Annotated in this window: 30 protein-coding genes, 3 tRNA genes and 1 pseudogene; 19 read left to right on the top strand and 15 right to left on the bottom strand. The window is 42.9% G+C overall.

The annotated features are described in order from the left end of the window. A partial coding sequence (locus tag Q0081_RS15580; RefSeq protein ID WP_298355070.1) for a DEAD/DEAH box helicase family protein occupies positions 1-2145 on the top strand: 2145 nt, incomplete at its 5' end. 169 nt (positions 2146-2314) lie between these two features. Here the strand turns inward: Q0081_RS15580 and Q0081_RS15575 are convergent. The 4 genes from Q0081_RS15575 to Q0081_RS15560 all read right to left on the bottom strand — a co-directional run bounded on the left by Q0081_RS15575 (position 2315) and on the right by Q0081_RS15560 (position 5792). Continuing rightward, positions 2315-2388 (bottom strand) — tRNA-Ala (locus tag Q0081_RS15575). A 271-nt stretch (positions 2389-2659) separates the two neighbouring features. Next, positions 2660-4042 carry a leucine-rich repeat domain-containing protein gene (locus Q0081_RS15570; RefSeq protein ID WP_298355068.1) on the bottom strand — a complete coding sequence of 461 codons (1383 nt, stop codon included), beginning with the start codon at positions 4040-4042 and terminating at the stop codon, positions 2660-2662. 157 nt (positions 4043-4199) lie between these two features. Next, a complete protein-coding gene (locus Q0081_RS15565) occupies positions 4200-5213 on the bottom strand; it encodes a sugar kinase (protein ID WP_298355066.1) in 1014 nt (337 codons plus the stop codon). A gap of 21 nt (positions 5214-5234) precedes the next feature. Next, positions 5235-5792: a hypothetical protein gene (locus Q0081_RS15560; protein ID WP_298355063.1), complete on the bottom strand. Its 558-nt coding sequence runs from the start codon at positions 5790-5792 to the stop codon at positions 5235-5237. Positions 5793-6230: 438 nt separating this feature from the next. Here Q0081_RS15560 and Q0081_RS15555 point away from each other — a divergent pair, with 438 nt between their 5' ends. From Q0081_RS15555 to Q0081_RS15510, 10 genes are all read left to right on the top strand, one after another. Continuing rightward, positions 6231-6869 (top strand): peroxiredoxin, encoded by a 639-nt coding sequence (locus Q0081_RS15555; RefSeq protein WP_298355060.1) that lies wholly within the window; start codon positions 6231-6233, stop codon positions 6867-6869. Positions 6870-7023: 154 nt separating this feature from the next. Next, positions 7024-7776 carry an SDR family NAD(P)-dependent oxidoreductase gene (locus tag Q0081_RS15550; protein WP_298355058.1) on the top strand — a complete coding sequence of 251 codons (753 nt, stop codon included), beginning with the start codon at positions 7024-7026 and terminating at the stop codon, positions 7774-7776. Positions 7777-7848: 72 nt separating this feature from the next. After that, positions 7849-7923, top strand: a tRNA-Val gene (locus tag Q0081_RS15545). A 154-nt stretch (positions 7924-8077) separates the two neighbouring features. Continuing rightward, a tRNA-Val gene (locus Q0081_RS15540) sits at positions 8078-8152 on the top strand. A gap of 201 nt (positions 8153-8353) precedes the next feature. After that, positions 8354-8944 carry an RNA polymerase sigma factor gene (locus Q0081_RS15535; protein ID WP_298355056.1) on the top strand — a complete coding sequence of 197 codons (591 nt, stop codon included), beginning with the start codon at positions 8354-8356 and terminating at the stop codon, positions 8942-8944. Positions 8945-9080: 136 nt separating this feature from the next. Beyond that, positions 9081-10175 carry a FecR family protein gene (locus Q0081_RS15530; RefSeq protein WP_298355054.1) on the top strand — a complete coding sequence of 365 codons (1095 nt, stop codon included), beginning with the start codon at positions 9081-9083 and terminating at the stop codon, positions 10173-10175. A gap of 183 nt (positions 10176-10358) precedes the next feature. Then, positions 10359-13793 carry a TonB-dependent receptor gene (locus tag Q0081_RS15525; RefSeq protein ID WP_298355052.1) on the top strand — a complete coding sequence of 1145 codons (3435 nt, stop codon included), beginning with the start codon at positions 10359-10361 and terminating at the stop codon, positions 13791-13793. A gap of 12 nt (positions 13794-13805) precedes the next feature. After that, positions 13806-15647, top strand: a complete 1842-nt coding sequence (locus Q0081_RS15520; RefSeq protein ID WP_298355050.1) for a RagB/SusD family nutrient uptake outer membrane protein — start codon at positions 13806-13808, stop codon at positions 15645-15647. A gap of 62 nt (positions 15648-15709) precedes the next feature. Beyond that, positions 15710-16093, top strand: coding sequence for a hypothetical protein (locus Q0081_RS15515; RefSeq protein ID WP_298355048.1), 384 nt, complete (start codon positions 15710-15712; stop codon positions 16091-16093). Positions 16094-16114: 21 nt separating this feature from the next. Continuing rightward, entirely contained in the window at positions 16115-17098 is a 984-nt protein-coding gene (locus Q0081_RS15510; RefSeq protein ID WP_298355046.1) for a DUF4466 family protein, read from the top strand. A 66-nt stretch (positions 17099-17164) separates the two neighbouring features. Here Q0081_RS15510 and Q0081_RS15505 read toward each other — a convergent pair whose 3' ends face one another. After that, on the bottom strand, positions 17165-18691 hold the full coding sequence (locus Q0081_RS15505; RefSeq protein ID WP_298355044.1) for a glycoside hydrolase: 1527 nt from the start codon (positions 18689-18691) through the stop codon (positions 17165-17167). Positions 18692-19000: 309 nt separating this feature from the next. Between Q0081_RS15505 and Q0081_RS15500 the strand changes: the two genes are divergently transcribed. Next, a complete protein-coding gene (locus tag Q0081_RS15500; protein WP_298355042.1) occupies positions 19001-21325 on the top strand; it encodes an RND family transporter in 2325 nt (774 codons plus the stop codon). 55 nt (positions 21326-21380) lie between these two features. Here Q0081_RS15500 and Q0081_RS15495 read toward each other — a convergent pair whose 3' ends face one another. Then, on the bottom strand, positions 21381-22784 hold the full coding sequence (locus tag Q0081_RS15495; RefSeq protein ID WP_298355040.1) for a M24 family metallopeptidase: 1404 nt from the start codon (positions 22782-22784) through the stop codon (positions 21381-21383). A gap of 105 nt (positions 22785-22889) precedes the next feature. Between Q0081_RS15495 and Q0081_RS15490 the strand changes: the two genes are divergently transcribed. Further along, the gene (locus Q0081_RS15490) at positions 22890-23444 is read left to right on the top strand and encodes a GNAT family N-acetyltransferase (protein WP_298355038.1); all 555 of its coding nucleotides are present in this window, start codon (positions 22890-22892) and stop codon (positions 23442-23444) included. Here Q0081_RS15490 and Q0081_RS15485 read toward each other — a convergent pair. Next, positions 23441-24364 carry a sugar phosphate isomerase/epimerase gene (locus Q0081_RS15485; RefSeq protein WP_298355036.1) on the bottom strand — a complete coding sequence of 308 codons (924 nt, stop codon included), beginning with the start codon at positions 24362-24364 and terminating at the stop codon, positions 23441-23443. The genes Q0081_RS15490 and Q0081_RS15485 overlap by 4 nt on opposite strands. Before the next feature lie 188 nt (positions 24365-24552). Here Q0081_RS15485 and Q0081_RS15480 point away from each other — a divergent pair, with 188 nt between their 5' ends. The 3 genes from Q0081_RS15480 to Q0081_RS15470 all read left to right on the top strand — a co-directional run bounded on the left by Q0081_RS15480 (position 24553) and on the right by Q0081_RS15470 (position 28925). Beyond that, positions 24553-27384 carry a TonB-dependent receptor domain-containing protein gene (locus tag Q0081_RS15480; protein WP_298355034.1) on the top strand — a complete coding sequence of 944 codons (2832 nt, stop codon included), beginning with the start codon at positions 24553-24555 and terminating at the stop codon, positions 27382-27384. Positions 27385-27461: 77 nt separating this feature from the next. After that, positions 27462-28358, top strand: a complete 897-nt coding sequence (locus tag Q0081_RS15475) for an NAD(P)-dependent oxidoreductase (protein WP_298355032.1) — start codon at positions 27462-27464, stop codon at positions 28356-28358. Positions 28359-28373: 15 nt separating this feature from the next. Then, complete coding sequence (locus Q0081_RS15470) at positions 28374-28925, top strand: PepSY domain-containing protein (RefSeq protein ID WP_298355030.1); 552 nt, start codon at positions 28374-28376, stop codon at positions 28923-28925. 70 nt (positions 28926-28995) lie between these two features. On the opposite strand, the gene Q0081_RS15465 is transcribed toward Q0081_RS15470, so the two are convergent. From Q0081_RS15465 to Q0081_RS15440, 6 genes are all read right to left on the bottom strand, one after another. Next, the gene (locus Q0081_RS15465) at positions 28996-30447 is read right to left on the bottom strand and encodes an MBOAT family protein (RefSeq protein ID WP_298355028.1); all 1452 of its coding nucleotides are present in this window, start codon (positions 30445-30447) and stop codon (positions 28996-28998) included. A gap of 10 nt (positions 30448-30457) precedes the next feature. Next, complete coding sequence (locus Q0081_RS15460) at positions 30458-31480, bottom strand: glycosyltransferase family 2 protein (RefSeq protein ID WP_298355026.1); 1023 nt, start codon at positions 31478-31480, stop codon at positions 30458-30460. A gap of 52 nt (positions 31481-31532) precedes the next feature. Then, positions 31533-33251, bottom strand: coding sequence for a hypothetical protein (locus Q0081_RS15455; RefSeq protein ID WP_298355024.1), 1719 nt, complete (start codon positions 33249-33251; stop codon positions 31533-31535). Positions 33252-33275: 24 nt separating this feature from the next. Continuing rightward, the gene (locus Q0081_RS15450; RefSeq protein ID WP_298355022.1) at positions 33276-34904 is read right to left on the bottom strand and encodes a hypothetical protein; all 1629 of its coding nucleotides are present in this window, start codon (positions 34902-34904) and stop codon (positions 33276-33278) included. Beyond that, positions 34904-36325, bottom strand: a complete 1422-nt coding sequence (locus Q0081_RS15445) for a DUF6056 family protein (protein ID WP_298355020.1) — start codon at positions 36323-36325, stop codon at positions 34904-34906. The genes Q0081_RS15450 and Q0081_RS15445 overlap by 1 nt, the downstream gene beginning before the upstream one ends. A 171-nt stretch (positions 36326-36496) precedes the next feature. After that, positions 36497-37453: a glycosyltransferase family 2 protein gene (locus Q0081_RS15440; protein ID WP_298355018.1), complete on the bottom strand. Its 957-nt coding sequence runs from the start codon at positions 37451-37453 to the stop codon at positions 36497-36499. A 252-nt stretch (positions 37454-37705) separates the two neighbouring features. Here Q0081_RS15440 and Q0081_RS15435 point away from each other — a divergent pair, with 252 nt between their 5' ends. The 3 genes from Q0081_RS15435 to Q0081_RS15425 all read left to right on the top strand — a co-directional run bounded on the left by Q0081_RS15435 (position 37706) and on the right by Q0081_RS15425 (position 40853). Further along, positions 37706-38650 (top strand): 3-oxoacyl-ACP synthase III family protein, encoded by a 945-nt coding sequence (locus Q0081_RS15435; protein WP_298355015.1) that lies wholly within the window; start codon positions 37706-37708, stop codon positions 38648-38650. Between the two features lie 27 nt (positions 38651-38677). After that, positions 38678-39583, top strand: coding sequence for a LysR family transcriptional regulator (locus Q0081_RS15430; protein WP_298355013.1), 906 nt, complete (start codon positions 38678-38680; stop codon positions 39581-39583). A gap of 67 nt (positions 39584-39650) precedes the next feature. Then, positions 39651-40853 carry a threonine synthase gene (locus tag Q0081_RS15425; protein ID WP_298355011.1) on the top strand — a complete coding sequence of 401 codons (1203 nt, stop codon included), beginning with the start codon at positions 39651-39653 and terminating at the stop codon, positions 40851-40853. Positions 40854-40935: 82 nt separating this feature from the next. Here Q0081_RS15425 and Q0081_RS15420 read toward each other — a convergent pair. Together Q0081_RS15420 and Q0081_RS15415 are read right to left on the bottom strand one after the other, a co-directional pair. Beyond that, positions 40936-41466: pseudogene (locus Q0081_RS15420) on the bottom strand (transposase); the annotation flags it as partial. A gap of 95 nt (positions 41467-41561) precedes the next feature. Continuing rightward, positions 41562-42101: an IS630 family transposase gene (locus Q0081_RS15415; RefSeq protein WP_298355009.1), complete on the bottom strand. Its 540-nt coding sequence runs from the start codon at positions 42099-42101 to the stop codon at positions 41562-41564. Between the last annotated feature and the right edge of the window lie 352 nt (positions 42102-42453).

Raw genomic sequence — 42453 nt, 5'->3', positions numbered from 1 at the left:
TTCCACCAACGTAGAGCCGTAGAAAATCTACTTTTAGCCGTTCGTAATGAAGGCGTAGGCGGTAAATACTTGATTCAACATTCAGCAGGTTCGGGTAAATCAAATACAATTTCTTGGTTGGCACACCGTCTTTCAGATTTTTATCAAAACCCCGACGATGCCAAAGCATTATATAACAGCGTGCTTGTAGTAACAGATAGAAAGGTCTTAGATAAACAAATCCAAGACAATATTCGTCAGTTTGAACAAGTACCTGGCACAGTTGCGTATATAGACGATAACAAGACAAGTAAAGACCTAAAAGATGCCATTGAGCAAGGCAAAAGAATTATCATCACAACGCTTCAAAAATTCCCAGTCATATCTGATGTAATTGCCCAAAATAAAGATAAAACTTATGCCGTAATCATTGACGAGGCTCACAGCTCACAAGCAGGAGAATCGGCAAGACATTTACGGAAAGCACTGTCGCTCGAAGAAGCAGAAACCGCCGACGGAGACGTAAAATCACTGGATGAGATAATAGCCGATGAAATAAAAGCCAAAGGCGACCAAAAAAATATTTCTTTCTTTGCTTTTACGGCAACACCAAAAGAAAAAACTGTTCAACTTTTCGGTACAATCCGTAACGGACAAAAAGAAGCTTTTGACCTATATACAATGGAGCAAGCCATCAAAGAGGGCTTCATCAAAGACGTACTAAAAAACTACATGAGTTGGAAACGCTACTATAAACTCATTAAACGCACAGAAATAAACGACAAAGAATACGAAAAGAAAAAAACAGTAAGAGTCCTTTCATCCTACGTTGACCTCCAAGACCACGCCATCGAGAAGAAAGCCCGAATAATGATAGAACATTTTGTATCACAAACGCAAAATGAGATTCAAGGCAAAGCACGAGCCATGCTCGTAACTCGTTCGAGGCTTCACGCAGTAAGATTCAAGCGTAAGTTTGATGATATTATGCGAGAAATGAAGCTACCTTATGGTGCTTTGGTTGCTTTTAGCGGTACTGTTACAGATGCTGAAACCAACGAAGACTACACCAAAGAAAACATGAATAATTTGGGTGGTAAAGTTGATGTTCCCGATGCTCTTAAACTTCCACAGTTCCGAATCTTGATAGTAGCCAATATGTATCAAACAGGTTTTGATGAACCTTTGCTGCATACCATGTTTGTCGATAAAAAACTGGGGGGAACAAGTACCGTTCAAACCCTAAGCCGCCTGAATCGTACTACACAAGGCAAGGATAGCACAATGGTTCTTGACTTTGTAAATGACCCCGAAAAAGTACAACAAGACTTTCAAATGTACTACGGAAGTAATTATATGGAACTCGACGACCAAACCGACCCTAATAGTTTATATGATGTACAGCAGCGAGTTGAGGCATTTAATCTCATTTATCAGAATGATTTAGAAGCCTATGCTCAACTATTTTTTGTAAAGGGCGATAATAAAGAAAAGCTCCAACCCATTCTGAATGAAGTTGTAAAAAGATACAACACTCAACTTGACGACGAACAAAAAATAGAGTTTAAAGCCAACATCAAGACATTCGTTCGGCTTTATCGTTTCCTATCACAAATTATTACTTTTACGGATGTTGAGTTAGAAAAATACTACGTATTTCTATCGGAGTTATTTAAGAAATTACCAGCCGCAGCCAATACCTTACCGAAAGAAGTTTTAGAGGAAATAGATTTAGATAGTTATAAACTCCAACATCAATTTACCACAGATTTAGCCCTTGAAAGCAGCGACAATGCGATGAAAGGTATGACCGCTGGCGGGGCTGGACAAACTGACGAAGACGAATTTGAGTGGCTGACTCAAATCATTAAAGTATTGAATGAAACCTACGGCTTAGATTTAAAAGAAGAAGACAAAGTAGCCTTTGAACAGATAAAAACGAATATCTATGCAAATATGGAATTGATGAGTTTCTTCAACGACAAAAACAGCAAAGATAATATACAGGATAAATTTAACGAAGAGATTGACAATGAGCTATTAAATTTCATTAATACGAAATTAGAGCTTTATAATAAATTATCAGAAGATAAAGTCAATCTCATGTTCAAACGCCTTTGGTTTAATGATATTTATGATAGTAAAGTTAGAGGGATAGTAAAATAAATAAATGATTCTGCAAGGTTGAGGAAATGTTGTTAAGTAATCAATTGCATTTGAAGATAGCCAAATTCAGCATAAATAATAACTTAAGCGATGCTCAAACAAATCTAAAATGTTTGAGCAAAAACAAAAAAGAGTTACGGTTTTGGTCGTAACTCTTTGATAATCAGGGTGGAGAAGATGGGATTCGAACCCACGACCTCTTGCATGCCATGCAAGCGCTCTAGCCAGCTGAGCTACATCCCCGTAAAAAAGAACAACACTTTGAAGTATATAGAAGCTGGAAATCGAATCGAACCTTCGAACCGCCACGACCTCTTGTATGCCATCGGTGCGACGATTCGCCAAGCGCTCTAACCAGCTGAGCTACATCCCCATTATGTTAAGTTTGCAAGCACTCTTTCCATCCAGAACGGTGGTCCGATGAGCTACATCCCCATGACCGATAATCGTTTTATCGGGCTGCAAAGATGTAAGTATGTTTTGGTTTTTGCAAATACTCCTCAAAAAAAATACCTCAATACGAAACATCCGTCTTGTTTTGCTCCAACGACTCCAGCACAGGCTTAGAACGACTGAGTAGCGAAGCATCCTCGGAAAAAGGATTTTTACGCAGGTATAATTTTTTAAGTTGTCGCAGTTGCACTATTTGGGCAGGAACTTCACTCAAATTATTGTCGCTGATGTCTATTTCTTCCACAACTCGTAATGAGCCTATTTGCTTAGGCAAGGTGCTGAATTGGTTATTGTTGAGTGCTAAAATTCGTAAACTCCGAAGTTTACCAACGCTGCCCGGCAGGGTAGACAATTTATTATGATGTGCATATAGGGAATGTAAACGCTTCAGCCGCCCAAGCGTTGTCGGTATCTGAATCAGTTGATTGTTTGAAAGGGCTAATTGTTGTAATCGCCTCATGCGTCCGAGATTACGGGGAAGTGTGCTAAGCTCGTTATAATACAAATCCAGTACTTCCAATCGCTTTAACTTAGAAATTCCTTTTGGAAGATTTTTTAGGTCGCAGGAATAGAGATTGAGGTCCTGTAATCGGCGCAACCCTTTGAAACTGTTTTCATTGAGTTGGGTTAATTTATTGTAACCCAACCATAAGCTTGTCAATTTTTTACAATTGCGAATGGCTTGAGGCACGTCCGGAAAACGATTTCCTTGAACATTCAGAACTTTTAACGTTTTATTTAGGGGAAAATGCAAACTTGTGTCGGTCAATTGATTGGCATTGAGCCATATATGTCGCAATTTAGGAAGTCGGGTTAAGTCTATAGCAGCACTTTTGAGTTCGTTGCCACTAAGATTCAGTTCCTGCATTTCAGTAAATCGGTAAATTACATCAGGTACAGATTTCATTTCCAATTGGTTTAAAGCAACTACTTTAACTGTATCAGGGCGGGTAGTAGCAATAGCATCTTCCAGTGTAATGATAGTGCTGTCTCCTTTAGGAATACTTCTAACAACTCCTAAAACCATAAAGTGGGAGGAAACCCGGGGAGAATCAGGATTGTTTTCAAGTGGGTAATTGTTAAGCAATACCCGCAATGAATCAATAAACCGTACTTCCAGTTCTTTATTGGCTTTGCCTTGGATCTCATAAAGCATATACTCAAATGTTCCCGCTTGATTTTGGTAAAGTGAATAAGCCATACGAGGTTGTTGAGGTCGATTGCCAAAAATCTTTCGTGAAAGTTCAAACTGTTTTTTACTTAACATTTCCCAGCTTTTTGAACCTTCCCTTCTTCCCTTTGACGCTCCCTTAGGGCGGTAAATACTATCTAATTTTCGTTGAGAGAGTCCCTGCTCAGAGGCCTCTGCAAATGTTAAAATTTTAACTTGTGCCTGTGCTGTTTGTATTCCCAAAACAAGAAGAATAAAGAGTAAAGGTTTCATAGCTTAGTAAGGTTGTTTTCTAATTAACTACAAACTAAGTTTAATGGTATGTAAATCAAAACTTTTTATAAAAAAAACTTATATATACTATTAGAAGGCAGTAAAGAGGAGTGAGTTAGAGAAGAGGTAGGGGCAGGGTGACCTCCGCCCACTTTGGTTATCGTGATAATTTTCCTGAAGTATCTCCGGTGGCCAATCGTTCTACTTCTTCGACGCTTACTAAGTTGAAATCACCTTCGACTGTATGTTTAAGTGCAGCGGCGGCGGTACCAAATTCCAAGGCGTGCTGAACACTTTGCTCGAAGTAATCATAACCGTACAGAAAGCCAGCAATAAAGGCGTCTCCGCTGCCAATGCGGTCTACAATATGGTGTAGGTCATGGTTGGCAGTTTTGTAATATTGGTGACCGTCCCAAGCTTTGCCTCTCAGTTGGTTACGAGAAGCACTGATTGACTCCCGTTTGGTGTCCAGTATGAGTTTGATGTTTGGAAACCGCTGCATCACTTGCTTCATGGTAGATACCCATTTGTTTTTTTCTTCGGGCAAAGGATGAATATCAAACAAATCGTTAGCGTTGCTGTTTCCGCATACAATAAGGTCACAATGTTCGACCAACTCAGGCATAATCTCCCGTGGTGTTTTGCCCCATCCCCAAAGCCCTTTTCGGTAATTGACATCAGCAGAAACTTTTACTCCCAATTTTCGAGCGGTCTGCACAGCTTTTAAACAGGCCGCAGCGGCGCTTTCCGAAAGCGCTGGCGTAATCCCTGTAAAATGAAACCAATCAGTTCCCTGAAGAATACGTTCCCAGTCAAATTCGTCAGCATCAAGGGTGCAAAAAGAGTCATTGAGGCGGTCGTAAATTACTTGGCTCGCACGAGCTGTGGCCCCATTTTCAACAAAGTAAATGCCTAATCTGTCTCCACCGAAATGAATTTCTGAAGTGGTGAGGCCATATTTGCGTAAATACATGACAGCGGCTCGCCCCATATCATTGTCCGGAAAACGGGTAACATGAACGGCTTCTACGCCCCATTGGGCTGTTGCTATACTGACGTTGGCTTCGCCTCCTGCATAGGTAATATCGAAGCTGTGGGCCTGACCAAAACGTGCAAAAGCCGGCGGCGACAAGCGCATCATGATTTGTCCGAAAGTAACAATTTTTTTCATATCCTTTTAAAGACGTTTCGTCTAAGGTTTTCCCCGTTGTTCTTTCCGTTTTTTTAATGACTTTTTAGCCCATTGGTAAGAATCAGTAAAGATTTCACTTTCCATTGTAAATCCAAGGCTATAATAAGCACCGTTGTAATTGGTAGGCAAGTTTTGCTGATACAATGCATAACGGTAGCCTCCCTGTATACTGAATCCGACCCAACGAGTGGCTTTCCATTTTAAGTAAGCACCTATTTGTGCAGGCATAAAAAAATCGTTACGACGCCAAATCATCAGGTCATTCAGGAGTTTGTTATCAGTACTTTGGGTAGCGCCAATACCTAACTCAACGGGGATACTGAATCGCCACCTCCGATTGTCAATGAGGTTGGGTCGGTACATTAAACTAAAAAAATACAAATCCGTTTTGGTGTAGTAATTTATATTGATAACCTTGGAAGCGTCTTTGCGAAGGTCGAGCAGACGAAGGAAAGAATTGAATGTAAGCCAGTAATAACCGATGTTCAGTTCGTGGCGACCCCTGCCAAATTTGATGCCAGTATTGACTCCCCAAATATTAACTAATTTTTTATCCACAAATGAGCTTCTGGCGTCCCAATCAATTGTGTACGTAAGTTTCGGGCGGATTTTAATACTGTCTTTTTGTGACGAAAATAGTTTAGAAAAAAAAACAATATGCGGCTTTAATTGAGGTTTTGTGCTATCTTTAATAACAACAGAAAGCGTATCAGCGCTGTAGACAGAGATGCTTGTCAGAATAAAAATGGGTAATAATACTCTTTGAAATAAGGCTTTGAAGTACATTTTGGGAAAATCTCCGTAAAATTCATCATAAAAACGCTTTACACGGTAAGTTTAGTTTGAAAAGTGGAAAACTTGGAACAAAATTTAAGAACGGATTGTATTCCTTTTGCTAAGCCTCCGCAAAAGAGGCTTTCAATTAACATTATTATCATATAAAGTCGATAGGTTTTAAGTAAAAAATAATTGTTTCACCATAAATCATTCAATACCATGTCACTAAGATTAGGCGATGTAGCTCCTGATTTTGAAGCTCAAACCACCCAAGGTCCCATTAAATTTCACGAATGGCTGGGCAATTCGTGGGGAATGTTGTTTTCGCACCCTGCTGATTTTACACCTGTATGCACGACGGAGTTGGGAAAAACAGCTCTTTTAAAAGGCGAATTTGAGAAACGCAATGTGAAAGTAATTGCGGTAAGTGTAGATGATTTGGATTCGCACAGCCGTTGGGTACCCGATATCAATGAAGTGAATGATACGGTAGTTAATTTTCCGATTATTGCCGATGGTGACCGAAATGTGGCCACCCTGTACGATATGATTCACCCCAATGCCAGCGAAAAAACCACAGTACGTTCGGTGTTTGTGATTGGACCTGATAAAAAAATCAAACTGACGTTGACCTATCCTGCTTCAACCGGACGGAATTTTACTGAATTGCTTCGTGTGATTGATTCATTACAACTGACAGCGAATAACCAAGTAGCTACTCCTGCCGATTGGAAACAGGGGGAAGATGTCATTGTAATCCCTGCGGTTTCGACCGAGGATGCTCAGAAAAAATACAGTGATTTACGAATTGTTAAGCCTTATTTGCGTTATACAGCGCAACCTGAGCCAATTAAGTAATTTCGGCTTCTGCTCAACATTTGACCCTCTCCAAAGAATTAAGGAGAGGGTTTTTGTTTTTTTGCTTGGTAATTTTCTCCAACTTTGCCATCGAAGGTTTTGGGAGTTAATCCCTTCAATGAATTTATTTTTCCCACTGTAACTGTTAAAAAAAATGTCGCGTATTGCCCTCATTACCGGAGCTTCTTCGGGGATTGGAAAAGCCACTGCTGAAGCTTTTGCCAACATTGGAATTGATTTGATTTTGTGCGGTCGTCGGCAAGACCGCTTGGATGAACTGGCAGCGGAGCTGGCTCAATACGTTAAAACAACAACGCTCCTTTTTGATGTGCGCGATTATGCAACAGTATCGCAAGCCATAGGAACTTTACCGGAAGATTGGAAAGCGATTGATATTTTGGTCAACAATGCAGGAAATGCCCACGGGCTGTCTGCCATCCAGGACGGAGACGTAGCGGATTGGGATGCCATGATTGACGGCAACGTGCAGGGATTGCTGTATGTGTCAAAAGCAGTAATAACAGGAATGGTGGAAAGGGGAAGAGGACACATTGTCAATCTCAGTTCTGTTGCGGGCAAACAAACGTATGCGAACGGGGCAGTGTATTGTGCTTCCAAAAAAGCGGTGGAAGCTATCAGCGAAGGAATGCGATTGGACTTAACTCAACACGGTATTAAAGTGACCAATATCGCCCCTGGAGCCGTTGAAACGGAGTTCTCTTTAGTGCGTTTTAAAGGCGATGAAAACCGCGCTGCTAAAGTTTATGAAGGTTTTGATCCACTTTTGGCCGAAGATATTGCCAATGCGGTGGTTTATGCCGTAAATGCTCCGGCACGCGTAACTATCGCAGACTTAACGATTTACGCCTCTGCTCAGTCGGCACCTACAATTATTCATCGAAAATAATGTAAAAAAAAGTTGGACATATAATTTGAAACCCACATCTTTGCAACCCCAAACAACGGAAAAGGGGTTTTTGGGAGTTTAGCTCAGCTGGTTCAGAGCATCTGCCTTACAAGCAGAGGGTCGGGGGTTCGAATCCCTCAACTCCCACAAAAAAAGTTACAAGTAGAAATAAATTATTTTTTTTATTTGTAAATCTGCCTTATCAGCAGATAGTCGGGGACGGTCCCGCGACGGCGTACCGTGCCGCTGCCGATCAAATCCCTCAATTCCCACTTTTTTACCTTTTGTTCTTAGTTTTCTCGGGAGTTTAGCTCAGCTGGTTCAGAGCATCTGCCTTACAAGCAGAGGGTCGGGGGTTCGAATCCCTCAACTCCCACTTTTAAAAGCCAAACAGCCTTGTTTGGCTTTTTTGTTGCCCTATCGGCCTTACCTGGCAGAGGGGCGGGGTTGCTCTTAATGATGAGAGTTCGTAGGGCCGCGTTTTTGATCACTACTCTTTGTAAATGGCAATTTTTAATGTAAAAAGTATATTATTTGCCAAAAATTGCTACTTTTATGAGTTAAATCTTCACCCCTTGTGATACAGAATTCACCTCATGATACAGCAATTTGGAATGCTTTTCGGCTAGGGGATAAAAGTGCCTACGCTGAGATTTACGAACTATATTTTGATTCACTGTATTCCTACGGCAAGAAATTTGTTGCAGATCAAACACAAGTGGAAGATGCCATTCAGGATTTGTTTATCAGGCTGTGGCGTAATCGTGAAGGACTTGCATCTGTTAATAACATTAAGTTCTACCTCTTTCTGAGCCTTAGAAGAGATATTCGTCGTATCAATGAAAAGGAGAAAGCCGTTGAAAAAGTAGATTTTGAGTCCTTTCTAATCACGCAGAACCATCCGGCGTATGAATACAGCCCGGATGATACCGAGAGGGAATTAACCCTGAAATTGGTTACCATTCTCAAAAGTCTCCCCAAACGTCAGTTGGAAGCCATTACGCTGCGGTATTATGAGAATTTCAGCATTGCTGAAATTGCTTCAATTATGGACGTTTCCGAAAAAACAGTTCGAAACACGCTACACAACTCCCTCACCCTGCTTCGGAAAAATTCAAACCTACTTTACTCGCTTATCAAATTGGCTCTGATTTATCTTTTGCAGTAAAGTGCTGTTTCTCAACGTTAAAACTTCATTTATCAGTTTTCTAAAAAAAAATATAAAATTCCGTTGGGTCAAATGGAATAAATCCTCCTTTGTATATATATAATACAATAAGCGATGGATTTTATTTATTCAGACTTTGAAAAATTACAGCAGTTATAAACTGGAAGATTTCCTCAATGATGAACGCTTCCGTAAATGGATTCTATGCAACGGACGCGAAGAGTCATTGTTTTGGGAGAATTTCAAGGAGCAATATCCGGACAAAATCAACAGTATGACGCTTGCCGGAGCCCTGTTTATGTCTTTGCACCGACTTCAGGTTCCGGTTGATAAGAATATAAAAGAGGACATTTGGACTCAGGTAGAGAATTCCATTGATGATTTCAATTTAGAGTCTGAACCATCTCGTTTACCGTTGACATTCTATCGGTGGTGGATAGTAGCAGCTACCCTTGTCCTTGTTGGCGGGTTAGTTTGGAGCCTCCAATCAACGTTTAATGATGTGCCGTTAGACTATGAAAGGCAAATAGGCCAAGCCGAAATTTCCCTGAAGGAAAAGGTAAATTCTACAAAAAGTCAACAAACGATTTTGTTAAAAGATGGAACTAAAGTAAAGCTGAAACCGGGAAGTAAATTGAGCTATTCTGATTTTTCAGCAAACAAAAGAGTCGTTTATCTCGATGGAGAGGGATTTTTCGAAGTGGCCAAAGACAGTTCTAAGCCTTTTCTGGTCTATGCCGGTCATATCATTGTGCGGGTAATTGGCACCAGCTTCAAGGTAGTGTCCAATACGGGAAAGGCAAAAAGCAGCGTATCGGTAACTTCCGGAAAAGTGATGGTATACGCTACGGATAAGTTGGATGAGTCGGGAAATCAAAAAGCAAATCATGCCATATACCTATACCCCAATCAGAGAGTTGTTTTTGATGCTGCTACTAACGCTTTTGAAAAGGGCCTTGTGGCACAGCCTATACAGCTTACAGATACCGGGAATGCAAAAGAGTTCCTTTATACCAATACCTCCGTAAATACTATTCTCAATGACCTTGAAAATGCCTATGGTGTCACCATTCGCCGAGATTCCAACTTATTTGAATCCTGTAGGGTCACCGCACCCTTAGGGGATCTGCCTTTATTTCGCAAGCTCGATATCGTATGCCAAACTATCGGGGCCACCTATGAAGTGTTTGGAACGGAAATAGTGATTTCCGGAGTAACTTGTAATCTTTAACTATTCTTTAACCACAAACCCCCAAAAACTATGATAAAAAATTGACTCAATCCATAAGCGCCGAAAGCAGGTCGCGTTTTCGGCGGAAAAGCCTCCCGCCCTCCTTGAGTGACGATTTTTCGGTTCAATCAAGGGCGGAAATTGTAAGTTCTATTTAGGAACCCTTTAAAACAAGAGTAAACCATGGAAAAATTTTTCAAAACCAAGCCCAAAACGGTGCTGCTGCTGAAAATACCGATTACGGCTGGTTTTTTCATTCTTATGCTGGCAACACAGGTCTTTGCAGGAAAGGAAGACGCACTGGATTTAATGAAACGAACGGTGACGATTCAATTTAACAATAAAGAGATCGTAAAAGCACTGACTACCGTAGGCCATAAGGCCAATGTCCGATTCACCTATTTGCCGGGCATATTTCCGGCCGAAGCCAAAGTATCTATTAATTTAAAGAACGAGCCTCTGGAAAACGTTCTTCAACAACTTCTGGCTCCTTATAGTGTTGATTATCAAATCAATGGGGAGTTTATTATTCTTAAAAAACGTGAATTGACACCAAAAGCGTCAGTGCCGGAGTTAAAAAGCGATATTCGGAAAATAAATCTGGATATAACCGTCACTGGTAAAGTCACCGACGAAAAAGGGGAAAGTCTGCCCGGGGTAAGCATTATTCTCAAGGGAACACAGCGAGGCACAATCACCGATGCGAATGGTATGTATTCCTTTAATGTCCCGGATAAATCAGCAGTACTGGTTTTTAGCTACGTTGGGTATCTTCAAAAGGAAATTGCGGTGGGTAATCAGACCAATATTGCCATTCAACTGGCTGCCGACAATAAGGCATTGGAAGAAGTGGTGGTGGTGGGATACGGCACCCAGAAAAAGGTCAACCTGACCGGTGCGGTTTCTGCCATTAAAATAGATGACAAAATCACCGGTCGTTCGCTCTCCAACGTTTCTTCCGGATTGTCAGGGCTTGTTCCGGGCCTCGCGGTCACGCAAGGATCAGGTATGGCTGGACGTAACGGTGCCGCATTGATCATTCGCGGTCTGGGAACAGTTAACAACGCCAGTCCTTTGGTAGTGGTGGATGGAATGCCCGATGTTGACATCAACCGTATCAACATCAATGATATCGAAACGATTTCGGTGCTTAAAGATGCTACGTCTTCTTCCGTATATGGCTCCAGAGCAGCAAACGGGGTAATTTTGATTACCACTAAGTCTGGTAAGGGGCAGGAAAAAGCAAGCATCAATTTCTCAAGCAACTATGCGGTTCAGGTGCCTACCAAGGCGTTTGACTTTTTAGCCGATTATCCCCGTGCACTGACGCTGCACCAGCAAGCCGCCGCAGTAAATACGCTTAGGTCAAATTCCAACTTCAAAGACGGTACGGTTGACCAGTGGCTTGCGATGGGTTTGATTGATCCAGTCGCCTTTCCAAATACTGACTGGTGGAACATCATCATGAGAAACGGAGCTATTCAGAATCATAATTTGTCCGCATCAGGGGGCGGTGACAAGTCAAATTTCTTTGTATCTGTCGGGATGATGGGCGAAAAAGGGCTTCAAATCAACAATGACTACAAACGTTACAACGCTCGCTTCAACTACGATTATAAAATTCGTAAGAACATTAATACGGGTATTAAATTCAACGGTAACTGGTCAAAACTGACGTATGCGCTGGAAGAAGGATTTACAGACAGTGATCCTGCAAACACCGCTGGATTTGATATGCAATATGCTATTTCAGGAATTCTTCCTTTTGACCCGGTCACGGGTTATTATGGTGGTGTTATGGCTTACAACGAAGACCCACAGGCTTACAACCCCTACACGGTTTATCAGAATAACCTGAACCGTCAGGACCGTCAGGAAGCAAACACTAATATGTACTTGGATTGGTCTCCGATTCCGGGATTGACGGCAAGGGTCGATTATGCCTTGAATTATTATAACCAATTCCGCTGGAATGCCAATATGCCCAACCAGTCTTACAACTTTCAGACCAAAGCGCTCGGCAGCCGGGTGTATGTGGGTGCAAACGCAGGGGTTGGTAACTTTACGCAAACCGGTTATAAAACGATGTTAAATGGCCGTTTGAACTATAATAAAACGATTGCAAAGAACCATGTTTTGGGTGCGTTGGTGGTTTATAGCGAAGAATTTTGGTACGACCGTTCGCAAAGCTCTTCACGAAATGATCGTTTGTATCCTTCTTTGCATGAAGTTGACGCTGCTTTAACGGATATTCAGTCGACTGGTGGAAATTCAAGTACTGAGGGACTTAAGTCCTTCATTGGACGTGTTAATTACACAGCTTACGATAAATACCTGTTAGAGCTTAACTTCCGTTCCGACGGTTCCTCGAAATTTCTACCGGGCAACCAGTTCGGATTTTTCCCTTCAGCGGCGGTTGGATGGCGATTCACCGAAGAAACATTTATCAGTGCTCGCACGGGTAGGTTCCTCAACAACGGTAAGCTTCGGGCTTCCTACGGTAGCCTTGGTAACAACAGTGGGGTGGGCAGGTATGAACAGCAATCCACTTTGGGTGCTAGTAACTACATGATCGGCGGAAGTATTGTGAAAGGTTTTGTTAACCGCAAACTGGTGAACAAAAATCTATCTTGGGAAAACACCAGTGTCTTTAACTTAGGACTCGACTTGGGATTTCTTAACAACCGACTGACTGCTGAAATTGACTATTACAATCGTTTGACTACGGGCATGAACCGGCCTTCTGATATGTCGCTGCTGCTTACGGGGGCCTACGATGCGCCGCGTAAGAACATTGGTAATCTTCGCAACAAAGGGATTGAAGGTAACCTTACTTGGAGAGACAGAAAAGGAGATATCAATTATGCAGTGAGTGTCAATGCCTCCTATAACCGCACCAAACTCGAACAATGGAATGAATTTTTGAGCAGGACATCGCAAAACTCAGGAAATCAAGCTTTTATTGGTATGCCTTATGGGTTTTTATACACTTATCAGGACATAGGAATAGCGCAAACCTGGCAGGATGTATACAATGCAACTCCTCAGGGGGCTTCCCCGGGAGACATTCTTCGGAAAGACGTGAACGGCGACGGCAAAATTGATGACAACGATAAAGTAGCCGATCCAAACATTCAACGCCTCCGTCCTACGACCAATTTCTCTTTGAACGCGAATGTTTCCTGGAGAGGATTTGACCTTTCTTTGTTGCTGCAAGGGTCTACGGGTCGGAAAGATTTCTGGATCAATAACTACAACAACACCGGTATCGGTGCGCAACGCTATGCGTTCAACGAGTTGCACATAACTAATCCATGGACCCCGGAGAACCGTAACGGAGGCTGGCCTAGATTGAACGGAAATGGTAACCGGGAAGAAACGACTTTCTGGCTCGATAACCTGAATTATCTGCGCGTAAAAAACCTTCAGGTGGGCTACAGTCTGCCAACTATGTTGCTTAAGAAAATTGGGCTTAGCAGTTTCCGCCTCTATCTCTCGTCCGAAAACCTGAAAACGTTCACGAAATACCGCGGTTTGGATCCCGAAATGCAAGGAAACAGAAGTGATGCGTATCCTTTGACCAAATCCTATTCAGCAGGTATCAACATTGGTATCTAAAATTGTATGAAGATGAAAAAAATGATCTCAAAAATAGTTGCTGTGTCGGCGCTTGCGGTTGTAATGGCCATCGCAAGTTCATGTACACCGGGTATACTTGAACTGGAACCGACCACCGAATTGGGAGCCAATGTATTCTGGAAAACAGAAGACGACGCTACTTTCGCTCTGCAGGGCGCCTATTCCTCTATTCGCCCCCTGTTTGACCGTGATTATTACATGGATGGCCACGGCGAATACGTTCGGGCCAGAGGTACGAGTGCTACTAGCGGAACCCTACGTTTGGGCGATGCTTACCAGGATGGGAACTTCAACCCCTCGGGATATGGTGGCGCATTTGTGAAAATGTGGCGTTATCTGTATGGTGGGGTGAACCGCGCCAATTACGTGATTGAGAACGTTAATAAAATGATTCTCACGGCAAGCCCTGCCTCTAAACCCAAACTGGAAACAATCGTAGGCGAAGCAAAACTTCTGCGCGGAATGGTCTATTTCAGACTCATCTCTATGTGGGGCGATGTACCCTACATCAGTAAGGTGATCAACGATAACGCTGAAGTTTCCAATTTGTCACGATTGCCGATTGCACAGGTAAAGGATTCTATTGTGGCTGACTTTACGTATGCATTCGATAAGCTTCCGGCAAAGGCTTCTGCTACCGGACGTGCGGGAAAACCAGCGGCCTTGGCATTTAGAGGTAAATTACAACTGTACTGGGCCAGTTGGAATAAATTTGGGTGGCCGGAACTGGACACTTTTAAACCAGATGCCAATGCAGCAACTGCCGCTTACAATGCGGCAGCTGATGATTTCAAGGCAGTAATCAACAATTATGGATTGAATCTCTTCCGTAACGGTGAACCGGGAGAAATTGATTCTTTAGGGAAAGCAGACAAACTGCCTAACTATTATTACCTGTTTACGCCTATCGCCAACAACGATCCTGAAATCATCATGGGATTCACGCATGGTGGAACAGGCACAAGTCAGGGAGAAGAATTGATGCGTGATGTGGCTGGACGTTCCCACGAAGGTTCTCAGTGTTGGGTATCACCCCGCTACGAAATTGCCAACCGGTACCAGTCTACGATTACCGGTGATTTTGCTCCTAAATTGATTCCGATCAATGCAGCCAATGCCGGAGCCAGAACAACCTTAAACTCAGCCGTAAACCCAAACAGTTACAAAAACCGCGACTTTAGGATGAAATCTTCCATCATGTGGGATTTTGAAGTAAGTGTGGGTATGAACTCGCTGAAATCGACCGGCTGGTGTCCTTTTATCTACAAGACCTGGAACGTACCCGTGGTCATTGATGGTGTATCTTATATTACTTACAATACCGACGGCAGTAATTCGGGATACGTATTCCGTAAATTCCTGAGAAACTACGCCGGACAAGGACGCAGCGACGGCGATTACAATTATCCTGTTATGCGCCTTGCCGATGTATTTCTGATGTATGCCGAAGCCACCAATTTTGCAACGGGGCCACAAGCCGATGCCATCGCCCTCGTCAATCGAGTTCGCCGCCGTGGTAATCTTCCGGCTTTGAAGGCCGACAAAACAGCAAATGCAGCTGCCTTCTTTGCCGCTATTGAGCAGGAACGCATTGTGGAGCTTTTGGCAGAAGGACAACGCGGATTTGACCTTCGCCGCTGGAGAGCGTTGGAAAGAATATGGGGACCTCCTCAGGGCTTAGGTGTATGGACCATTGATACCCACGGGGCGAATATCAGCCAATACTTCCAAAACGCTTCAGAGTTGGCTTACCAACAAGCTTACATCTTTAGAATTCCAACTGCCGAGCGCGACCGTAATCCGAATCTGAGCCAAAATAGACCTTGGTTATAATTCACGCCCCGGATTTTTACAACCGATAAAAAAGAAATACAATGGTAAAATATATCAAACTAATGAGCACTTTATTCTTTACACTGGCATTAGTGGCCTGTAATGAAGAATTTCCCATTGACGAAGATGGTCTGCTCATTACCACCAGAACACAATGTTACGTGAGTAACTTTGAAATGCTTGGTTCCGATTTTCAAACCGTAAGAACCAAAGCCGCTGTGATAGATACAGTAGCACAGACAGTAAACGTAGAGGTGGCTTACGGTACAGACCTTAAAAATCTGTATCCGCAATTCTCCCTCGTAACCGATGCGAAACTTGATCCGAAAATTACCGGTAAAGTGGATTTTTCAGATTTGGCGAATCCTAAGAAATACACGGTCGTTTCGGGGAATCGTAAGATCAAAAAAGAATACACATTAAATGTTACTGTTCAGAAACTGTAATTCTTTAATTCAATGAAAATCATGAACTATAAATTATTGTCTTGCCTTCCTCTTCTTTCATTAGTGCTGTTGATGTCGGCATGTGAAGATGAGCAATACGCAGTACCTACCTTGCCGCAAGAACTTCGGAACGATGTCATTAAGAGAACTCTTGGGCCTAATCTGGTCGGTTTAAACATCGAGTTTGCGTATGGGATTGCCATTCCAAAATCATTGGGCAAATTGGTTTCGGCTGAGGTGGAAGCCTCCATTGCCGGAGCCGAAGCAACCTATCTTGATAACAAATCCTATTCTACCAATGGCAGCGGCCAGGATGTAGGAGTTGATGTAGGAAGTAAATCGGTCAACAGCGGAAATAAAACAACGGTGACCTTTACCAAGGATACAATCGCTGCTACACTTCGGTATTTTTATCGGATCCCGGCTTCTGCAAAAGGCAAGGAAGTAAGTTTTACATTTTCGGCCAAGGCCAGCAACGGTCAAACGGTAAGCTATAAGATGGGGCCGTATAAAATCGCAGAGATGGACATGGTGCTTGACCTCGCGGTGAAAGACAACGATGCTGCCTATATTTCCATTGAGGATATGGCTGTTTACGGACCTGCTGCGGCTGCAACAAATGCTGCCAAAATTGATTTGGTCTATTTGTACCGCGTCGTTCCGAATGTGACTTTCCTCCATGCATTGGTAGCACCTTCCGCCAAGACCTATCTTCCCGGCGTAACCCTTCCCGCAGGAGTAAGCAAAAGTGCAAAAATCAACAAGGTATGGGCGTTGCGGGACTTCCACCTTGCAAGGTTACAATACGGTATTTACATCGACGACGTGGATTTTCAGCAACTTGATTTATCCGGATCTCCAGATTTTGCCATCAACCTGAAAGCGGAGTCAGGTGCATGGGTAGAAACGGCCGACGGTAAGTACAGAGCCTACATCTATGTAAATTCAATTGATAATACTACAAAGAGTGCCAAGATCAGTATCAAGCGATACACAATGAAATAATATCATTTCTGTGGTCAGTGTGCGCACTGACCACAGATTTTTGCAATTTTCTCCTGTTGAATTATTTTAGTAGGCAATCACTACGGTTACTATCGCTTCGGCGGGCAGTTCGATACTGTTTGTGCTGATTTTCCAATGTGCTAAATTCTCCGTTTGAGAGGTTACAAATGCATTGACTTTCTGATTCTTACGGAGTATTGGCAACTCCATCCGTTGACTTTCCGCATTGTTTACAAAAACCACTACCACCTGATTTTGAGATTTATAGGCTGACACTAACACCTTTTCAGAGTCAACTTCCGCTTTAATTCGCTGCATGTTAGGCCGGATGAATCGGGCATAATTGCCTAAGGCCCACAGCAATTTGGATTCAATTATTTCCCCGTCAAATTTATTGGTGTCGTTTTCGCCTTTTACACCGTTGTTTGACACATAAATCAAACCGTCTTTAAAATCATTCGCACTCACCGAAAGCCACCAATGCCAGGCCGAAGCATTGGCGTGAGTGAGGTCCGCATGAATCACTTTGGCAACGTAGAGGGCTGTTTTCATACCGAAGTCTACTTTGTTTCCTTTAATTTCACCGGCATTGTCACCCAAAATACAATATTCAGACTGCCAATAATTGATATTTTGTTGACTGAGTTTATCGCCTAATGCCTGTCTTTTTTTAACAAGTTCGTCCGTTGGGGAAGTAGTGAAATAACTATGGCCGCAAATCAAATGCTCAACCGATTTCAGGTTTCCTACGTAGTTTTTACTTGATTTATCAAAAAATGCCTCGATTTGATTGTCCTGGTTTACCTCCGAACGATTGGTTTTTGAATTGTACAAATAATCAATTTGTGCCGCTTCAGTCAATACAATGCGCGTTTTTAACTTACTTTCGCCAAAGGTTTTGTCTAATTTTCGAGCAGCCCAAGCAATATCTTCATTGTTGATGGGTGTCCCTTCCTGAGAGCCGAAGCCCGTTTTTGATTTTGGCCCCCAATCCCATTGCGGTTCGTTGAAAGGACTAAGGTAATCAAAGGCAAATTTGGCCGAAACTTGGGTCAGGAAATTTGCAAACTCATTCACTTTTGACTTATCAAAATTCCATTCACCCAATCTACCGCTCCCAATCGCCAATCCGTTTTTGGTCATCGAAGCAGGGGCAGAATTAAGAAATCCAAGCGTAAAATCAACACCGTGACGCTTTGCTGCTTCCAAAAACCATTGTTGACCCTGTTGTTTACTCCAATCGTATTTTCCATTTTCCAAAAAACATTCCGCCCTGCGCCATTCGTTGGTGATTTTGCTTTCGGTGCCCTGTTCAGTGCTGCCGGCTCCGATATTAAATCGCCACATCGATAGCCCGATTCCTTTGGGGGTCCCTGTCGCATCAACCTCCTTACTGAAAAGCAATTCCGCGATCTTATTGCGTTTTTCAATCGGATAATACCTGCCGATCATCTGCATGGACCAGCAATCCGAAGCCCCAAAACTGTGCATAGTTTGGTAAGTAACAGTAGGGTCAATGCTGAATTTTTGGGCACTGCTAACGTGAAAACCCAACATCAGTAAAAAAAACAGTTGCTTCTTGAAGGCGGTCATCTATTGGTTGATTATCAGGATTATATGTGGATAAAATCAGAACAGGCATTTGCAGAACAGAGCATAAAAAGAGTTGCCGAACTAAAGGTAACGCTTTGCACATTTTGAATAGGTAAAGCAGGCAAGAGTCGATGGTTACTCTAATTCTTTTATGAGTGAAAGTAACACCCAATCAATAAAACCAAAGTTGTGTAAACCTATTTCAGGACTGGACAGGCACTACTTAGACTTTTTTATTTTACAACTTATTATCTGCTTTCTTGTGCGGCTGAGTATCTTTACGGCTTTCATAAAAAGCGCCATTATCTTATGTGGAGTAAAATTGCTGAGTATATTATCCGATATCGGTTTGTGTGGCTTGGAGTAATATTGATTTCAACTGCTTTTATGGGGTATGAAGGAAGCAAGATTGAACTTTCGTATCAATTTGCCCGTATTCTTCCTCCCAATGACCCTATTGAGAAAGAATACCAGGATTTTCGTAAATTATTTGGCGAAGATGGAGGAGTAATGGTCATTGGCTGGCAGGACCCGAATCTGTTTGAACTCACTAAGTTTGGTGATTGGCATCAGCTTGCTCAACAAATCAAAGAGACGCAAGGAATCAAAAATGTTCTTTCATTAGGTAATTTATACAAAGTTGTTCGTAATGACAGCCTCAGCCAATTTGATTTTAAGCCCATTTTGACCCAATTGCCAACTACGCAGGCGCAAATGGATAGCCTGAAAAAAGAAGTGGTAAATCTTCCGTTTTATCAGGGCATCATTATTAATCCCAAAACCAACGCCACGCTCATTCTAATTACCTTCAATGAAAAAGCACTGAATTCTTCCCGAAGAATTACGATTGTAGAAGACATTGTCAGCCTTGCCAATGCGTTTGCGGTAAAGCATAAAACTGAATTACATTATTCGGGGATGCCGTATATCCGGACGGTGATGATGAAAAAAATATCGGGTGAAATGAAGCTGTTCATGGCACTGGCGGTATTGGTGACCGCCTTTATTCTGTGGACATTCTTTCGTTCATTTCGACTCACCCTCCTGTCGATTGGAGTGGTACTGATTGGGGTAATTTTTTCGTTAGGTACGCTGCAACTCTTTGGTTATAAAATTACGGCACTTACCGGTCTTATTCCTCCTTTATTGATTGTTATTGGAGTGCCAAACTGCGTTTTTTTACTAAATAAATATCAGCTGGAACTGAAAACACATGGTAAAAAAGACGAAGCAATTGCCGAGATGATTCGTCAGATTGGGTTATCTATTTTCTTAGCCAATATTACGACTGCCATCGGTTTTGGGGTGTTTTACTTTACCAATAGTGCCATGTTGGTTGAGTTTGGAGTTGTGGCGGCACTTTGCGTGATGGTCACCTACGTGCTTTGTCTGGTGCTTTTGCCGATTACGCTTCATTACATGGATATTCCTAAACCGCGCCACTTGAAACATTTGGATGGAAAATGGGCGAGTGGTTTTCTGACTAAAATAAATTGGTTGGTACATAACCGCCGAAGAAGTATTTATTTGGCAATGTTGGGTATTTTGGTGATTTCGGCTTACGGAATGACCAAAATAAAGGCCGTTGGGTACATAGTGGACGACCTCCCCAAAAATGATAAAGTGTACGTTGATTTGCGTTTTTTTGAATCCAATTTCAACGGAGTATTGCCTTTTGAAGTGATGATTGATACCAAGCAACCCAACGGTGTTTTTGGAAATCAAGCGCGTACGTTGTACAAAATCAAGGCATTACAAAATGCATTGGCCGATTTTAAGGAGTTTTCAAAACCTGTATCTGCCGTTGAAGCCTCGCGGTTTTTATATCAGGCCTATCGAGGGGGTGATGCCAAATATTATGCATTGCCGGGTGTAATGGAACTTTCCAAGATGACTGATTTTGTGAAGGGACAACAAGGGGCTGCCTCCAAACAATTGAACGCATTTCTCAATAAAGATCGCAGCATTACACGAGTGAGTTTCCAAATGGCGGATGTAGGCTCGGAACGAATCAAAGACCTGATAAAGCAAATTCGCCCAAAAGTAGATTCGATTTTTAGTCCAACCGAATATAAAGTAAGCCTGACGGGGCACAGTTTGGTATTTTTGAAGAGCAACGATTATTTGCTGGGTAATTTGTACGAAAGCCTTTTGATTGCCATTGGTTTGATTGCCATTGTAGGAATGGTACTTTTTCGGTCTATTCCCATCATTCTTTTGTCAAAACTTCCCTGTTTAATTCCCTTGGCATTGACGGCGGGAATCATGGGGTATTTTGATATTTATTTTAAACCCACGACTATCCTGATTTTCAGTATTACGTTTGGAATTGCCTCCGACGGAACCGTTTATTTTTTGACGCGTTATCGTCAGGAAATTTACCAAACCGGACGTACTGCTTCTGAGGCAATCACGCAGGCTATTTTCGGGACAGGGTTGAGTATGATGTATACGGCGGTAATTCTCTTTTGCGGCTTTGCTATTTTTGCAGCTTCCAGTTTTGGCGGAACTGCTGCCATGGGAGTAATGGTCTCTATCACGCTCTTGGTGGCCATGTGTACCAACCTGATTTTATTGCCGGCGCTTCTTCTTTCTATTTCAAAACGGCAGGAAAAAGGGGCGAAACCTGTATAAACTTTAAATCCTATAAGGTTTCAAAAACCTTATAGGATTAGCTGGAAGGGATTTTTTATTTCACATTTGCCAATTTGCGGGGAATGGAAAAAATCTCTTTCTGACGACCGTCCAAATAGCGAAACCCATCTGTAGTATAATAGCCATCTTCTTCGAGCATGATGCGAATGGTTTTCTTCCATTCAGCTACTTCGACGGCCGCATTCAGTTCAATGGAATAAGCCGTATTAGTAAATAGAGGGTAGTCTCCCGGGCCTTTTACGCCCTGTTGCTGATCCCACATTCCAATGGTTGGGCCTGCGGCGTGGCCGTGTACGCCAATCGGGTGCGAATAGATACTGCCCGTAATTCCCTCTTTTTTTGCCTGGTCGAGGGCATCCAACAGCATTTTGTTGCCCGTTGTCCCTGCTTTGAATTTTTCTGTAAGAATGTCTTGCAGTCGATTTCCCTGGGCAAAAGCCTTTTTTAGGAAATCAGGGATTTCGCTTTCTCCAGGTCGCAAAACGTAGGCATTTTGTTGTTGATCGGTATTAAGGCGTAAATACGTAATCCCAAAATCGCAGTGGAGCAAATCCCCGGGCATAATGACCTGTTTGGAAGGCCGTTTGGAAAAAGTACGCAGATGTTCAAAGTTGTCTGAATCAAATCGTTGAATATCTACCGTTGGATGAAACCACGTTTCCAGTCCCAAGTCAGTGACCCGTTGGCGCATCCACCATACTACGTCGTCGGTGGTGGTTACGCCCGGTTGAATGACTTTTTCGGAAAAAGCTTCCTGAATAATTTCGTGGGAAATACGACAAATAAGTGGGTAAATGGCCGCCTCTTTTTCAGTTCGGGTTTCAAGCCAAGCCACTGCCAGACGGTCGGCCGATACGATTTTGGCTTTTTGTTTTTCGGGCAAGACTGCCATAAACTCATTGTGCTCGGTATACGTCAACCCATCAGCGTGTCCGTAGTCTTTGGAAAAATCAAGGGCGATTTTCTTGGGATTACGATCTTCAATGATTTTTACCAACGCCAGCCATTGATTGGGTTGGATGTTAATATCCCATTCTCCTTTGAGCAAATTACCCACGTCGTAGCGAGCTATCGCCAGTTTTTCCAACGGTTTTTCACCGCCCGCATCGTAAAACACCATAATGGTTCGCCGGCGGGCAGAAAGCCACGTGCTGGGCAGCATGGTGCGCATCACCGGGTCTTCGTTGTATTCTCGGGAAATAATAATCCACATATCAATGCCTTCACGTCGCATGAGTTGGGGGAGTAGCGTTGTCAGACGGTCTTCCAAAATCTCATCTACCACACGGGCGCGTTCGCGTTCGGGCAGGATGGGGTATTGAGCTGAAAGGGCAAGGGGAAAAAGCAAGAGGGCAAAGGGCAAGAGCCGACCCGCTACTGTACTGCAAAGGTGCCGCACGGCAAAGAGCAAATGGAGGTGCAAAAAAGGTCTTTTCATCGGTTTGTAAGGCTATTTTTAGCCAAAAATCCGTAAAAATTCGTTGAATCTGTATTATCCGTGTTCTATTTTTTATTTTTGACCAATTTTTGACCAACTCCTGGAATGTCTATCATTTATACTACTGCCAAAACCGACGACGACCTACGTCAAATTTTAGCTTTACAACGCCAGAATCTGTACAACAATACACCTGCTGAATACCAACAGGATCAGGGTTTTACGACGGTTGAACATCCGTTTGAGGTAATTCAGCAAATGAATAATGCCTTGCCTCAAATCATCGCCAAAGACGGAGATACCGTTGTGGGTTATGCATTGGTAATGCCTCGTACGTTTGGGAAATTAGTGCCTGAGCTGGTGCCCATGTTTGACATCATATCTGAATTAAGCTGGGATGGAAAGCCCATTGGCGACTGCCGTTACTACGTGATGGGACAAATTTGTGTAGCGCAATCTCACCGTGGACAGGGTGTTTTTGATGGATTGTATGCCGAGCACAAAAATCAGTTTTCGGCCGATTTTGACCTGTGCGTGACCGAAATAGCCGTGCGAAACACTCGCTCCATGCGAGCGCACGAGCGAGTGGGTTTTCGCGAGATTCACCGGCACCAAGACCATATTGACCTCTGGAGCTTGGTGGTTTGGGATTGGAGTTAGGCCTTCATGGCTTCGCGCAGCATGGCCACGCTTTTGCGTACGCCCGTTTCCGCGGCTTCTTTTCCTTCAAATTCAAGGGCGATGTATCCTTTGTAGTTGGCTTGGCGCAGAATGTTGACGATGCGTTTGTAGTCCAAATCCAGCGTGTACCATTCGCCGCCGCCATAGTATGTTTTTGCCTGTACAAAATTGGCAATGGGCGCTACTTTTTCAAGTTTGGTATAAGGGTCTTCCAAAAAATTGCCGGTATCCAACAAAACGCCTAACCATGGCGAATCAATGGCTTTACGAATACGGAGCAGACCTTCGGGGGTAGAAGTTAGCCCCCAGTGGTTTTCGAGGGCGAGCATCACACCACATTCGGCCGCTTTGGCAAGGCATTTTTCGATGCTGTCGATGCACCATTTAAAACCGTCGTCTTCGGTGTAGCCGGGCAGAATCGGTTCTACGCCCCGCTTGGCCATGAGTTCATCAAAGGATTTAATGGTATTCCATCGCCCTGAATTTAGACGCACACTTGGGATGCCCATTTTATAAGCCAATTCGATGCAATGCAGCGTATGGTCAATGTTTTTTTGACGCTCGACCGCATCCGGGGTTACAAAGCTTTGGTGAATGGAAAGACAAATCAAATCCACTCCGTTAACGAAAGCGTGGCGTTTGAGTTTTTGAAGATAACCATTGTCTTCATTATCCATTTGGCGATGCAAAATATCAACGCCTTCTATGTTCATACGGGCGGCTTCGTCAATGACCGTTTCGATAGCTACTTTCGGTGTTTTGAAGTGCCAATATGAATAAGTCGAGAGTCCTAATTTAAAAGGGCTTACGTCAATGGCCAGGGCCGTCACGCTATTTTCGGGAGAAACAATAGCGGCTGTGCCAAGGGTAGCTTGTTGGAAGAAATTGCGACGGTTCATACGAAAGAGAGGGTTTTTGGATAAAAGCATTTCAACAAACAAACTTAACCAGTTCGTTTTTAGAAGTCGAATTCTTATCGGTAAATAGCCTATATATTGTCGGTGTTCTTCGCCATTTCATCGCTTTTTGAAATCCATAGGCTAAACTTTGTGCTATTTTATTCTTCTAACGAGAAAAACCGTACACCATGAAATCTATATACCACTATTTTTTATTTTTACCTCTTTTCTTTGCAGGCCACCTCTTTGCCCAAAACGTAGCGGTAAAAGGCCGCCTTGTGGATGCCAATGACCAATCAGCTTTGATTGGAGCCAATGTACTATTGATCAATAGTGCTGATTCTACCATACGGTATGGGGTTGTGGCGGATACGTTGGGTGCTTTTACCTTTAAAAATATTCCTACTGCCGGTTACCGTTTGATTGCTTCATTTGTAGGTTACATTTCTTACGACCAACGAATCAACCTGCGTCGTATGAACCCGGATTTGGGAAAGATACAACTGAAACCCGATGCCCAACTGTTGAAAGATGTCATCGTAAAAGGAGTTGCCGACCGGGTTGAACAAAAAGGGGATACTGTTATTTATAATGCCAGCGCATTTAAGGTCAATAAGGATGCCAATGCTCAGGACTTGCTGGAAAAAATGCCCAACATTACCATCGAGAACGGGCAGGTAAAAGCGCAGGGCGAGGCCGTAAAAAAAGTAACCGTGGACGGGCGTGATTTTTTTGGAGACGATGCTTCCCTGGCTCTCAAAAATCTGCCTGCTGAGGTAATTGATAAAATTCAGGTTTTTGACCGCCTGAGCGACCAATCACAATTTACGGGTTTTGACGATGGACAAACCACCAAAACCATCAATATCGTGACGCGCTCCGACCGAAACAACGGGCAATTCGGAAAAGCATATGCTGGTTATGGAACTGACGACCGCTATATGGCGGGAGGAAGCACCAATTATTTCAAGAAAAACACCCGCATTTCAGTCATAGGAATGACCAATAACATCAACCAACAAAACTTTGGTAGTGAAGATTTGCTTGGCGTATTGGGGACATCAGGCGGAGGCCCGGGTGGCGGTCGTACGGGAGGTGCTGGCGCTGCAGGTGGAAATCGCGGTGGCGGCGGAGGAGGTGGAAACTTTGGTGGGGGCGGAAGCAGCGATAATTTTCTGACAGGACAACAAGGCGGTATCAACAAAACCAACGCGATAGGTCTTAATTATTCCGATAACTGGGGTAAAAAATGGAAAGTAAGCGGGAGTTATTTCTTTAATCAAGGTAACAACAATAATACCAGTGAGTTAGCCAGAACGTATTATACGACGCAGGGGCCCGGGCAGCTTTACAATGAAGACTTCTTTTCTTCAAACAATAATAAAAATCACCGCTTCAACGCCCGCCTTGAATATACCATCAATACTAAAAACTCAATCATTATTACTCCGCGTTTGAGTTTGCAGGACAATACGGCCTACAGCACCTTGTTGGGTAGAAATAGCTTGAGTACCAGACCCATCAACCAAACGCAGACGAATAAACAATCGTTGAATAATGGCAATACATTGGGAAATACCATCTTATGGCGTCACCGTTTCGGTAAAATCGGACGTACACTTTCGGTTGGTTTGACTACTTCGTCCAACGACCGTACGGGAGAATCTTCGTTGAGATCCATCAATAATTACTATGGTCGTAAGACGTCTGATTCGTTGCAGATAACCGACCAGAAAACGGATACCAAGGCGAATGGATACACGATTTCGAGCAACATTTCATTTACCGAAAACATCGGCCGAACAGGGCAGTTGCAGCTAAATTATACGCCGTCTTACACTAAAAATTATTCGGATAAAAATACGTATAATTTCAACCAAAGCACCAGTGAGTACAGCACGCCGGATTTGCGACTTTCCAACGAGTTTGACAACACCTACATTACCAACCGATTGGGAGGCAGTTATCGTCTTCGTATCAAGAAAACAATGGTTACGGGAGAGCTTAACTACCAAAATGCGCAGTTGAGCGGAAAACAGAATTATCCGCTGCAATTTGAAATCAATCGCAGTTTCAATAATTTCCTGCCTTCAGCGATGTTGATGTATCGTGGAACCGACGGACGCAGCTTACGTATCAATTACCGTACTTCGACCAATGCACCTTCCATCAGCCAGTTACAAAACGTAGTGGACAATTCCAATCCCTTATTATTGAAAACAGGCAATCCTAATTTAAAGCAGGAATATAACCACAATATGTCTTTTCGTTACGGGGTAACCAATGCCAAAACAGCACGCAGTTTCTTTTTTAATGTGAATGGCTCGTTTACTCAAAATAACATCAGTAATACCACTTACATTGCTACCAAAGATACCACTGTCGCAGGTTTTCCACTTAGAATCGGGTCGCAGTTCAGTCAGCCTGTCAACGTAAACGGTAACTGGAATATCAGCTCGTTTATCACGTACGGTTTACCTTTCACTGCCATCAAAAGCAATTTGAATTTTAACTTGGGAACAGGTTATACACGTACGATTGGATTGATTAATAACGCTCAAAATACATCTAATACCCATTCCATCACGGGTGGGCTGGTACTGAGCAGCAATATCAGTGAGCGTCTTGACTTCACGTTGTCGGTCAACGGAAATTATAATACAGTGACAAATTCGTTACAACCCGCTTCCAACTCAACGTATTATTATCAGAACAGCAATTTTAAACTGAATTATGTGACTAAAAGCGGGTTCTTTATTAATACCAACCTTAACCATACGTTCTATACCGGTTTAGGGCAGGATTTCAATCTTAACTTTACCCTTTGGAACGCTGCTGTCGGTTACAAATTCCTTAAAAATAAGGCAGGAGAGCTCAAATTGAGTACTTTTGACGTGTTAGGACAGAATAACAGCATTAGTCGTACGGTTACAGCAACCTACATTGAAGATCTTCAAACAAGGGTATTGCAGCGTTATTACATGATGACGTTTACCTATACGCTTCGTAATTTTCGTTAGTGTATAAAATAGGCCACATAGTTTTTAATCCTTTTTTAATGTTAGGGATATGACTGTGTGGCTTTATATTTGTGGCTATGAAAACAATTTTGATTACAGGCTCCAATGGCTTATTGGGGCAAAAATTGGTGGAATTACTTATCCAACAGTCAACCATTAAAGTAATTGCCACCGCCCGAGGCGAAAATCGTTTGCCTTTTACGGAAGGATATGATTATTATTCTATGGACATTACTAAGCAAGATGAGGTAGTGTCTGTGATTGAAAAAACGCTTCCCGATGCCATTATTCACGGTGCGGCCATGACCAACGTGGACCAATGCGAATCGGAAAAAGAGGCTTGTTGGTCACAAAATGTTACGGCCGTTGAATACATCGCAGAGGTATGTCGTAAACACGATATTTTTCTTTGCCACGTTTCTACTGACTTTATTTTCGACGGTGCTGCGGGTCCTTATACCGAAGAAGGCGAAGCCAATCCATTGAGTTTTTACGGTTGGAGTAAGTACGCTGCTGAAAAATTGGTGCAGCACTCGGGTTTACGTTGGGCCATTGCTCGTACGGTGTTAGTGTATGGAATAGCTTACGACATGTCGCGGTCTAATATCATTCTTTGGGTCAAAAAATCACTGGAAGATGGCAAAAATATCAAAGTTGTCACGGACCAATGGCGCACTCCTACCTTGGCAGAAGACTTAGCCATGGGCTGTTATTTGATTGCCAATCAGGAAGCGGAAGGGATATTTAATATTTCAGGTAAAGACCTCTTAACGCCCTACGAAATGGCGATAATGACGGCCGACTATTTTGAATTGGACAAAAGCCTGATTGCTCAAGCCGATTCTTCAACTTTCTCTCAACCAGCCAAACGTCCTGCCCGTACGGGCTTTGTATTAGATAAAGCTCGCTCAATTTTAGGCTACGAACCACGAAGTTTTACGGAAGGAATTGCGATATTAGCGGGACAATTGTAACCTTTCGCTATTATTTTGAAACCAAAATCTTCTAACCTCGCTGTCAGTACCCGTTTATACCGCAAACTCCACAAATGGGTAGCGATTCCGTTGTTGTTATTTTTTCTACTGATTGGCGTTACGGGATTGCTGCTGGGCTGGAAAAAGCAAATCGGATTATTGCCTTCCACTAAAAAGGGAGAATTGGCTCCTTCCGCCCAATGGATAAGCCTTGACAGTATTCAGCACATTGCGCAGGACTATGCGCAAACCAAAGGAGAATCGCCCGAAATAGATCGAATTGACGTTCGACCGCAGAAAGGAGTGGCAAAAATTGTGTTTGTAAACCACTTTACAGAGCTGCAAATTGATTGCACAAACGGAAAAATCGTATCGGAATCAAGGCGAAATTCGGATATTATTGAAAAAGTCCACGACGGCTCCATCATAGATTTTCTGGTCAAAACCGAAAATGACCCCATCAAACTCGTTTATACTTCTCTCTTAGGTATTGGGCTTATTCTGCTGACAATCAGCGGTTCATTTCTTTGGTATAATCCGATCAGGATGCGGAAGTCGAAAATTTAAGACTTCTCGCGAAGAGTTTTTCCTCTGCTCCCTAGCGTCTTTGCGCGGTCCGCCGCAGCGGTGAGTATTATTAAAACTGAAAATAAATAAACTGATTGGAATCAAAAACTCCGAAGAAGTAACTTACAATAGAAAGAGCGATCAATAAGACCCAAAAAGTGGAATTCTTACGCGTAGGAATGTGTAAAACGAAATGCTCTTTCATCAATAAAATTCCAATCAGCGCCACACAAAACCACATTTCGACGCCATTGAGCGCCGACTGAATAGGCTCCGAGAGTGACAAATGAGCCATTTTATTCAGAATCAAAAAAGAACTTCTGACTTCTTCGCCTACGGTAAGTTTAGGGTTGTCGCCTACGGCAAAAAATACCCACGTCAGCATTACCAATAAAAATGTAATAACCACTTGTAGATAACCGTACCAGGCGTTTTGGGGAAGAGTAATGTTCCAACGTTTTAAGTATTTGTCTCTGACGGAAGCTGCTACCAGATAAAGACCGTGTAATCCGCCCCAGATGATAAAATTCCAACTTGCCCCGTGCCAGAGCCCACTCACCAAAAATACGGTCATCCGGTTGAAATACGCACGACTTTCACTGACTCGGTTGCCTCCGAGGGGAATGTACAAATAATCCCGAAACCAAGTGGAAAGTGAAATGTGCCAGCGTCCCCAAAATTCAGAAATGGATTTGGAAAAATAAGGCGTACGGAAGTTTTCCATCAACTTGAAACCCATCACTTGAGCCGCGCCCAGGGCAATATCGGAGTAACCTGAAAAATCACAATAAATTCGGAACGTGTAGAAAAAGGTAGCGATCAGCAGCGTCAACCCGTTGTGATGCTGCGGATCCATGTAAGCTGGCCCTGCCATGAGTGCGAGACGGTCGGCCACGACGGCTTTTTTGAAAAAACCGAATGCCATTCGCATCAAACCTGCCTTCACGTTTTCCCAATCATACGGATGATTCTCGTGAAATTGGTGCAGTACGTTTTGTGGGCGCTCAATCGGCCCTGCCACCAACTGCGGATAAAACATCACGTACAAAGCATAAACACCAAAATGACGCTCGGCTTTTTGGTTGCCGCGATACACTTCGATGGTGTAACTCATGGCCTGAAAGGTATGAAACGACAGGCCAATAGGAAAAACAAATTCAGTATAAAGGCTTCTCAGGCTGGAAAGAGTCCATCCTAAATTCAATTTCCAACTGACTGAATTAAAGTTTTCAACGAAGAAATCATAGTATTTGAAGACCGCCAATATCCCTACGTTGGTAATGATACTCAGTACCAAAAGCCATTTTCGGCGCGCTCCGGAAGCTGAAGCAATCCAAATCCCCGCGAAGTAATCAATGACAATGGTTCCAAACAGAATCAGAATGTAAATCGGTTTGAAAACCATGTAAAAATAACAACTTGCCAACAGCAGCAACAGCCAACGCATATTCCAACGCAAGCTGTAGTAGGCAAGGGTAACGACGATAAAAAATAGTAAAAATTGGACTGAATTGAATAGCATTTAATTGACGTTAACCGTTATCCGTTAGCCGTTGAGTGGTAGTGGAGGACATCGTTTGAGGTGGAACCTTGCCTACTGTAAACTGTGAACTGTAAACTGTGGACTCAATAATCTCCTCTTTCACCACATACAACGGACGGCCTTTGGACTGAAAAAAGATGCGTAAAACGTATTCGCCGATGATGCCCAGCGACATGAGCTGTACACCGCTGAACAGAATAATGACGAAAAGTAAGGCCGTAAAACCTTCGATAATTCCCGCAAAAAACAGTTTTTTGACAATGACAATCACGAAATAAATCAGCGCGATACCAATCGCTACCCCACCGGCCCGCGTCATGAATTTGATGGGAAATTCGCTGAAATTGAAAATTCCGTTGTAGGCCAACCCAAACAGTTGTTTGAACGAATATTTTGATTCTCCCGCTACGCGTTCACTGCGCTCGTACTCAAAGCCAGTCTGTTTAAAACCCACCCAAGAGCGCATTCCGCGCAGGAATCGGCTTTCTTCGGGCATCTGATTCAACACATCGGCTACGCGACGGCTGATAAGTGCAAAGTCGCCGCTGTCAAGCGGAATATCCACGTATGAAATGGATTTCAGCAAACGATAAAAAAGGAAATAACCCGTTTTTTTGATGAAATTTTCCTTGCGCTTTCGTCTCACGGCATACACCACATCGTAGCCTTCCTGCATTTTTTGATAAAAATCGGGCAATAATTCGGGAGGGTCCTGCAAATCACCGTCAATAATAAATAAGGCTTCGGTGGCTCTTGCGGCTGCTAATCCTGCCGTTAATGCCAATTGATGCCCGTGGTTGCGCGACAGGAATACGCAATGATAACGAGGATCCGTCAGCGCGATTTGACGCATCTGTAAGGCTGTAGTATCGCGGCTGCCGTCATCTACTAATACCACCTCAATCGGTAACGGAAGGCTATCCATGAGTTGAGTCAGCCGTTGTACCAAGTGCGGAAACGACTCAGATTCGTTATAAAGCGGCGCGACTATGGAGATTTGGGGAGAAGGCAAGGTATGAATGTTAAATTTTATGACAAAAGTAGGTAAATGAACTAAAAAAACGCTAATTAATCGTTACGCTTTGCTCTGTTTTCAATAAGTGGTTGCCCGTTTTTTGCACTGTCCAAACACCGATTTGATAGGTTTCGTTGTATAAAACACCTTTGGGACAATAGACTTGAAATCCTTTTTGAGGATTATCGAATGCCTGATTGGGGGCCGACGAAAACAAATGAAAATGACGGGGTGAGGTCAGCGTAATAAAGAGACCGACCTCTTTTCCGTTGTTGTATTCAACCGTTTCGTTGCTGATAATGACCGTGTTCGCTTGGTTATTAATGCTTACGGTTGTTGTTGGGAGTTGCAATGTACGGTTACGCATCATTTTTTCAATGTCTTTTTCCTGTGGGTCAAGCAAAGGGGAGGGGAATTTATAAAAGCCTTTCTGCTCAGCACTATCCAACGTCGTTACAATAAATTTGGCAAAAGCGGAATTCTTTTCGGCACCCAATCCCACGTCGTTGCGTTGTTGATTGAAGGCAAAAGCCAATCGCTGTTTGCGGTCCTGCTGTACCTGTGGAATAAAATGCCAATACGAAGAACCCCAGGAGAGCAAAGCGGCCCCGGTAAAGAGCGCAATCCCGACTTTTTGCCAAGTAGGAGCAAGGATTTGCAAAATTAAAAGAACAGTCAGTGCCATGAGTGTTCCCGGATAAATCTTGTAGGTAGTCCAAAGTACCAATTGATAGTCAAAACGCGTGCGGAAAAATACTACTAACGCACTGTTAATCAGCAAATAGATAAAGCATCCCACCCAAAACGCTCCCCAACGCGGTTCTATAGTTTGAAAATAGGGAATGCGCAGGTAAAATTTTGTAAGTCGAGATGGAAATAGACCACGCCAACGTGCTGAAATATTGACAATTCCGAGTGTATAGAAAAGGAAAAAACCAACAATAAACAGTCCTCCAAACAGGGGAAGCAACATTCGTTTTTCAAAAGTAATTCGAGGAAACCAATCTAAAATACCTCCTACAAAGGCAAAGAAACCGATAATGACTTTGAACGGGTGTTGAAAGAAATACAGAAATCCTTCGTCGTTGCCTTGGACAAAGGCATAACCTGAGAAGTAACCCACAATGGCTAAAACGCCAACAATCACCCAAGTAAGTAACCGAGACCAGTGGCCTAAATAGAGCAGAAGAAGAGCACCCGTTGGCCAAGCCATCAAGCCATTTCCCATGCTGAACGTACCTAAGATGGCCACCAAAATAGCTACTCCAAAACTGAAACGGGAAGGTTTGATCAATAAATACAGACTCAAAAACACTTCGCAGATAATCAACTGATACTGAAGCGACATGATCGTCATGAACGTCATGCTGTAAAATTGTAAGTTGAAAATAAAAAATGCTGCGGGGATGAGGTGGAGAAGTTGACCTCCATTTTTCAGATAAACCCTTCCTAAAAGCGAAAAAATACCCAATACAGTCAGATTTCCTACCAATGTCAACGCCCGAAAATTGATTTCATTTGTCAACAAATAATTGAGATAGACGATAAGTCGTGCGCTCAAGACGCGGTGTTCGTTGTTGGGGCGAAGAAAAGCCTCGGCGCGGTCATACCAAGTGGGCGCGTCGAGTAGACGGGAAAGAAAAAAGGGAATGTTTTCAATGTCGTCAAACCACGGGATATTAGTGCTATAAGCTACGCTAAAGCCGTAAAAAACGACAATAGGAAGCAAGAGAAGCGCAAAAACAATATTTTTTTTTATTGAAACCAATTTACTGTTTACAGTTAGATTTTTCTATTGCCATTCAATGACCTGAGAAACAGTCGCTTTGGACTGACCGTATTTTAAGTAAACAAAACCAAGATTGTAGGAGCCCGGAATAACCGCTGCGTTAAGAATCAGAACCGAGCTGCCTTTATCGTATTGACGCAACCAATTGCGGCCTTTATAAGAAATGGGTTCCAGCCTAAACAAATAAGTGCGTTGGGCGGATTGTAAAAATGCGTACAAAGATGCGTCAAAACCGGCATTGAATGAATAAGTATCAGTATAAATAGACAACCCTTCTTTCTGTTTTGTAACGATGGGTTTGATTTGCAGACTGCGGTCTGATTGTATAGACAGTAATGCGGGTGCCAAGTGAGTAGGGTAGTGATATACTCCATTTTTGACGTGGTACTGCATCAACGTATCCACATAAAATGCAGCGGGAGAATTGGGCGTAAGACCCAGTCCAAAGCCGTTATGTTGCTGGTTGTAAGCAAAAGCAAGCAGGGTCTTACGTCGCTCGCTGATGGTAGGCCAATAATGGAAGAAACTCAGCGCCCAAACGCCGATACTCAATCCCAGTGCGGCATTTAACCATTGCTTTTTTGGCGACAAAAGCCCTAAATAAAACCCGTAACTGACCATCATCAACAGCGCGGGATATATTTTGTAGTTGCTGACCAACATCACAAAATACCCAAACCGAGGCCGCAAAAAAGCAATAATGGTGGCGTTGGCGAGTAAATACGTAGCTACTCCAGTGAGAAAAAGCAACAGCGTATTTTGGGTGAGCGCCCGTTTTTGGTACATTTTCCATAAACGGATAAAGACAACAACGAGCCAACTGGTCATTAACATTCCAAAGATCGTTGGAAGGATGGAGCGCTCGAATGTGCTGCGGTCGGGGAAGAAGTCGAAAAGGCCGCCGGTAAAAGTAAAAAAGCCAAAAAAGGTTTCGTGAGGATGTTGCAGAAAATACCCGAAACTGGACTCATTGTTAAGGGTTTGCATTCCGTAGAAATACAGAAATACGGCGATTAATCCCGCGGTCATCCAAATTCCTAATGAACGATAATTTCCTTGCAGAAATAATATCACAAACCCTGCGGGCCATACAAAAATACCGTTGCTCATGGCAAAATTGGCGCAAAGCCCCGCCAAAATGGCCCACGTAAACTGCCGTTGTGCCAACAGATACGATGTCAGACAAACAAAGAAGATTACGGGCTGGTGTTGCAAACTCGTAATGGCCCAAAGCGTTGTCATGTGGTATTGCAACTGAAACAACAAAAAAGGAAAAGGCGGCAAATAAAGCCATGGAATATTGTTTTGATGAAATATTCTAATGAAAATGGCGAAACTTCCCAAGGTAAAACAGATGCCTGCCCAATGTAAAAACGTAAAATTCAACTCGCCAAATAACCAATAACAGCTTAATGCTGCGAGCTTCCCGAAAACCATCCGGTGCTCATTGTTGGGCTTGAAGAGTAATTTGATGTAGGTAGAAAAATCGCTGGTTTTTTGCCATTCACGCAGAAAATCTGGAAACGGATCAAAATCGTCGAACCACGGTACATTGAGTGAATAACGCGCTACAATCAGTAAAAATAGACCGATGGGCAAAGAAGCAATAAGCCAAAAAGTGATCCGACGCATTAAGGATTTGTTTTAAGTACAACTGCTTTCTTACCAAAATACCCTCCCATGCACTTGCTCCACCAGTGTTTTGGGTCCACATTGGCATCGTCCATAAACAAGGATTGAGGTTTTGCCTTTAAAGGTGCGACATAGACAGTATCGCCCGGTGTTTTTTCAATGTAGGCATAGCGTTCTTTCAGTTCTATATCGTAGGCGGCCGCTCTTCCGCGCAGCCAATCGCCATAGACCATTCTTAAATTTTGGCTAAACAGAGCGCTCACTAAAATCAGCATTGCCAATACTGCTTTAATGGAAGGAGGCAAGTACCATTTTTGTGCTCCCAGCCACTTCTTTTGATGCATCAACTGAACCAAAACAGCCACGTTGTAAAACCAACCCACTAAGAAATACAAATACACCGAATTAATGACGCGGGGAGCAGGCTCAATCCCGATTCCGTAATAAGAAGGAAAAATTTGGCCAAAAAGCACTCCTAAATAGGCCAAAGCGGAGGCCCAAATCGGTACGGAAAAATAACGGCTACGGGTTCCTTCCGCCTCAATCAGTTTAGGTAGAACCGCAATCCATAGAATGGTGAATACCAGCAAAGGCGTACGAAATACCCAGTCAAATCCCAATTTTACCAACAATTTGAGCGATTGGAGGGTTGAAAGTGTAAAATTCCGCCCTTCCGGATTACCTCCCAAACGTTGTGCATTGCCAGGAGACGTAAAGAAAATATAACAGGATAAGGCCGCAACACCCACTAAAAAAACCGAAAACCAATCCCATTTTCGATGAATAACCAGTTGATAACCAAACCAGCCCGCCACTAAAAGGACCATGATGGTGAGGTTGGTTTCGCTGCAACCAATGACCGCAAACACCAAAAAACCTGCCCAAATCGCCGTTAGCTTTTGAAGGTTTCCGTTGGGTAGTTTGTACCAACGAATCATGACGACCAGCCAATACAGGGTCAATACATTAGGAAAAGTATAGGTTACAAAAGCTGCCATCCAATAAAATGCCTCTACCACGCTTATGATTTTGAGAACAAACAGAAAAAGAATTCCTCCCGTTAAACCCACGATTCCCAATCGATTCCACTTAGGAAGCAACTCCCGTATTAATAAATAAAAACTGCTTGCTACGCCCGAAATCAATAAAAACGAAAGTAGTTTGAAACCTCCTGCCCACTTGACAATCAATGGGTTGGAGTGATTAAGCAAAATGCCGAAGTAACGTCCCGTCCAACCCGTATAGTAGTAATTCATAGCTTCAAAATAGCCGTACTTAAACACCGTATCTATATAACAGTAGTCATCTACAGGAGAAGGATGATTGTAAAATGCCAATGCCAACAACGGTACTAATCCTACCGTTAGTAATCCAACGTTGAACAGGTCTTGGAATATAGGTTTTTGTAAGGTTTTCAGCATTAATGCCAATGGTGATTTAGTGAATGGTGAATGGTGAATGAGTGAATTAAAATTACCACTTTTCCATCTCTTTCACTTTTTATATCTGTTAACTGCTATATTCTTAATCATCAACTTACTTCTGATCTTTGACTTCTGTTTTCTCACTACTGACCACTATAAACTGCCTCCTCACTCCTCACTCCTGACTACTGATTCAATAATATACCTTGGTCTTCCTTTTACTTCTTCATAAATCTTGCCTACGTATTCGCCAATGAGCCCGATGGCAATCATGTTGGCACCGCTGAAAAAGGTCATGGGAAGTACGATTGAGGTCCAGCCCGCTACAGTATTGCCAAACAAATAGGAAACACCGATGTAAACTCCAATAAAAATAGCAATCAGAAAGTTGAGGACACCAAAGTAAAGCACTAATCGCATGGGAAACGTACTGAACGAAGTCACACCGTCCCAGGCAAAAAGCAACATTTTTTTGAGCGGGTATTTGGTTTCACCCGCTTCGCGCTCAAAACGTTTGTAAAATACTTTTTCGGAACGAAACCCAATCAGTGGAATAATGCCGCGCAAAAAGAGATTCACTTCTTTGAAATTGGCAAACTCTTCCAAAATACGTCTGTCCATCAACCTAAAATCTGCGTGGTTGAACACGACAGGTACCCCCATCCAACGCATCATTTTATAGAATGACTCTGCCGTAGTGCGTTTAAACCAGGTATCGCTGGTGCGGTCATCGCGTACGCCATACACAACCATGGCTCCGTTGCGATGTTGTTCAATCATTTGTCCAATGGCTTCTACATCGTCCTGCAAATCGGCGTCAATGGTCACAAAGCAGTCAAAATCAGCAGCATGGTGCATTAACCCCGCCAAAATGGCGCTTTGGTGACCAAAATTGCGGGAGAGCTTTACGCCGATACTTTTAGGGGCTTGTTGGCAAATTTCTTCAATCATTTGCCAAGTTCGGTCGTGGCTTCCATCGTTCACAAAGCATACTCGACTATCCGAAGAAATCATACCTTCCGCTGTCAGGCGGTTACAATATTCCTGAAGAACACGGTGTGTTTTCGTAAGAATTTCTTCTTCGTTATAGCAAGGGACAACAAGTAATAACTTCGTAGGCTGCATTGGCGATGAGTAGACGATGGTCGGTATTGGGCAAAAATACGGTACTTTCCATAACGGAACGTTATTTATTTTACAGATTTTATTTTTCGCACCTTCACTTCTGCATTTATTCGTGAATGAAATTTCGCACTTGTTCTTAGTGAAATTGTACATTCCAATGTCTTTATTGAAAGATTTCAATAATTTGTACCATGATTTCTACGAAATGTTTAACTTTCGGACCTTAAAGTATAGGTTTAAACTAACCACTGTATGTTTCTTCATCAGGTCGGTCACTATTTGCCTGAACAAGTAGTTGATAACGAACATTTTACTAAACTCAACGGCCTTTCCGACGAATGGATTGTGCAGCGCACAGGTATACAACTTCGTCGCAAAGCAGCTTCTGCTGAAAATTCTCATACGATGGGAGTGGAAGCGGTAAAAGCGCTGTTGGATACGATTCAAGTTGATATAAACGAAGTAGATTTAATAGTAGGGGCTACCTACACCGCTTATGATGCCATCGTTACTTTGGGTCATGCCGTTCAACATTATTTAGAAATTCCCGATATTCCGGTGGTGACTATTTCTTCGGCCTGTTCTTCTTTGCTGAATGCGATTGAGGTAGTGGAAGGCTATTTTGCCATGAATAAAGCTACCAAAGCATTGGTCATTACTTCAGAGCACAATACGGGTTACTACAACGAGACCGATACCGTATCGGGCCATTTGTGGGGCGACGGAGCCGCAGCCCTACTTATCTCCAAAGAGCGCATCAGCGAAGGAGATTTGGAAATTCGTGCCTTACTGACGGGCGGAGCAGCCACCAGTGGCAAAGCCACGGAAGCGGTGGTACTGCGTCCCAATGAAAGGGGGGTCATTATGCCTTTCGGGCGGGATGTGTTCATTAATGCCTGTACCTACATGCCTAAAGCGAGTTTGCAAGTACTGGAAAGATGTGGACTGACGGCGGCCGATGTGGACTATGTTTTGCCTCACCAAGCCAATTTGCGCATCAGTATGAATGTCATGAATACGTTGGGCTTATCCGCCGAAAAGCTGATTTCTAATATTCAATACTTAGGCAATACGGGTTGTGCGGGTTGCGCCATTGGGCTTTCCGAAAATTGGTCACGTTTCCAAAAAGGGGAAAAAATTGTGATTACGGTTTTTGGAGGAGGATACTCCTACGGGGCAATGTTGTTGCAAAAATAACGGAGGCTAAGGGCCTGAAAAAAGATTATGCTATCGCTGCACCACGAAGTATTTATGGAAGTGGCTCGGCTAAGGAGTTTTACCAAAGCTGGTCAGGTGCTCTTTTTGAGTCAGTCAGCGATTAGCAAACACATCAAATCGTTGGAATACCGGTATAAGATAGGTTTATTTGAACGGCACGGCAATAGCATCAGCCTTACGCAGGCAGGACATATTTTATACGATAAACTCTTGGAAGCAGCACAGTTGAGAGCTGAGCTGCATCATGAGTTGCAACATATCAACGAAAATTTTCTGCCTCCTACCAAATTGGCCATTGGCTCCAGTACGACCATCAGTTTGTACGTGCTACCCTCCGTGCTGTCGGCTTATCTGCGCGAAAAACCTCATATTCAACTGAGTGTACTCAATCGAAATTCGGATAATATTCAAACGGCTCTGCTGGAGCACGACATAGACGTGGGAATTGTGGAAGGGATTACGCGCGTCAATACCCTGACATATACCCCTTTTACAACCGACGATGTGTTGGCCGTTTGTTCTGGAAACAGTCCATTGCGAGGCCGTATTCTTCCTTTAACGGCATTGTTGGAAATCCCCTTGGCTTTGCGCGAAAATGGCTCCGGCACTCTTGCTGTAGTTGAAGACGAGTTGTTTAAACGGGGAATTAAACAATCGGACTTAAAAGTATTGATTCGCTTGGGAGGCACCGAAGCCCTTAAAAATTTTGTGTTGGCCGATACCTGTTTGGCTTTTATGCCTCGACGCGCCATTGTGAAGGAACTCGCTGCCGGTGACTTGGTGGAAGTGAAAATTGAAGATTTGTTTATTCAGAGGGCTTTTCATTTTATTCAGCGAAAAGGCACTGAGAATAATAGTTTGGTCAACGAATTTATTCGCTTTACCCGGCACTACTATTCCAAAATGGACTAAGTCATCCCAAAACGTCGTTTGTGTTGGTAATGACTTGGGTCTAACTTTCGGAAAAACATCCATTTCCATGAAAGTTGCCCAAGCCTTCTCGCTCTTAAACGGCCTCACCTGTTCCAAATGTGGACAAACTCATTCGCCGTTTGTGGCCCAAACCCTATCTACTTGTTGTCAAATGCCCTTGTTGAGTCAATATGATTTAGGAGTTGGTTTTTCTAAAGAAGAATTGATTTTCAGGGCTCCAACCCTTTGGCGCTATCAAGAACTTTTGCCCGTTTTTGAAGAGAAAAATCAAGTGACATTGGGTGAAGGCTTTACGCCTATTTTAAAATTACATCGTTTGTCATCAGCCCATTCCATTCAAAATCTATTTCTAAAAGACGAAGGCCAAAATCCAACGGGTTCCTTTAAGGCCCGAGGCTTGTGCATGGCTATTTCCAAAGCCAAAGAATTGGGAAAGAGCGCCTGTATCATTCCTACGGCGGGCAATGCGGGCGTAGCCATGGCTGCCTATTGCGCACGGGCAGGACTGGAGGCCGTGGTGGTCATGCCCCGTCATACGCCTGAGGCGTTTAAAGAAGAGTGTATTGGTTATGGCGCTCAGTTGATTTTAATAGACGGCCTCATCAACGACTGCGCTGCCAAAGTTCAGGAAATGAACCGGGATGGCCGTTATTTTGACGTTTCTACCTTGAAAGAACCTTACCGATTGGAAGGCAAAAAAACGATGGGATACGAAATAGCCGAGCAAATGAATTGGCAATTGCCCGATGTGATCATGTACCCTACGGGCGGCGGTACGGGGCTGATTGGCATTTGGAAGGCAGTTAAAGAAATGCAAATATTGGGATGGCTGTCTATGGATCAGGCGTTGCCGCGAATGGTAGCTGTGCAAACCGAAAACTGTGCACCCGTGGTAGATACGTTTTGGGGAAAACAACCCAATAGCAAACAATACGTAGGAAAACCTACGCTGGCCAATGGATTAGCGGTACCTCGACCCATCGGCGAGCCGCTCATGTTGCAGGTATTGCGGGAGTCAGCAGGTACCGCGATTGCCGTGTCAGAAGAAGAGTTGCTGGAGGGCGTCAGCGAAATCTGTCGACATGAAGGGTTGTTTGTTGCTCCTGAAGGAGGTGCAATATGGTCCGCTCACAAAAAACTTTTGAAACAAGGTTGGTTGAAAACAGACGAAAAAGTATTGCTATTGAATACAGGTTCAGGCGATAAATACCTGGATAATATCAAAGGGAAATGGCGTTTTTTTAGTTGATAGATAATCTTGAGGTTGTAGCAAAAGTTGAAATTTGCTGGTGGAGCAGCTGTAAAAACAGGTTCATCCATAACTTAGGTGATTATAAAAACTGACACTGGATTTTGAGTTTAAAATTATCAAAATTTCTAAACCCAAATCCATTCCTTTTTATAGCTTTAATAACGTTGTTTACGCCTTCAACGATACCATTTGAGACGCGGTGGGTAAAGAAGTAAAGGATGCTTTCAAAGTGTCTTTCCAGGGTATTGATGAAGTTATCTAATAGATTATGTTTTAAGCTTTTAGCTTGCAGTATCCATTGTTCGACTATTTTTCGGGCTTGTTGCTTGGAGTAATCCGACTCGAAAATGTTTCTGAGTTCGTTTTTAGTGAAGTACAATTGCTGTAGCATCTTTGCTTTTCGGAAAGCTCTTAAAAGCGTTCTTTTTTGTTTGTCATTAAGGCTTTCCCATGGCTTAAACAACAACCATTTAATGGCTTTATAATTGTCATCATTTTTGAATTCATGCCGTAATTTTTTACGTTCTTTATCCAAAACATGAGTCAATAATTTAAAAACATGGAAACGGTCGGCCACAATAGCTGCGTTTGGAAAAACGGCTTTGGCAGTAGCTAAAAAACCGTCCTACAGGTCACAACTGAAAACCTCTATTTTTAAGCAAAAATCACTACCCCTTGCTCTAAAATAGGCAATAAGTACAGTGTTTAATTAGTTTTTTTATATTTTATATTGATAGGATTAACCTGCTTATAATGTTTATTTAAATTTTGGCGGGCAGATTCGCAAGAGAATTGCCAGTTAATGATAATTTTTTTATCTATTCGTTCTTTGAAATAGCACATCACTTGTTTTGAAAGTTCGTTTATTGAGGCAATTCTTCTGTTGAGGCATTGCCTCAATAAAGCTGAAAATTCTATTTCTATGATATTAAGCCACGATGCTGGCTTTGGGGTATAGACAAATTCAAACCTATTGGCCAGTTTTTCGGCATTTTCGGCCTCTAATATCTCATAAAAAGCATTTGGTGTATGAGTATTGAGATTGTCTAAAACGACTATTATTTTATCTGCATTAGGGTAGTTTTGAGCTAAGTTTTTCATAAACCATGTGAATTGTTGCTTGGTTCTTTGTCTGCGAACATGAGCCAATCTTTGACCTGTTTTAGGCTCAATCGCCGCCAAAATACTACAGGAACCATGTTTGCTGTAGGCATAATGCTCTTTTTTAGGACTATTGGGCTTCATCTCAAGTACCTGTACAACATTGCCAATTAGAAAACACGGACCAGGTCTGAGTGGATTATAAGGTAATAAGTATAACCTCAATATTACCTCCATTCTAAATGAAAATTCAGAGCTCAATGCCCTAATACACCGCAGCGGCGGACCGTCATTGGCGTTTCTTATGGGGTTGTAACTCGTTTTTTTAAAATTAACCCCTAACTCCGCTTGATAATTACGTAAAGAGGAAAAAACCATAGCCAGAACGTGCAATATTGGTTTTTGTGTAATTAATTTATATTACGTAAATACGTATCACATTATGAATAAAACATCACCTCACCCCGAGTGGGCTACCAAATTCCGAAAACCTGGT

Source organism: Runella sp. (assembly GCF_027484545.1).
Taxonomy (GTDB): domain Bacteria; phylum Bacteroidota; class Bacteroidia; order Cytophagales; family Spirosomataceae; genus Runella.
This window is presented reverse-complemented; position numbering and strand designations above follow the sequence as displayed.

Bases quoted from the DNA above. Each gene is read 5' to 3' on its own strand.
- Q0081_RS15510 (WP_298355046.1), top strand. From the start codon at position 16,115: ATGAACTATAAATTATTGTCTTGCCTTCCTCTTCTTTCATTAGTGCTG.
- Q0081_RS15465 (WP_298355028.1), bottom strand. From the start codon at position 30,447: ATGCTATTCAATTCAGTCCAATTTTTACTATTTTTTATCGTCGTTACC.
- Q0081_RS15430 (WP_298355013.1), top strand. From the start codon at position 38,678: ATGCTATCGCTGCACCACGAAGTATTTATGGAAGTGGCTCGGCTAAGG.
- Q0081_RS15525 (WP_298355052.1), top strand. From the start codon at position 10,359: ATGGAAAAATTTTTCAAAACCAAGCCCAAAACGGTGCTGCTGCTGAAA.
- Q0081_RS15500 (WP_298355042.1), top strand. From the start codon at position 19,001: ATGTGGAGTAAAATTGCTGAGTATATTATCCGATATCGGTTTGTGTGG.
- Q0081_RS15475 (WP_298355032.1), top strand. From the start codon at position 27,462: ATGAAAACAATTTTGATTACAGGCTCCAATGGCTTATTGGGGCAAAAA.
- Q0081_RS15480 (WP_298355034.1), top strand. From the start codon at position 24,553: ATGAAATCTATATACCACTATTTTTTATTTTTACCTCTTTTCTTTGCA.
- Q0081_RS15505 (WP_298355044.1), bottom strand. From the start codon at position 18,691: ATGACCGCCTTCAAGAAGCAACTGTTTTTTTTACTGATGTTGGGTTTT.
- Q0081_RS15515 (WP_298355048.1), top strand. From the start codon at position 15,710: ATGAGCACTTTATTCTTTACACTGGCATTAGTGGCCTGTAATGAAGAA.
- Q0081_RS15490 (WP_298355038.1), top strand. From the start codon at position 22,890: ATGTCTATCATTTATACTACTGCCAAAACCGACGACGACCTACGTCAA.
- Q0081_RS15445 (WP_298355020.1), bottom strand. From the start codon at position 36,325: ATGCTGAAAACCTTACAAAAACCTATATTCCAAGACCTGTTCAACGTT.
- Q0081_RS15425 (WP_298355011.1), top strand. From the start codon at position 39,651: ATGAAAGTTGCCCAAGCCTTCTCGCTCTTAAACGGCCTCACCTGTTCC.
- Q0081_RS15415 (WP_298355009.1), bottom strand. From the start codon at position 42,101: ATGAAGCCCAATAGTCCTAAAAAAGAGCATTATGCCTACAGCAAACAT.
- Q0081_RS15440 (WP_298355018.1), bottom strand. From the start codon at position 37,453: ATGCAGCCTACGAAGTTATTACTTGTTGTCCCTTGCTATAACGAAGAA.
- Q0081_RS15495 (WP_298355040.1), bottom strand. From the start codon at position 22,784: ATGAAAAGACCTTTTTTGCACCTCCATTTGCTCTTTGCCGTGCGGCAC.
- Q0081_RS15520 (WP_298355050.1), top strand. From the start codon at position 13,806: ATGAAAAAAATGATCTCAAAAATAGTTGCTGTGTCGGCGCTTGCGGTT.
- Q0081_RS15570 (WP_298355068.1), bottom strand. From the start codon at position 4,042: ATGAAACCTTTACTCTTTATTCTTCTTGTTTTGGGAATACAAACAGCA.
- Q0081_RS15435 (WP_298355015.1), top strand. From the start codon at position 37,706: ATGTTTCTTCATCAGGTCGGTCACTATTTGCCTGAACAAGTAGTTGAT.
- Q0081_RS15550 (WP_298355058.1), top strand. From the start codon at position 7,024: ATGTCGCGTATTGCCCTCATTACCGGAGCTTCTTCGGGGATTGGAAAA.
- Q0081_RS15555 (WP_298355060.1), top strand. From the start codon at position 6,231: ATGTCACTAAGATTAGGCGATGTAGCTCCTGATTTTGAAGCTCAAACC.
- Q0081_RS15565 (WP_298355066.1), bottom strand. From the start codon at position 5,213: ATGAAAAAAATTGTTACTTTCGGACAAATCATGATGCGCTTGTCGCCG.
- Q0081_RS15485 (WP_298355036.1), bottom strand. From the start codon at position 24,364: ATGAACCGTCGCAATTTCTTCCAACAAGCTACCCTTGGCACAGCCGCT.
- Q0081_RS15450 (WP_298355022.1), bottom strand. From the start codon at position 34,904: ATGCGTCGGATCACTTTTTGGCTTATTGCTTCTTTGCCCATCGGTCTA.